Raw genomic sequence first — 54267 nt, 5'->3', positions numbered from 1 at the left:
TCGGCATCCGCGTCCTCGTGGTCGGCGGCGCCGGCGCCCTGCGCAGCCCCGGCGACCGGGAGCGGCTCATCGCCGAGAACCCCGCATACGTGCCGGCCGAGTACCGCGCCGTGGCACTCGCCGGCGTGGCCCAACTGCGCACCTGCCAGGCGCACTCCGGCGCCGACTGGGTGTACCTGAGCCCGCCGGCCGTACTCGAACCGGGCAGCCGCACCGGACGCTACCGGCGCGGCACCGACACGTTGCTGACCGACGCCGACGGCCGGTCGTGGAGCAGCGCCGAGGACTTGGCGGCGGCGGTGCTGGACGAGCTGGAGTGTCCGGGGCCGCACCGCCACATAACGGTCGTGCAGGACAGCGCCCCGAAAGGGGCGCGGGGTTGTGCCTGACATGCGGCTGCCGCCGCGCGGGCGCGACCGGCCGGGACGGCGCCGCAGACCAACGACGGCCTGCCACGGCTGAAACCGCGACAACCCCCTAGTCGAGGTTCACCGGACCGTCGCCCTCCGACGCCCCGTCCTTGCCCGAGCGCAGCTGGAGCAGGTCGTTGAGGTCCCCCCTGTTGCCCGGGTTGTCCTTGTTCTCCTGGCCGCCGTTCAGGTTCTGCCGCACCGAGTCGAGGATCGTCAGGCCCTGGGACACCAGACCCGCGGCGATCTCGCCGAGCCCGTCCGCGCCGTTCAGGACATTGACGTTGGCGCCGGCCAGGCCGCCGGCCGCCTCCTTCACGATCTGCGGGAGCTGGTCGATGAGCATCCGGTCGAGGGCGACCCGGTCGTAGGAGGCGGCGGCCTCGGCCTGGATCTTCATGCGCTGGGCCTCGGCGGCGGCGAGGATCCTGACCCGCTCGGCCTCGGCCTCGGCGGGCTTGACGACCTCGGCGACCAGCTGCTTCTGACGCAGCTCGGCCTGGCGCTGAGCCAGCTCCGTCTGGGCGGAGAGCACCTCCTGCTGGGCGTGCGCCTGGGCGAGCGGTCCGGCCTGCGCGGCCTGCGCCTGGGCGCGGTCCACCTCGGCCGAGTACTCGGCCTTGACGATGGCGGTCTGCCGGGCGTACTCGGCCTGCTTGCGGGCCGCCTCCTGCTCCGCCTCGACCGCGGCCTGGGTGGCCTGGGCCTGGGCGATCTGGGCCTGCCGCTGGATCGCCGCCTTGTGCGGGGCGGACATCGCGTCGATGTAGCCGGTGTCGCCGTCGTCGATCGACTGGATCTGCAGCGAGTCGACGATCAGGCCGATCTTCGCCATCTCCGTCTTCGAGGTGTCCAGCACCTCCGCGGCGAGCTTCTGCCGCTCGGTGACGATCTCCTCGACCGTCATCGAGCCGATGATCGCGCGCAGGTGGCCGGCGAAGATCCGGCCGGTGAGCACCGACATCTGCTCCTGGTCGGAGAGGAAGCGCTGACCGGCGTTGATGATGCTCTCGTGGTCGTTGCCGACCTTGAAGGCGATGACCGCGCGGACGTGCAGCGAGATGCCCTGCTTGGTCACACAGGTCTCGGTGACCTCGGCCTCGCACATGGAGAGGGTGAGGAACCGGACCTTACGGAAGACCGGGAGCACGAACTTGCCGTGGCCCGTCACCACGCGGAACGGCGCGCCCCCCAGTCCCCGCCGGCCTCCCGAGATCAACATCGCCTCGTCGGGAGCGGGAACGCGGTATCCGAACATGCTTGTACTCCTCAGCCTGCGCCGACGGTGTCGCCGCCGAGCGCGTCCAATGGATCCACCCACTCGATGACGCCGACCTCGCGGCATCCCCGTGATTCGATCACGAGGACCGTGGCGCCCACGGGCAGGGGATCCTCGGACCACGCCAGGAAGGTCTCGGAGCCGCCCCTGACCCGCACCAGGACCTCGCCGGGGCCCGCGGATCCCCGCGTCCCGATGAGCACCTTGCCCATACAGCCGATCACGGCCTCGTCCTGCGGCATCACCGGCCGTCCTCCTCGTCCTGACCTCAGAATTCAGACGATAGACCCAGCGGGGCCGGGACCCAATGGGAGGGGGACCGGCTCATGTGCCCTTGATCAGTAGCCCGTCGAGGCCGGCCGCCGGTACGGGCGACCACGACCTTGCGGTGGGCTCGGCGCGAAGCTGTTGAACGGCTCGGACCGCTACGGCGTCAGCGCTTGACGAAGACCTTGAAGAGAACGACGACCAGTCCGAGCACCAGGTTGACCGCCCCCGCGGTCACCACCGCGCGGCCTGTGGCCCCCGCGCGGTAGGCGGCCACCGTGGACCAGCCGACATAGCCGGCCAGCGCAACGCCCAGGGCCAGCCACACCGCCCCTCTCGGCCCGATGCCCAGCAACGGCGTGACGGCGATCGCCACGGCCGGTGGGACCGCGGCCATGAGGACGGGCCACTCGGCCGCACCCGCTGCACGGATCTCCTTCCCGCCCACGGACGCGCCCTTGATCCGCTCCTTGAACAGCCGGGAGTACACGCGGGTCGCCCAAGTCACCATCCCGGTGCACAGCAGCAGGAGAACGAGTTCCAGCCGGGGGAAGGAGCCGAGCGAGCCGGCTCCGACCACCACCGAGGCCGCGAGCAGCGAGCCGTACACGGCCCCCTCGTATTCACGCCGCTCGCCGGCGTCCGACCGCGGCACGTCCACAGCCTGCGAGGGAGGCCGGCCTTCCATGCCTCCAGTGTGGCCACACACGTTGCGCGCCGCACGGCCACGGGCTCGTCGCACGCGGTCAGCGCCGTCCGGCATGGGGCCGCTGCCGGGGGGTGCCGTCGTATCAAGGAAGTACCGGCAGCAGGTGGCGACCCGTGCGGGCAAGGCGAAGCCCATGTGCCCTCAATGTGCCCTGGCCGCCCGACGGTCCCTCCCCGGCACCAAAAGGGGCGAGGCCCGAAGACCCCGCCCAAGCCCCACGGAACCCCAGCTCAGGGCCAAACCAAGCAATACGGCTGATGCCCGGCCTCATGCAGTCGATGCGAGAAGTCCTGCCACTCGTGCAGCAGCTGGTACACGTTGAACGCGTCACGCGGCCCGCCCCGGTCCGGGACCGTCGACCAGATGAAGGCTGCCGCGCCGACCGCCTCCTCGCCGATGCCGCGCAGGGGGTCGACGACGGTCATGGGGAGCTTGACGACCGCGTAGTCGGGGTGCAGGACGACCAGTTCCAGGGGCGGGACCTTGTGCAGGGGGACGCCCTCGATGCCCGTCAGGACCATCGCGGCCATCGTCTCCGGCTTGATCTTGGTGAACATGCCGTTCATGCCCAGCTCGTCGCCGCCGAGTTCCTCGGGGCGCATCGAGATGGGGACGCGGGCCGCGGTCGCACCGTCCGGCGCGCCGAAGTATTTGTACGTCACCCCCACCCGACCACCCTTCCTGCTCCCCGCCCTCAGGCGGTCGGCCCGGTGGTCGAACCGGCCCTCGATCGGTCGCTCCAGCCGGCTCTCCAGCTGCCGATCAACCTGCCGGTCGAACCGCTCGGGCTCGCTCGGTACACCCTGTGTCTGACGTGCGTCGCTCTGCCGTGTTTCGGTCGATTCCTCCGCGTCGCGCCGGTGCCTTCCCCGCCGGGCACGTCGAGGACCCAGGTCATCAGTCCCCTCGCCCAGTCCGCCACCGCGATGCATATCTCCACCCGACTGCTTTTCTAGGACGCGTGGCCCCCGCCGCGCAACCCGATCATCGTGTCAGTGACCTCCCCCACGGCCGCACGCCGAAACGTGCGGTGGAACAACAGTCCACGGGTTCTTGTCCGGCCCCTGATCATTACGTGCGTAAGAGCTGTGTGTATCAGCTCTCAGTCTCGCAGATGGCGGATGGCGGCGCTTGGATCTTGAGGCGGGCCACGTGCCCACCGGGTCGCGGCCTACCCTGAGGAGGTCACCCCAGCAGCCGGAGTCCGAGAAGCCGGAGAAGCAGCACGTCATGAGTGCCCTGAGCGAAACGCCCCATCCCTACGACGCGCCCGCCTCCCAGGCGCTCTTCGACCGCGCCTCCGCCGTCACGCCCGGCGGTGTGAACTCGCCGGTGCGCGCCTTCCGCGCCGTCGGCGGCACGCCGCGGTTCATGGTGTCCGGCCACGGTCCGTACCTCACCGACGCCGACGGCCGCGAGTACGTCGACCTCGTCTGTTCCTGGGGGCCCATGATCCTCGGGCACGCGCACCCCGAGGTCATCGCCGCCGTCCAGGAGGCCGTCGCCCGCGGTACGTCCTTCGGCACGCCCGGTGAGGGCGAGGTCGCGCTCGCCGAGGAGATCGTCGCCCGGGTGGAGCCCGTCGAGCAGGTGCGGCTGGTCAGCAGCGGCACCGAGGCGACCATGTCCGCCATCCGGCTCGCCCGCGGGTTCACCGGCCGGTCCAAGGTGATCAAGTTCGCCGGCTGCTACCACGGGCACGTGGACGCGCTGCTCGCCGCCGCCGGGTCCGGTGTCGCCACGTTCGCGCTGCCCGACACCCCGGGTGTCACCGGCGCCCAGGCCGGCGACACGATCGTGCTGCCGTACAACGACCTGGAGGCCGTGCAGGAGGCGTTCCACCGGCACCCGGGTGAGATCGCGTGCGTGATCACCGAGGCCTCGCCCGGGAACATGGGCGTCGTGCCGCCGGACCCCGGGTTCAACCAGGGGCTCAAGGACGCCTGCCACAAGAACGGCGCCCTCTTCATCTCCGACGAGGTCATGACCGGGTTCCGTACCAGCCGCGCCGGCTGGTACGGCATCGACGGGGTCAAGCCGGACCTGATGACCTTCGGAAAGGTCATGGGAGGCGGGTTCCCCGCCGCCGCCTTCGGCGGCCGGGCCGATGTGATGGCCCACCTCGCCCCGGCCGGGCCGGTGTACCAGGCCGGCACCCTCTCCGGGAACCCCGTCGCCACCGCCGCGGGGCTCGCCCAGCTGCGGCTGCTGGACGACGCCGCCTACGAGAAGGTCGACGCCGTCTCCGCGCAGATCCAGTCCCTGGTGACGGAGGCGCTCGGCAAGGAGGGCGTCGCGCACCGGCTGCAGACCGCCTCCAACATGTTCTCCGTGTTCTTCACCGACCGGCAGGTGCGGGACTACGAGGACGCCAAGCGGCAGGAGTCGTACCGCTTCACCGCGTTCTTCCACTCGCTGCTGTCGAACGGCGTCTACCTGCCGCCGTCGTCCTTCGAGTCCTGGTTCGTGTCCACGGCCCACGACGAGCGGGCCATCCAGAAGATCGCCGACGCCCTTCCGGCGGCGGCCCGGGCGGCTGCGGAGGCCACCGCGTGAGCATCAGCAACGGCAGCAGGGACAAGGACGTCACCGTCGTCCATCTCATGCGGCACGGTGAGGTCGACAACCCGCAGGGGGTCCTCTACGGGCGGCTGCCCGGGTACCACCTGTCCGAGCTGGGGCGGCAGATGGCGGACCGGGTCGCCGAGCACCTCGCCCCGCGGGACGTGACGTACGTCTGTGCCTCGCCGCTGGAGCGGGCACAGGAGACGGCCGCCCCGATCGCCAAGGTGCACGGTCTCGACCTGGACACCGACGAGCGGCTCATCGAGGCCGACAACGTCTTCCAGGGCAAGACCTTCGGCGTGGGGGACGGCGCGCTGCGCAAGCCCGGGAACTGGAAGCACCTGGTCAACCCGTTCAAGCCGTCCTGGGGTGAGCCGTACGTCGACATCGTCGTGCGGATGATGGGCGCGCTGAACGCGGCCAAGGACCAGGCGCGCGGTCACGAGGCGGTGCTGGTCAGCCATCAGCTGCCGGTCTGGATCGTGCGGTCCTACGTCGAGCGGCGGCGGCTGTGGCACGATCCGCGCAAGCGTCAGTGCACGCTCGCCTCCCTGACGACTTTCACATATCTGGGCGACAGGATCGTCTCGGTCGGCTACAGCGAACCCGCCATCGACCTCGTCCCGGCCCATCTGCGGGCCGGTGCCAAGCCGCAGAAGGGCACGGGTACCGCCCAGGGGAAGGCCTTCGGCGCCTGAACCAGGGGTTTCTGACGGTCCGTTTGGCACGGCTTAGCGTACTTTTTCAGTACCCGTTACGAAAACCATACAAATCAACGGAACCTCCCCGATCGTCGCGCCCTCTGACTGGGTGACCATCAACAGGCGCAACGATCGGGGAACTCCATGCGCACCGTCTCCCAGGCCCTCTCCCGCAGGGGAATGCTCGGACTCGGCGCGGGCGTGGCGGCCGCCGCCACCCTGGCCGGCTGCGGGAGTCACACGTCATCGGACGGCGCCGGGCACCCGGACGGTTCCGGCCAGGGGAAGAACGCCGAGGGCGGCGCGACCGGCTCGCGTCCGGGCAAGCCGATCGGGGACGGTTCCACGTCGTTCACGGGCAAGCAGCCGCATCAGCCGGCCAAGCCCGAACCGCTGCAGCCGGGTCAGACCCCTCCGCAGTTCGTGATCTTCTCCTGGGACGGCGCCGGCGAGGTCGGCAACGGGCTCTTCCCGCGCTTCCTGGACCTCGCCAAGGAGCACGGCGCGAGCATGACCTTCTTCCTCTCGGGGCTGTATCTGCTGCCCGAGTCGAAGAAGCGGCTGTACCTGCCCCCGAACAACGCGCGCGGCGCCTCCGACATCGGCTACCTCACCGACGAGCACATCAAGGCGACGCTCGCCAATGTGCACCGGGCCTGGCTGGAGGGCCACGAGATCGGCACCCACTTCAACGGGCACTTCTGCGGCGAGACGCACGGCTCGGTCAAGTGGTGGACCCCGCAGCAGTGGAAGAGCGAGATCGAACAGGCCAAGTCCTTCGTGAAGCAGTGGCGGACCAACACCGGCTGGCACGACCTGCCCTCGCTCCCCTTCGACTACGACAAGGAGCTGGCCGGCGGCCGTACGCCCTGTCTGCTCGGCCAGAACAACCTGCTGCCCACCGCCCGTGAGCTGGGCTGGCGCTACGACGCCTCCTCGCCGGGCGGCCGCCAGGTGTGGCCGGAGAAGAAGCTGGGGATCTGGGACCTGCCGCTGCAGCAGATACCTTTCCCCGGACGTTCCTTCGAGGTGCTCTCGATGGACTACAACATGCTCGCCAACCAGTCCGTGAACTCCACCAAGGCGCCCGCCTACAACTACCCGGGCTGGCGCAAGCAGTCCGCGCAGGCGTACATAGCGGGCTTCCAGCGGGCATACGAGACAAACCGGGCGCCGTTCTTCATAGGCAACCACTTCGAGCAGTGGAACGGCGGCATCTACATGGACGCCGTCGAGGAGGCCTTCAAGCACATCGCACGGGAGAAGGAGAAGGGCGCGGACGTGCGGCTGGTCTCCTTCCGGCAGTTCGTCGACTGGATGGACGTGCAGAAGCCCGAGGTGCTCGCCAAGCTGCGCACGCTGGGCGTCGGACAGAAGCCCGCCGCCGGCTGGAAGCAGTTCCTCGCCTGAGCGCGGTGTCGGAAATGTCCCGTGTAAATACGCCCTGAAATGCGGTTTTCCGCCCGGCAGGGGGGCGCCACAGATCGCCGGAACGGGCATGCGAAACTTTTCACATGAGTACCCGTAGCCGCGCCGTCCTGCTCAGCGCCGTGGCCGCCGTGGCGGGCCTGACCCTGTCCGCGTGCGGCAAGGGCGGCATGTCCGGCGGCGGTGGCAACACCAACTTCGTCACCGGCCACAACGGCATCGAAACCGTGCCCGCAGGCAAGCGCGCCGCGGCCCCGGACCTGTCCGGCGAGACCATCGACGGCAAGACGCTGGACGTCGCCCGGTACAAGGGCCAGGTCGTCGTCATCAACGTCTGGGGCTCGTGGTGCGGCCCGTGCCGCGAGGAGGCGCAGTACTTCTCCAAGGTGTCGAAGCAGTACGAGGGCAAGGGCGTGCAGTTCGTGGGCATCAACACCCGCGACACCAGCACCACGCCCGCGGTCGCCTTCGAGAAGGAGCACGGGATCGGCTACCCGAGCCTGTACGACCCGTCGGGCAAGCTGATGCTCCGCTTCGAGAAGGGGACGCTCAACCCGCAGCTGATCCCCTCCACGCTCATCATCGACCGGCACGGGAAGGTCGCCGCGAGGGCCCTGGAGGCGCTCGACGACACCTCCCTGCTGGACATGCTCAAGCCGGTCCTCGCGGAGAAGTGACGTGAGCGCACTCGTGACGCTGGCTGCGACGGGCCAGAACCAGACCGTACTCAACGGCGCCCTGATCGTCGCCGCGCCGATCGCCCTGATCGGCGGGCTCGTCTCGTTCTTCTCGCCCTGTGTCCTGCCGCTCGTCCCCGGCTACCTCTCCTACGTCACCGGGGTCGCCGGCACGGACCTGGCCGAGGCCAGGCGCGGGCGGATGGTCGCCGGAGCCTCCCTGTTCGTGTTCGGCTTCAGCGCCGTGTTCGTCTCGACCGGGGCGCTGTTCGGCTTCTTCGGCCGGAATCTGCGGGCTTACCAGGACACGCTCGCCCAGGTGCTCGGCGTGCTCATGATCCTCATGGGCGTGTTCTTCATGGGACTGCTGCCCGGCCTCACCCAGCGCGAGTTCCGCTTCCACCGGCGGCCGGTGACCGGCCTGGTGGGCGCGCCCCTGCTCGGCGCGCTCTTCGGCGTCGGCTGGACCCCCTGCCTGGGCCCGACCCTCTCGTCCGTGAGCCTCCTCGCCATGCGCGAGTCCAGCGCCGGGCGCGGCGCACTCCTGCTGGTCGTCTACTGCATCGGTCTGGGCATTCCCTTCGTCCTCACCGCGGTCGCCTTCCGCAAGGCGCTCGGCGCCTTCGGCTGGGTCAAGCGCCACTACGCCTGGGTGATGCGCATCGGCGGCTCGATGATGATCGTGACCGGTGTGCTGCTGCTGACCGGCGCGTGGAACAGTCTGGTGCAGCAGTTGCAGCTCTGGTCCTATGGCTTCGATGTGGGGATCTGACCGATGAGCAAGACCGAAACGGACAACAGCCAGGACCAGGAGGACCTCGGCGCGGCCGGCTCCCAGCTGTCCACCGCGCCGCGGGAGGAACTCTCCTCCGCGCCCGGCCTCGGCGTCATCGGCTGGTCCCGCTGGTTCTGGCGGCAGCTGACCTCCATGCGGGTCGCGCTGCTGCTGCTCCTGCTGCTCTCGCTCGGCGCGATCCCCGGCTCGCTGATCCCGCAGACCGGCGCCGACCTGAACAAGGTCGACGAGTTCCGCAAGGCCCACCGGACGCTCGCGCCGGTCTACGACAGGCTCGGCCTGTTCCACGTCTACAGCTCGGTGTGGTTCTCCGCGATCTACATCCTGCTGTTCGTCTCCCTCATCGGCTGTATCGTCCCGCGCACCTGGCAGTTCGTCGGCCAGCTGCGCGGCCGGCCGCCGGGCGCGCCCAAGCGGCTGACCCGGCTGCCCGCGTACACGACGTGGCGTACGGAAGCCGACCCCGAGCAGGTCCGCGAGGCCGCGCTCGCCCTGCTGAAGAAGCGCCGCTTCCGCGCCCACGTCGCCGGTGACGCCGTCGCCGCCGAGAAGGGCTATCTGCGCGAGCTGGGCAACCTCGTCTTCCACATCGCCCTGATCGTGCTGCTGGTCGCCTTCGCCTCCGGCCAGCTGTACAAGTCGGACGGCACCAAGCTGATCGTCGAGGGCGGCGGCTTCGCCAACGCGCTCCCGCAGTACGACGACTTCAAGTCCGGCAGCCTGTTCCAGAACGACGACCTGGTGCCCTTCAGCTTCGACCTGAAGGACTTCAAGGGCACCTACGAGGTCACCGGCCCGAACAGGGGCACGCCGCGCACCTACGAAGCGAGGATCGACTACAGCGAGGGTGCGTACGGCAAGGACAAGTCGACCACCATCAAGGTCAACCAGCCGCTGCACATCGGCGACTCCAAGGTCTACCTCGTCAGCCACGGCTACGCGCCCGTCATCACCGTCCGCGACGGCAAGGGCAACAAGGTCTTCCATGACGCCGTGCCGCTGCTGCCGCTCGACGGCAACGTCACCTCCAACGGCGTGGTGAAGGTCTACGACGGATACCGCAACCCGCAGGGCAAGACGGAACAGCTCGGCTTCCAGGCCTTCTTCGTGCCGACGTTCAACCCGAAGAGCGGCACGATGCTCTCGCAGTTCCCCGCGCTGGTGAACCCGCTGCTCGCCGTGAACGCCTACCACGGCAACCTCGGCACCGTGAACGCGGGACTGGCGCAGAGCGTGTACCAGCTGGACAAGACGCACATGAAGGCGTTCAAGGACAGCAAGGGCCAGCTGCTGAAGAAGCTGCTGCAGCCGGGCGACACGCTGACGCTGCCGAACGGCGCAGGGTCCATCACCTTCGAGAAGGACATCAAGGAATGGGCCGGCTTCGAGATCGTCCAGGAGCCCGGCAGCGGCTGGGCGCTCGGCGGTGCCCTCGCCGCGATCTTCGGTCTGGCCGGGTCCCTGTTCATCCAGCGGCGCCGGGTGTGGGTGCGCGCGGTGCGCGGCGCCGACGGCGTGACGGTCGTCGAGATGGCCGGGCTCGGCCGCAGCGAGTCCGCCAAGGTGCCCGAGGAACTGGGCGACCTCGCCGGAGCCCTCTACGACCAGGCGCCGGGGGCTCCCGACCCGGGCGACGATCCCGACGACGACTCCACCGAATCTCCCGTCGTACCTGCCGAAGGGGCTGAGAAGTGACTCTCGCCGCCGCAACCAACGAACACCTCGCGAGCATCAGCAACACGCTGATCTACTCGTCGATGGCCGTCTACACCCTGGCCTTCTTCGCGTACATCGCCGAATGGCTCTTCGGCAGCCGCAGCAAGGTCGCCCGTACGGCCGCCGCGCTGACGGCGCAGACCTCCGCACAGGCTCCCGCCGTCACCGTGAAGCAGGCCGGCGGCACCGCCGTGCTGGAGCGGCCCAAGGTCGTCGTCCGCTCGGCGTCCGGCGCCCGTGACGTACCGGACGGGCCCGGCGCGCACGGCGGGGACGTCCAGGGCGACCTCTACGGCCGTATCGCCGTCTCGCTCACCGTGCTCGCCTTCCTGGTGGAGCTGGCCGGTGTCGTCTGCCGTGCGGCCTCCGTGCAGCGGGCGCCGTGGGGCAACATGTACGAGTTCAACATCACCTTCTCCACCGTCGCCGTCGGGGTGTACCTGGCACTGCTGGCGCTGAAGAAGAACGTGCGCTGGCTCGGCCTGTTCCTGATCACCACGGTCCTGCTCGACCTCGGTCTCGCCGTCACCGTCCTGTACACCGCGAGCGACCAGCTGGTCCCCGCGCTGCACTCGTACTGGCTGTACATCCACGTCTCCACCGCGATCTTCTGCGGCGCGGTGTTCTACGTCGGCGCGGTCGCCACGATCCTGTACCTGTTCAAGGACTCGTACGAGAACAAGCTGCAGACCGGCGGCAAGCCCGGCGCGTTCGCGACCTCGGTGCTGGAGCGCCTGCCCGCCTCCGCCTCGCTCGACAAGTTCGCCTACCGGGTGAACGCGGCCGTCTTCCCGCTGTGGACCTTCACGATCATCGCGGGCGCGATCTGGGCGGGCGACGCCTGGGGCCGGTACTGGAACTGGGACCCGAAGGAGACCTGGTCCTTCATCACCTGGATCGCCTACGCCTGTTACCTGCACGCCCGCGCGACGGCCGGCTGGAAGGGCCGCAAGGCCGCCTACCTGGCGATGCTCGCCTTCGGCTGCTGGCTGTTCAACTACTACGGCGTCAACATCTTCGTCAGCGGCAAGCACTCCTACGCGGGCGTGTGAGCCGTAGGTCGCCCACACTGGTGTCATGAGCGGTTCCATCGCACAGGGCACCAGTCAGACCCACGGGAACACGCACATACTCCACTTCCTGGTGCGGCTCCCGAGGCGCATGGAAGACGTCTGGCCGGCGGTGGCCACCCCCCAGGGACTCGGGGCGTGGTGCACCGCCGTCGACGTTCTGGAACCCCGGCTCGGCGGTGCGGTCACCCTGCGGGACCTGGGCTCCGGCAGGGTCACGGCCTGGGACGTGGACCGGGTCGCGGAGTACACCGTCGAGCGCGGGCGGATCCGGTTCCATCTGGAACGGGACGAGGGCGACGGCTGCGCGCTGCGGTTCACGCACGAGTTCCAGGGCGAGGAGGAGTCGGAGCAGAGCTGGCGGACCAGATTCGAACGCCTGATCGGGCACGGGGAGGGGCCGCAGGCCGTTCCGGGTCAGGGGCCCGCCCCGCCCGCCGAGCCTGCGGAGCCCCTTCCCGGGCAGTTCACCTAGGACACTGCGGACAGGCTGCCATGGGCCACCGACGCGATGTGGTCGCGCAGCCGCTCCACGTACAGCCGCAGGTTCTTCGCCGCCACGTCCGTGTCCGGGTACCGGCTCGCCAGCCACAGCCCCTCGTGCAGCCGGTTCACCCACACGCACACCTGATCGCCGTACGACACCCGCAGCAGCGCGTGCGCCCGCTGTTCGGCCCAGCGCTCGGCGCCGGGGACGGCCCGCGTGTCCACGTAGGAGACGATCGAGTACAGGTCGGGTGAGGTCGGCCGGAAGTCCGCACCGAGCAGGCGCAGCACCCTGGCCAGCGGCATCCGGGCCAGTGACCGGTTGGCCTGCAACTGCGCACGGACCGCCCGCAGGGTGTCCGGGAAGCCCGCCGTACGGCCGACCGGGACCTCGATGGGGGCGCCGCCCACGTACCAGCCGACCGAGTCGTTCCACCGCGACTTCACCCGGGTGTGGAACGGCACCACGGTCCGGTACACCGACTGCCCGCCCAGCTCGTGCACGATCAGCCCGGTCGCGGCCAGCAGGCCGACCATGCTGCCGCCGTACGGCCTGCAGTACGCCTCGAACGCCGCCGCCTCGTCCGCGTCCGTCAGCGGCTCGCACAGCATGCGCTGCCTCGGCAGCGGGCCGCCCGGCTCCAGGCCCAGGTCGACCGGGAAGCCCGGCAGCATGCCGTCGCAGCGCTGGATGAACTCGCGCCAGCGGCCGACGATCGCGTGCCGGCCGTCGATGCCGTCCGCGTCGGCCCGCTCGATCTCGCAGAAGTCGACGTAACTCGCTGCCGGTGCCAGGGAGCCGGGCTCGGTGCCGGCCAGGCCCGCCGTGTACAGCTCGTGGATCTCGGCGGCGATCCGGGTCAGGGAGTAGGCGTCGACGTTGCTGTGGTCGAAGGCCATGTACACGCTGGCGCCGTCGTCCCGGACGACCGCGGTGTAGATCAGGTTCGGCCAGCGCAGCGCGTCCGCGACGGTGTCGAAGCGGTCCTGGAGGTGCCGGACCAGCTCGTCGGCGTCGTCGAAGTCGCCCGCCTCCTCCCGGTGCAGGGACACGTCCGCGGCGTCCAGCGTGAAGCGGCGCAGCTCGTTGCCCGAGGGGCCCGCCCAGCGGAAGCCGCTGCGCAGCGTCTCGTGCCGCACCGTCCACGCGCGCAGCGCCTCCTGGAGCGCGTCGAGGTCGACCGGGCCCGGCAGGTCGAAGGCGGTGCCGAGCCAGGTCGGCACGAACAGCCCGTCCTCCCGGACGCACCTGGCCGTCCTGATGTGCGACTCCTGGATGTAGGCGGGCGGCCGGGAGTCCTCCGGCAGTGCCGTCGCCGCCGCCACGGTCGCCGGGCTCAGCGTCCATTCGACGAGCCGTCCCGGCCGGACCTCGCAGCGCTGGATGTCAGTGATTCGCACGCGTCTCCTATCGGCAAAAAAAGGGGGGCCCTGAAGACAGGCCCCCTGGATGGCAATGCCGTGGGACGCGGCCGGGACATGCCCGCCCGGTTCTTTTCAGCGGATCGGGTGGTCGGCCGAACGCGGAAGTGAATAACCGAGGGTGACGGGAGGGGCAGGGCTGGCTCAGCCGACGGTGATCGAGTCGAGCTTCTCGCGCAGGTACACATGCGAGTCGACCGGCGGATACGCCACCCGGCCCAGCGGCGCCGGCACGGACTCCACCCGGGTGCCGGGGGTGCACTCGCCGAAGTACACGAGCGACATCAGCTCCTCGGCGGGTGCGTCGAGCGGCGGCGGAAGCACCCGGTGCCGCCCGGACCGCCACCGGTCACCCGTCCAGCGGGCCAGCAGGTCGCCGACGTTGACGGTGAACGCCTCCGGGTCGTACGGCGCGTCCTCCCAGCCCCCCGCGTCGGTGTAGACCTGCAGTCCGCCCTTCCCGGCCTGCCGGTCGAGGATGGTCACGGTCCCGAAGTCGGTGTGCGGCCCGATCCGGAACTGCCCCGGCAACGGCTCGCCGGTCACCTCCGTGCCCGGATACCAGTTGATGTTGAAGCCGTACGTCGGACGGTCCATGTGCCGGGAGAAGAAGTCGCGTTCGAGCCCCAGCGCGTAGCCCAAAAGCGACAGCAGCTCCTTCTCCAGGGCGGCCATCTCCGCCAGGTAGTCCTTGCACAGCGCGCGCAGCCCGGGCACCTCGGCCGGCCACACGTTGGGCGCGTACCACTGCGCGTTGACGACGGGGTCCTCGAAGGGCTCGTCCGTCGCGAAGGTCAGCGACTCCTTCAGGTCGGGCGGGGTCTCGGTGCCCTCCGCGTATCCGTTGGCCTCCGCGCCGGGCCCGAGCCAGCCCCGGCCGCCGACCTTCGCCTCGTACGCCTGCTTGACCTCGGTGGGCAGCAGGAAGAACTCCCGCGCGGCCGCCCGGATCCCGGTCCGCAGCCCGGGTTCCACCCCGTGCCCGGTGACCAGCAGGAACCCTGCGGTCTGCAGCGCCTCGTCGACGGTACGGGCGAGGGCGGCGCGGGCCGCGTGGCCGCCGTCGAACCAGGGACGCAGATCGATGGTGGGAACACGCGTACTACTCACCGATGTCCTCATTCCACAGCTCGGGGTTGTGCTTGACGAAGCCTGCCATCAGGGCCGTGCACGCGGGGTCGTCGAGCAGGACGATCTCCACACCGTGCGCGGCGAGCCAGTCGTGGCCGCCGTGGAAGGTGGCGGCCTCGCCGATCACCACCCGGGAGATGCCGAACTGGCGGACCAGACCGCTGCAGTACCAGCACGGGGAGAGCGTGGTGACCATGGTCGTGCCGCGGTACGTGCGCTGCCGTCCCGCCGCGCGGAACGCTGCCGTCTCCGCGTGGGCGGAGGGGTCACCGTCCTGGACCCGGCGGTTGCGGCCGCGGCCGAGGAGGGCGCCGTCGGGGGCGTAGAGCGCGGCACCGATCGGGATCCCGCCCTCGGCCAGCCCGGCACGGGCCTCGTCGAGAGCGGTGGCGAGCCAGGCGCGGGCCTGTTCCTGGTCCATGGCTTCACTGTGCTGGGCCGGCCGCCCCGAGGCAACGGGCACCGTTACGCGTCACCGGCGTCCCGTGACGCGTCCGCCTTGGCCCGGCGGCGCCTGAGGTGCCTGCACAGCGCCGCCGAGGCGGCCATGACGCCGGCCGTGGCCAGCTGGGCGGGCAGCTCTGTGAGGATTCCGTGGGCGATGACGGACAGCACATGATTGAGTTGACCGGGCATGGAAGTTCCTCCGGAAGAGGTCCGGTGCCGTGCGTCCCGGGGGGAGCGGTACGGCGGACGGGCGATGGCGTCAGCGTGCTGGCCCGGCCCACCGCGACTCCACTAGTCCAGGTCTCCGTGCGTACAAGTCCGGACAAGGCCGGAGGGGGTCGACGCGTGCCGTGGGCGAGCGGGAGAGCGGAGGTTCGGTGGTGGGCAGGGGACGTCGCACGCGCCCGTGGGCGCGGTTACGCGGGCCCACGGAGGAGGCCAATCGCCTCGCGGAGCTCCTTCGGGGGTGGCTGGACGATGCCGGCCTCCGCCTGGACGACCTGCTGGGGGAACTGAAACCCGAGCACTTCGAGAGCCAGACCGTGCCCGGCAGGTCGACCGTCGCGGACCGGCTGGCCGGGGTGAACCTGCGGTGGGACTTCGTGGAGGCCGTCGCCGACGCCTGCTCCGGCAGCGCCGCCGAGTACGAAGGGTTACGGCAGCAGGCACGCCCCCTCCACCAGGCCGCCGTCGCCGCCGCACGCCACGGGCGGACCGGTGGCGTCGGCCGGCAGGTCCCGTCCCCGGGCGACGCGAGTCCCGGCACCCCGGACCCGGAGCGGGAACTGGTCGTCGCGCAACGGCGGTCGCTGGAACTCTCCGATCAACTCATGCGGGCACTGCACCGCACGGCGGAACTGGAGAAGGCGCGCAACGACGCCCACCACATGGTGTTGATCCTGCTGACGCTCGTCGACAAACTGCACCGTGACATCGCGACGTTGACCGCGGAACGGGACCGCAGCGCCGCCCGCGCCCCGGCCTCCGAAGCCCTCGCGGACCTCCAGGAACAGTTGGGCCACAGCGAGGCCCAGCGTCTCCAGGCCGAAGCCGAACTGACCCGTGCCCGGGACGAACGGGAGAAGGCCGACCGGCTGGCCGAGCAGTCCGCCGAACAGGTGCGCAGGCTCACGGCGGAACTCGCGCGGCTGCGGCTGGAGCAGGATGCCGCACACCCGGAGACGGACGCCGTACCGGAGGACCCGGGTCCCGCGCCGGTGCTGCCGACGCACCCCACCGCCCACGACGACATCGACATCGCGCTGATGAAGGCCGCGCACATCCTGGACTCGGGAGCCGAGCGGCTCGACCGGCTCGCCGAGGAACTCCGGGAGGAGCCCGACGGACTCCCGGACAACTCCGCCGCACGCACCCCGGACAGCGCTTCTGACGAGGCCCCGCGCACCCTGACGGCCGCAGGTGAGTCCCCGGACAACAAGCCGGACAACAAGCCGGACAGGAAGCTGGACAACCGGTCGGACGACCAGCCGCATGACGAGGACGGCACGGACGTCGACACGTTCGTCGAGTGGGCCCTTGAACTGCCGACCTTCGATGCTCTGGAAGAGGCCTTCCCCCGCCTGATGACCACGGGCCGCGACTGGCCGCCCGAGCCGCTCACCGCTGCCCTGCAACGACTGCGGGCGGCGGAGGCGACGGACAGGGCCGATGCCCTGGCCCTCGCGATCGGCTGGTCCCGTCCCGGCCCCGGACTGGTCACCCTGCTCGGAAGCCTCTCCGCCCCGGACACCGACGCGGTGATGATGGGCATGGCGGAACGGCCCGCCCGGAGCTTCCAGCAGGCCATCGGCCATCTGCGCAAGGCCGGCTTCGGCGGGTTCGCCCACCGGGTGCTGCTCGCCGCGGGCCGGCACCGCTCGATGAAGGACCTTCCGCTGCTCCTGTCGTCTCTGCCCGACGAGAGTTTCGCCGACCGGATACTCCTCGTGAACGGCGTGTGCGCACGCAGCGCACACCGGGTCGCGCAGATCGTCCAGCGGCTGCGGGAGGTCGGGATGCGCCAGGACGCCCACCTGCTGACGGTCGCCGCCCTGGCGAACCCGGGCGTCACCCTCACCCCGCTGGACTCCGTGCCGTGGGGACCCGAGGCGTGGTTCGACGGGGCCACGTCACCGCGCAGGCCGACACCGTCGTCCGGGCCGGCCGACACCGTCCTGACCACCCGTATCCGTATCAACATTCCGGGAAGCCGCCCCATCCCGCCGGTCGTCGTACGCCGCCGCCCCGCCCCGCCGCAGGAGCCGCCCGACTCCGGGTGAGGAGGGTCAACCGCGCTCCAGCACCGCGTAGTCGGCGAAGCAGCGGCGGTAGCGGGTGTGGCGGGTCTGCTGGGTGTGCAGGCGCTGCCACTCCTCGACCGGGGCCGGGTCCTTGTACGGCCCGGACGCGGCACCGCAGTCGGCGTCGTCCCCCGAGACGCAGCAGGCCTCGTACTCCGGCTCCGCCGATGGGTCCTGGACGATCGAGTAGGGCACGTAGCGGAAGATCCGCCGGACCTCGCCGTCGGGCTGCACATCGTGGTCGCGCCTGTGGTGGCGGCGGAGCAGGACGTTCGCGTCGGTCTCCGTGGTGCCGTCGTCGCGGGCGCGGGCCTCCTCACGGAGTAAGGCGAGTTCCGTGCAGGCCTGGCAGCCGGGGACCGGTACGGGCGGCAGGGGCACGTTCGTGACCGTGTAACGCCCCTCCACGGAGCGGGCGTTGGCCGCCCGCACCGCCGCGCTCAGCCGCTCCTCCGCCGTCGCCGAGCGGATCGAGTCCGGCGCGGCCTCCCACTCCCGGCCCCCGCCGACCGGACGCAGCATGGCGTACGGGCCCGCCTTGCCGCAGTACTCGCCGACCTTGCCCGTACGGGGGTCGTAGACGAGCGTTCCTGCTTCGATCCGCTGTGCGATGTGCTCAACCATGTCCACTCCAGGCCCACTTCGTAACTCTGGGTGTATCGAGCGTCGCCCACGGGAACCGTCCGTATCAATGCTCGACGCGTGCCACGGGGTACCTGTCACGGAGGGGGCCGACGCCTGTGACCACCAATGCCGCGCTCTTCGGCGAACTGCTACGGCACTTCCGCGAGGCCGCGTTCCTCACCCAGGACGCCCTGGCCAGGCAGATCCCCTGTGACCGGTCCCTGGTGGCCCGGGTGGAGGCGGGGACGCGGGTGCCGCAGGACACGTTCGCCAAGAAGTGCGATGAGGTGTTGGTTACGGGTGGGGTGTTGGGGCGGCTGTGGGGGAAGATCGACTGGTATCCGCAGGTGGAGCATCCGGACTGGTTCAAGCGCAGAGCCGAGATGGATGAGAAGGCCGTCAGGCTGTACGAGTACCAGGTGATGGTGATCCCCGGCTTGTTACAGACACCTGACTACGCGCGGGCCCTGCTCTCCGAGACCATGAGCGGTGACGAAGCCGAGGAGAAGGCCCGCGCGCGACTGAGCCGACAGCAGCGCTTCCTGGTCGAGGACGGGCCGTTCTATGCCGCTGTACTCGACGAGAGTTGCCTGCGAATGATGGTGGGAGGCTCCGCCGTCATGCGTGACCAGTGTGCGCATCTGCTCGCGGTCGCGCAGCGTCCCAATATCCGCATCCAGGTGGCACCGTCCGATCGTCTTGGGGTCGTGCGGCCCACTACGTCGATGTCGCTGATCGAGCTGCCCGACGGCCACCGGTGGGTGTACTCGGAATCGCTGAGTCAGGGTCACTTCGCGGACGATCCAACCGTCTTCACCAGGCACAGCCAGACCTATGATGTGCTCAGGGCCGATGCCCTGGCAGCTCCCGAGTCTGCCGCTTGGATCGGCGAGGCGATGGAAGGGTACGAGCGCACCCATGACCAGACACGAACTCAGCGCGGCCACGTGGATCAAGAGCAGCTACAGCGGCAACGACGGAGGCAACTGCGTGGAAATCGCCCCCGGTATCCCCGCCGTCGTCCCCGTACGTGACAGCAAGACCCCCGACGGCCCGGTCCTGATGATCCCCCGTTCCGCCTGGTCGGCGTTCACTTCCTCTCTGCGCTGACCGACAGCCAGATCCTGTCCGGCAGGACCAGCGCGGCCTGTTCCAGGTCCACGTCCTCGATGCCGGACAGCCACCGGCGGGCGACGCCGACGACCGGGCCGAGGATCAGGGACTCGATCAACGGCAGGGGCAGCGGGGCCAGTTCGCCGGAGTCGACGTACGCCTGGGCCCACTGCGCGAGCGGGGAGAGACGGGCCTCCTGGGCGTCGCGCAGTTTCTTGCCGTCGGCCATGCCCTGGCGGTCGGCGTAGGAGGAGTGCAGGAGCAGCGCGGCCTCGCGGTGCTCCTGGACGAAGGACAGGTAGGCGCCGACCAGGGCCCGGATGCCCGTGTGGGCCGTACGCGTGCCCTCCAACGACGTGACCAGCTCGCTCAGCAGCCGCTCCAGCCAGCGCAGCAGCAGCGCGTTCATCAGCCCGTCGACGCTGCCGAAGTGGTGGTACAGGCTGCCGAGGCTCACCCCGCTCGCCCGGGTGATCGCCGCGACCGTCAGCCCCTGCTCACCCGACTCGGCGTAGACCCGCAGTGCGGCGTTCAGGAGCTGTTCGACGGTGGCCTCGCCACGCTGCTGCTTGGGGCTCATACTGAAGTGCTTTTCTAGAAAGATATTTTAGTTCTGTGGGCTGTCGGCCCACACTGGTTGCCTCATCCTCACATCCAGGAGCGGCTGGTGTCGTCACCCGAGAATCCAGGAATCGCCGAGATCCCCGTCTCCCTCACCCCGCAGCAGGCCGCCTCCGGTACGGTCCTCAGGCTGCCGCCGGGTACCGGTGTACCGCCCGTCCGGATACCCCCGGTCCGCGACGGCGACGTCGTACGGCTGCGCACCGCCGACGGCGAGGTGCGGCTGCGGATCCGCGTCACCCCGGCCGCCGCAGGAGCGGGCTCCGGGAAGAGGCAGGGCCTCACCTGTCTGGGCGTGCTCGGTGCCGTCGCCGTCGTCGTGTTACTCCTGGTGCTCACGAACCGGGGCGGCAGCGACGACTCGTCCGACGACACGCTCGGCTCGTCGTCGTACTCACCGTCGTACCCGACCGCCACGGCGACCGGCGAGCCGTACAGCAGCGATCCGTACAGCAGCGCTCCGGGCGCCGGCGACACCTACTCCAGCGACCCGTACGGCACCGCCGACCCCTACGGCACACCGAGCCCGGACCCGAGCCCCTACACCTCGGGCACCTGCCTCAACGGCACCCTGCCGGACTCCACCACCGCGCAGTCCGTCAGCGGAGTGGAGGAGGTCTCCTGCTCCGCGTCCGACGCGCACTACAAGGTGATCGAGACCATTCCGCTGACCTCGGACATGAGTCGCTGCAAGGACAACTCCCGGACCCAGTACGCCTTTTCCTCGCGGTACACGATCAACGGGGCGACCGTCAACGAGTACGTGTACTGCCTGGTGGGCCTCGGCTCCTACGCACGCTGAAACAGGGGGAAAGAGTTGAACGGGGAACACAACGGCGTCGCTCCGCTGGAGGAGGACGATCCCCGGCGGATCGGACCGATCCCGCTCGTCGGGCGACTCGGGGCCGGCGGCATGGGGCGGGTCTACCTCGGTGTGCACGAGGGGCGGTACGCCGCCGTCAAGCAGGTCCTGCCGTCGGTCGTCGGCGAGGACAAGGACTTCGTCCGCCGCTTCGGGCACGAACTGGACAACCTCTCCCGGCTGCCCGCCGGGGCCACCGCGCCGCTGCTCGCCGGGGACCGGGACGCCCGGCCGCCGTGGTTCGCCACCGCGTACGTCCCCGGGCTGACGCTGCGGGAGGCCGTCGAGGTGCACGGCGGGCCGCTGCCGGCCGAGTCGCTGTGGCTGCTGCTGCGGGAGGCGGCGGCGGGGCTGGCCGCGGTGCACGGGCTGGAGATGGTGCACCGGGACGTCAAGCCGTCCAACGTCATGCTGACCCTCGACGGGGTCACCCTGATCGACTTCGGGGTCGCCCGGGCCGCCGAGCAGAGCCGGCTGACCCGGACCGGGATGGTGGTCGGCACCCCGGCCTACATGTCTCCCGAGCAGGCCTCCGGGGTCCGTCGGCTGACCGGTGCCGTGGACGTCTTCGCGCTCGGGTCCGTGGTGGCGTACGCGGGGTGCGGGCGGCCGCCGTTCGGTGACGAGTCCGGGCACGGCGTGCTGTACCGGATCGTGCACGAACAGCCCGATCTGGAGGAACTGCGCGCGGCTGACCGTGAGTTGGCGTCGGTCGTCGCCTCCTGCCTGGACAAGGACCCCGACGCCCGCCCCAGCGCGGCCGAACTGCTGGAACTGGCCGCCGCCCGGACACCGCCCGCCACCCCGCTGTGGCCCCCCTCCCTCACCGAACCCCTCACGGCCCGCGCGGAGTTCGCCGCCCGGGCGCCACAGCCGGAACCGGGCGGACCCCCGGAGGAAAGCCAGGCCCCGCAGAAGACGCCGCCCCCCAGCACCCTCCGGGCGATCGACGCGAAGCCCGATCCGGCCACCGAGAACCCCGCACCGGGCACCGGCGGCGCCGACCGGGGGACCGAGGGCGCCGGAGCGGAACCCCAGGGCGCGGGGCCGGAGCCTCAGGACGGTGGACCGGGGCCCGGCGGGGCCGGGGTCGGACGCGGTCGGTCGGAGGGTGAGGTCGTTGTGCGGGCCGGTGGGCGTCCGGCCGAGCGGCGGCGCAGGCGGGTGCTGGTGGCCGTCGTACCGATCGTGGTCGGTGCCGGTGTCGCGACCCTCGCCTTCCAGCTGGCGCCGTACGCCACCGACGCCCACCGCGACGGCGCCGCCGGCACACCGGGCGCCTCCGTCTCCGCGCCGGCGGATCCCACCCCCGGTGCCTCCTCGGCGAGCCCCACCGGGAAGGGCGCGAAGGGCGCGGGAAAGAAGCGCTCCGCCTCTCCGGCGAGCGGGGGGAAGAAGCGCGAGGACACGGGGGACAGGGAGAGATCGACTGCGGATCCGCGGGGTGGGGCGGACGGCTCCGGCGGTGCATCCGGCACGGGGAGCGGTGCCGATAGCGGTAGCGCTAGTGGCAGTGGCAGCGGCTCCGGATCTGGATCCGGCAGCTCCAGGGGTTCCAGCAGCTCGGGAGGGTCCAGCAGCTCCGGTGGATCCGGCAGTTCAGGCAGTTCCGGTGGCTCCGGCGGAGGGGGTGTGTTCCGGCTGAAGAACGGTGAGAACGGCAAGTGCCTGATCCAGGTCTACGGCTCCTCGGGCCTCGGCGACTGCTCGGACTCCACGGCCCGCTGGACCTTCCGCAGTGCCGCCGGCGGCAGCGTCAAGGTCGTCAACGCCTCGACCGGCGCCTGCCTGAGCGCCAACGGCAACGGCCAGGCGGTCTTCGTCGGCGACTGCTCGCAGGGCGGCAGCAACCTCCGCTGGACGACCGGCCACGGCAACTCCCTGCGCACGGTCTACGACGGCGGCTGCCTCGACCTCGCCTTCGGGGGCAACGTGGCCGAGGCGAGCTGCCAGTCGGGGGCGTCCTCGCAGAGCTGGGCCCGGACATGACGGGTGCCGCCGCCGTAGGCGCTACCCGCTGACCATCGCGGTGATCGCCCGTACGGCCTCGGCCACCGGCTGGCCGACCGCTCCGACGGCGGCGGCGATCCCGGCGATCGCCCGCAGCGCCCGGTGCCGCTCCAGCGCGGGCACGGCGGCGTCGGGGCTGAGGGCGGGCAGGGACTCGTCCAGGAGCTGGGCGTCGGGCGCCGGCACCTGCGCCCGCAACTGGGCGATGAGACCGGTCAGTTCGGCGAGGGCGGCGACCAGGGCCGGGTCCTGCTGCCCGGCTCCGGCGCCGCCCTCGTTCCTGACGATGCCCTGGTTGCCCTGGCCGCCGTACATGTTCACGTTGTCGCCGTAGTAGTAGTTGGTGCCGCTCATGCGCCGATCCCCACGTTTCCGCTGCCGCCGTACATGTTGACGTTGTCGCCGAAGTAGTAGTTCCTCGGCGAGACGGTGAGGCTCTCCACCGTCACCTTGAACTCGGCCTCCGGATGATCGATGGCGTAGGAGATCTGGCCGACGACCTGGTCCAGGTAGCGCGGGTCCGGGCTGGTGACCAGCGCGGTAGAGGCGCCCGAGGTCTCGACCGCCATGACGTGGTGCGGGGCGGCGGTCAGGACGGAGAACATGTCGATGAGGAAGTAGATCTCGACGCACACGGCCGTGATCCAGATGAAGGTGACGTAGCCCGCGGCGCCGGAGTGCTGCTCCGCGCCCCCGCCGAACGTGAGGGAGGGCAGGCTGGGCAGCATCGCGATGAACCCGACGATCAGCGTCCCCGCGGTGTACCGCAGGAACCTCAGCACCGCCTCCTTGCGCCTGGGCCGCAGGACGAAGGTGTAGACGCGGGCGATGTTCGCCAGCGGGTACACCGCCGCGCCGATCCACAGGATCCGCTTGCTGACCCGGAGATCGACCCGGTCCGGCTCCTGCACCGCGGGCGGCGCGGGGACGTCCGGCATGAGCGGCGCCGCGGTGTGCGCGGTGGGCGGGGCCGCAGGCGCCGGAGGAGCGGTCTGCGCGCTCGGCGGATCCTGGGCCGGGCGTTCGGGTGGCTGGCCGGTCTGCATCTGTTTCTGTCCCCCAGAGGTCAGGCGATCCGTCGCAACTCAGTGACCACCATTAACAACATCGCCGGTGGGCGATGGCAAGTCGTTACGGGCCGCGAAGTGACGTCGCAGGGGGAGGAGTTGACGGCCACTCAGTCGACGGTTTCTCGGTCACCTGCCCGTATCGGCGGCGCCGATGGCCCCATCGGCAGCGTCCCGCACCAGTGCGTGGAACCCGGCCGGGACCCGGCCCTAGCGTCGGTGTCATGACCCCGGAACTCAAGGGCTCCGCCCAGCTGACCACCGCCATGATGCTCTCCGGCACCCTCGGCGTCTTCGTCGTCGAGTCGGGAGCCCCGCCCTTCGACGTCGTCTTCTTCCGCGTCCTGTTCGGCGCCCTCGCCCTCGGCGGCTATGTCACCGCCCGTGGCTGGCTGCGCGATCACGGCTTCACCCGGCGCACCCTCGGACTCGCCGTGCTCGGCGGGGTCTTCATCGTCTTCAACTGGGTGCTGCTCTTCCAGTCGTACAGGAACACGTCCATCTCCGTGGCCACGGTCGTCTACCACACCCAGCCGTTCTACGTGGTCCTCCTCGGCGCCCTGCTGTTCCGTGAACGGCTCACCGCCGCCAAGGCCGGCTGGATCGCCGTGGCCTTCGCCGGGCTGGTCCTGGTCTCGGGCGTCACACCCGGAGAGTTCGCGAGCGGCGGGTCGTATCTGACCGGCATCGGCCAGGCCCTCCTCGCCGCCCTGCTCTACGGCCTGTCCACCCTGGTCACCAAGCGGATCACCGGCGTCCGCCCGCATCTGATCGCCCTCGTCCAGGTCCTGGTCGGCATCCCGCTGCTGCTGCCCTTCGCGGACTTCGGCGCCATGAGCGGCACCGGCCGGGGCTGGGGCTGGCTCGCCGGGCTCGGTCTGATCCACACCGGCGTGATGTACGTCCTCATGTACGCCGCGTACGCCAAGCTGCCGACCTCGAAGATCGCCGTGCTCGCCTTCGTCTACCCGGCCGTGGCGATGGTCATGGACTGGGCGGTGTACGGCCACCACATCGGGCCCGTGCAGGCGCTGGGCGTCCCGCTGATCGTGACGGCGAGCCTGAGGGTCACACTGGCCCGTCCTGCTCGGCGACCAGCCTCCGCGCCTGCTCCACGAACAGCCGCGCGTGCGCCGGAAGCCGCTTCCCGGCCCGCCACGCCAGTTGCGTCCGAAGCGTGAACGGCGGCTCCCAGCCGAGCCGTACGAGAGAGCCCTCCGCGAGTTCGGCGGCGACCGTCACCTCGGGCAGCAGTGCGACCCCGAGGCCGGCCGCCGCCGCGCGCTTGGTGGCCTCGATCGTGCCGAACTCCAGGAAGTCCACGGGCTTCAGCGTCGTCAGCTTCCGCTCGAACAGATCCCGGTAGGCGCAGCCCGGCTCGGTGGCGAGCAGGGGCTGCGCGGTCAGCTCCGCCGTCGTGACCCGAGCGCCGGCCAGGGCGTGTCCGGGCGCCGCGACCAGGGCCAGCGGCTCCACCGTGAGCACCGCGGTCTCCAGCCCCGGGTGCTCGGTCTCCTCCTCCATCAGGAACCCGACGTCGTACGTGCCCTGGCGCAGTGCCTGCCGGGTCTCGTCGCCGATGGTGGTGCGCAGCGCGAGCCGCACCTTGGGATGGCGGTGGTGGAAGTACTCCAGCAGCGGCGGCAGCCGGTAGGAGGTCAGGGACTCCATCGTGCCGACGGTCAGGGTGCCGGACGGCTCCTCCGGCTCGACGACCACCGCCCGCGCCTCCTCGGTCAGCTCGATGATCTGCCGGGCGTACGGCAGCAGCCGCTCGCCGGCCTCGGTGAGCCGGATCCGGCTGCCGAGCCGGTCGAACAGCTCCACCCCGAGGGAGGTCTCCAGGGTGCGGATCTGACCGGTCACACTGGACTGGGCGTACGCCAGCTCGGCCGCGGCCCGGGTGAAACTCAGTACCGTGGCGACCTTCTCGAAGGTGACGAGCAGCCGGAGCTCCATCACGTGTCCCGGTCGTCCTTGCCGAGGGACTTGAGGAACTCGGGGTTGTCGTCGGGCGCGACCCAGGCGGACGCCGAGCCGTCGGCCGGGGCGTGCCGCACCCGGCCGGTGATCAGCCAGGCGACCGGGCCCACCAGCACCTCCCCGAAGAGCAGGATGATGATCACCCACGCGACCTTCGGCAGATGCCGCACCTCTTCCTCGGGGGTGTTCAGACAGTCCACGAAGGCGTAGATCCACAGAGCCAGGACCAGCAGGAACGGCAGATACCTGAGCATGGCGTGCAATCCCCCGACGAAGTGAGAGGGCCCCGGTGACCGGGCCAGAGTAGCGGGTGGTCATGATGGACACCTTGATGATCGCTGCCCGTGGACCGGGGGAGAGGTGGCCGGGATGAGGACGGACGGGCGCAGGAGACGGGCGGCGGCCGGGCTGGCCGCCGGCGGCCTGGTCCTCGGCGGCGTGCTGGTCGCACGGGAACTGGCCTCCCCGGTGTTCGGCATGCGGCAGGGGCCGCTGGCGAAGGACCCGGCATGCGCCCGGATCGCCGCGCACTACCCGGACCGCCTGGACGGCGACCGGCGTGACCCCTTCACCTACGAGGGGCTGGCGGCCTGGGGCCACGGGAAGGTACGACTGCGCTGCGGCCTCAACCCGCCCGCCCCGGCGAAGGACCCGTGCGTCGCCGTGAACGGCGTGGACTGGGTGCTGCGCGAGGCCGCCGCGCGCGACGGGTACGACCTGCTCGTCACCTACGGCCGCCGGCCCGCCGTGGAGGTCACGCTCTCGGCCTCGGTACGGCAGACCGACACCGTCCTCATGGAGCTGAGCCGGCTGGTGGCACCGGTGCGTCAGAGCGACCACTGCCTGGCCGGCCACTGAGCCCCGCTCAGCGCGTCCCGTCCGCCTTCTCGGCGAGCAGCGGACGCGTGATGGTGCGCACGTCCGCCTCGGTGAGCCCGACCAGGCCCTGCGCGGCGATCTTCCCGTTCCGGTCGATGAACAGCGTGTACGGCAGCGCCTGCCCCAGGTACTTCGGAGGCGTCCGGTGGACGAGTTGCCGGCTGCCCGGGTCGTACAGGCTCGGGTAGGCCAGGTGGTGATCGCTCGCGAAGGCCCGGCCCTGCGAGCGTTCGGCGTCGGTGTCCACGCCCAGCACCTGGACGCCCTTGGTCGCCAAGTGCCGCTGGGCCTGCGAGAGTTCGGGCGCCTCTGCACGGCACGGGCCGCAGTAGGCGGCCCAGACGTTGAGGACGACGACCTTGCCCCGGTAGTCGGACAGCCGGATGCGGCCGCCGTCGAGCGTGGTGCCGCCGAGGTCGGGGGCGGCCTGGCGTTCGGCGGCCGGGATACGGATCACCGGGGATGCGGCGGAGTTGTCCGGGTCCTGCTGCGGCGTGCACGCGGCGAGCGCGATCAGCGGGACCAACAGGGCCGGGAGCCGTGACACGCGACGACGTCTCATGATCGACGAGTATCCCAGCCACGCCGGACCCGGGTCGGGCAGGGGTGGGCGCAGGGACAAAGGGGTAGGTCGGCGATACTTGGGCGCATGGCTTACGACGATCTTCGCTCCCTGCTGCGGGCGCTGGAGCGCGAGGGCGACCTCAAGCGCATCAAGGCCGAGGTCGACCCGTATCTGGAAGTCGGGGAGATCGTCGACCGGGTGCAGAAGTCCGGCGGCCCGGCCCTGCTCTTCGAGAACGTGAAGGGCTCGGCGATGCCGCTGGCCATGAACGTCTTCGGTACCGACCGCCGCCTGCTGAAGGCGCTGGGCCTGAAGTCGTACGGCGAGATCTCCGAGAAGATCGGCGGCCTGCTGCGGCCCGAGCTGCCGCACGGGTTCGTCGGCGTGCGCGAGGCCTTCGGCAAGCTCGGCGCGATGACACACGTGCCGCCGAAGAAGGTCAAGTCCGCGGGCGCCCCGGTCCAGGAGGTCGTCCTGCACGGCGACGAGGTGGACCTCGACCGGCTCCCGGCGCTGTTCACCTGGCCCAAGGACGGCGGCTCCTTCTTCAACCTGGGCCTGACCCACACCAAGGACCCCGAGACCGGCATCCGGAACCTGGGCCTGTACCGCCTGCAGCGCCACGACAAGCGCACCATCGGCATGCACTGGCAGATCCACAAGGACAGCCGCAACCACTACCAGGTGGCCGCGCGCAGGGGCGAGCGGCTGCCCGTCGCCATCGCCTTCGGCTGTCCCCCGGCCGTCACGTACGCCTCCACCGCCCCGCTCCCCGGCGACATCGACGAGTACCTCTTCGCCGGGTTCATCGCGGGCAGGCGGATCGAGATGGTCGACTGCAGGACGGTGCCCCTGCAGGTGCCGGCTCAGGCCGAGGTCGTACTGGAGGGCTGGCTGGAGCCCGGCGAGATGCTCCCGGAGGGCCCCTTCGGCGATCACACCGGTTTCTACACCCCGCAGGAGCCGTTCCCGGCGCTGAGGATCGACTGTGTGACGATGCGCAGGCGCCCGCTGCTCCAGTCGATCGTCGTGGGCCGCCCGCCCACCGAGGACGGCCCGCTGGGCAGGGCGACGGAGCGTTTCTTCCTTCCGCTCCTCAAGATCATCGTCCCGGACATCGTGGACTACCACCTGCCCGAGGCCGGCGGTTTCCATAACTGCGCGATCGTCTCGATCGACAAGAAGTACCCGAAGCACGCGCAGAAGGTGATGCACGCGATCTGGGGGGCGCACATGATGTCCCTGACCAAACTGATCGTGGTCGTGGACTCCGACTGCGACGTGCACGATCTGCACGAGGTCGCCTGGCGGGCCCTCGGCAACACCGACTACGCCCGTGACCTCACGGTCGTCGAAGGCCCTGTCGACCACCTGGACCACGCCTCCTACCAGCAGTTCTGGGGTGGCAAGGCGGGGATCGACGCCACCAAGAAGTGGCCGGAGGAGGGCTACACCCGGGACGGGGGCTGGCCGGACATGGTCCTCTCCGACCCCGATACGGCGGCCCTGGTGGACCGCCGCTGGAAGGAGTACGGCCTGTGAGCAGCGCCTCCGCAGCGATCCCCCAGCCGGGACGCACGAAAGCCTTCCTGCGCCTGGTGATGATCGAGCACTCGGTCTTCGCGCTGCCCTTCGCCTACATCGCCTCCCTCACCGCGATGTACGAGTGGGACAGGACCATCCACTGGGTCCGGCTGCTGCTGGTCACCGTCTGCATGGTGGGCCTGCGCACGTTCGCGATGGCGGTCAACCGGATCATCGACCGCGAGATCGACGCCCGGAACCCCCGCACGGCCCACCGGGAACTGGTGACCGGCGCGATGTCGGTCCGGCACGCCTGGACGGGCGCCCTGATCGCCCTGGTGGTCTTCCTCGGCGCGGCGGCCCTGCTCAACCCGCTGTGCCTGGCCCTCGCCCCGGTCGCCGTCATCCCGATGGTGGTCTACCCCTACGGCAAACGGTTCACGAACTTCCCGCAGGCCATCCTCGGCCTCGCCCAGTCCATGGGCCCCATCGGCGGCTGGCTCGCGATCTCCGGGCACTGGAACTGGGACGCGGTGATCCTCGGCCTCGCCGTCGGTGTCTGGATCGGCGGCTTCGACCTGATCTACGCCTGCCAGGACGTCGAGACCGACCGTGAGATCGGCGTCCTGTCGGTCCCGGCCCGCTTCGGCATCCCGGCGGCGATCCGGGGCGCGCGGGTCTGCCACACCGTGACGACGGGCCTGTTCGTCTGGTACGCCCTGACCACGCACGCCGGTGCCTTCTTCTGGCTGGGCCTGGCGATCGTGGCGGGCGCCTTCGTCTACGAGCACCGCATCGTGCGCCCGCACGACCTGTCCCGTCTCAACAGGGCGTTCTTCTCGGTCAACGGCTTCATCGGGATTGCCCTGTTCGTGTGCGCCCTGCTCGATCTGCTGGTGCGCGGTCTGACGGTCTGACGAACCCCGGGCCACCCGGCCTGAACCCTGCCCGACCCACCGGTACGCTCAAGGTGTGAACGCAGGAGAAACGCAGCGCGTGCCTTGGATCGTAGGGGTGTCCGGTGCTTCCGGGACGCCGTATGCGGCAGCCGTGCTGCGGGCGCTGCTGGGGGCGGGGGAGGCGGTCGACCTGGTGGTCAGCCGGGCCTCGCGGCTGACGCTGCTGGACGAGACGGGGATCTCGTTCCGGGACGCCCACTGGCAGGACGACCTGCGCGAATGGCTGGCCCGGGGCGCCGACGGCAAGCCCGGCACCTTCGACGTGGACGTCAGCGCGGTGCGGTACTGGAGCGCGGGCGACCTCGCCGCCGGTCCGTCCTCGGGGTCGTACCCGGCGAAGGGGATGCTCATCGTGCCCGCCTCCACCGCCTGTGTGGCCGGTGTGGCGCTCGGGCTGTCCAAGGATCTGCTGCAGCGTGCGGCGAGCGTCACCCTGAAGGAGCGCCGGACGCTGGTCGTCTCGGTGCGGGAGACGCCCCTGAACGGGCAGACCCTGCGCCACCTGGTCGCCCTGGACGACGCCGGTGCCACCGTCGTACCGGCCTCGCCCGCCTTCTACGCGGGCGCCACCCACATTCAGGACCTGGTGGACTTCGTCGCCGGGCGGGTGCTGGACGCGGCGGGCGTCGAGCACGGCCTGTACCGGCGGTGGCGCGGTGAGCTCGGCGGCGGCACACCGAGCTAGTTCGGCAAGCACGTACTTCTCTTCAACTTCGGACCTCTTCAGCGGAAGGCTTCGATCGCATGGACGCGGTGGACAGGCAGCTCATCCAGGCCCTGAGGGAGAACGGCCGGGCCTCCTACGCGGAGCTGGGGCGTCTCGTCGGCCTGTCGGGCCCCAGCGTCACCGACCGCATCAACCGGCTGGAGGCGGCCGGTGTCATCACCGGCTACCGCGCCACGGTGAACGCGGCCTCGCTCGGTCTCGGCGTGACCGCCCTGATCGGCATCTCGCTCTCCGACGCCGCCGACCACGAGGACGTCGCCCAGCGGCTGCGGGACCTGCCGGAGATCGAGGACTGCTGGTTCATCGCCGGCGACGACTCCTACATGCTCAAGGTGCGCTCGTCGGACGTCGACGGCCTGGAGAAGACCATCCGCCGGCTCAGCGGCACCAACGGTGTGTCCCGGACCCGTACCACCATCGTGCTGTCCACGAAGTGGGAGAACCGGGTCGGGGAGCTGCCCGAAGAGGTCTAGGGATACCGTTGGCGGTGCTGTCGTAGAAAGGTGTTGGCATGGACGTCGGACTCAAGCGCGAGCTGGAGGAGAAGGTCCGCTCCGGTGAGCGGCTGACCCGCGAGGACGGCATCGCGCTGTACGAGTCGGACGACCTGGCATGGCTCGGCGGCCTGGCGCACGAGGTCCGGACCCGCAAGAACGGCGACGTGGTCCACTTCAACGTCAACCGGCACCTGAACATGACCAACGTGTGCACGGCCTCCTGCGCCTACTGCTCGTTCCAGCGCAAGCCGGGCGAGAAGGACGCGTACACGATGCGCATCGAGGAGGCCGTCAAGCTGGCCAAGGCGATGGAGTCGGAGAACCTCACCGAGCTGCACATCGTCAACGGCCTGCACCCGAACCTGCCGTGGCGCTACTACCCGCGTTCGCTCAGGGAGCTGAAGCAGGCCCTGCCGAACGTCTCCCTGAAGGCCTTCACGGCGACGGAGATCCACCACTTCGAGACGATCAGCGGTCTTTCCGCCTCGGAGATTCTGGACGAGCTGATCGACGCGGGCCTGGAGTCGCTGACCGGCGGTGGCGCCGAGATCTTCGACTGGGAGGTCCGGCAGCACATCGTGGACCACCGCACCCACTGGGAGGACTGGTCCCGCATCCACCGCCTGGCGCACGAGAAGGGCCTGAAGACCCCGTGCACCATGCTCTACGGCCACATCGAGGAGCCCCGCCACCGCGTGGACCACGTCCTGCGCCTGCGTGAGCTGCAGGACGAGACGGGTGGCTTCCAGGTCTTCATCCCGCTGCGCTACCAGCACGACTTCGTGGACATGAAGGACGGCAAGATCCGCAACCGCCTTCAGGCCCGCACCCAGATGGCGACCGGTGCGGAAGCCCTGAAGACCTTCGCCGTCTCCCGGCTGCTCTTCGACAACGTCCCGCATGTGAAGGTCTTCTGGGTCATGCACGGGGTGCAGACCGCGCAGCTGGCCCTGCAGCACGGCGCGGACGACATGGACGGCTCGGTGGTCGAGTACAAGATCACCCACGACGCCGACAACTTCGGTACGCCGAACAAGCTCACCCGTGAGGACCTGCTGGAGCTGATCCGCGACGCCGGCTTCCGCCCGGTGGAACGGAACACGCGCTACGAGATCATCCGCGAGTACGACGGCCCGGACCCGGCCCGCAGGGAGTCCCCCCAGCCGATGCGGGTGTGACGCGGCCCGGTCGGTGACAAGGCGGGGCACAAGGGGTACCCGCCCGGCATGGTTTCAACGAAGGCCCCCGAGGACGCCTACACGGCGGAGCCCTTCGTCCCCGAGGGCGCCGATCTCGCCGCCCTCCGCGAAGCCGCCGCCGGATGCCGCGGCTGCCCGCTGCACCGGGACGCCACGCAGACGGTGTTCGGCGCGGGCAGCACGCACGCCCGCGTCATGCTCGTCGGCGAGCAGCCCGGCGACCAGGAGGACCGCCAGGGCAGACCTTTCGTCGGCCCCGCCGGCAAGCTGCTCGACAGGGCGCTGGAGGAAGCCGGCATCGACCCGGCGGAGGCGTACGTCACCAACGCCGTCAAGCACTTCAAGTTCACCCGGGCCGAGCCGCGCAAGCGCCGGATCCACAAGGCCCCGAGCCTGCGGGAGATGACCGCCTGCGGGCCGTGGCTCGCCGCGGAGCTGGCGCTGGTCGAGCCCGAACTGATCGTGGTGCTCGGTGCGACGGCCGGGAAGGCGCTGCTCGGGTCGTCGTTCCGGGTGGGTGAGGTGCGCGGGACCGTACTGGAGCGGGAGATCCACGGCCGGCCCGAGCGGCTGGTGCCGACCGTGCATCCGTCGTCGGTACTGCGGGCGCAGGACGACGCGGACAGGAAGGCCGCGTACCAGGGGCTCGTGGCCGACCTGAAGGTGGCTGCGCGCGCCCTCGGGTGACGGATCCCCCTCCCGTAATGGCTAAAGTGGCCCCATGCCGCTTACCTTCACCCTGGACCCCGCCATCACCCCTGCCCTGCGCGACGGCATCCTCGACCTGTGGACGGACGTCTCCAACGCGGGCGGTGCCGTGGGCTTCGTGCCGCCGGTGAGCCGGGAGGACGTCCGGCCGGAGCTGGTGCGCCACTTCGTGGCCATGGCAGAGGGCCGTCACCGGTTGCTGGTCGGCTGTGACGAGACGGGCGAGCCGGCCGCGACCGCCTTCTTCTCCTTCAACACGCACCGGCTCCAGCAGCACTGGGTGTGGCTGTACACGGTGATGGTCCACCCGAGGCACCAGGGCAAGGGGTACGGCCGCGAGCTGCTGGCGGCCGCCGCGGACGCGGCCCGTACCTTCGACGGCATCGACGCGATACGGCTGAGCTGCCGGGGCGGCCTGGGCCTGGAGCGGTTCTACGGCTCCTGCGGTTACAAGGAGGTCGGCCGGGTGCCGGGCGCCATCCGGGCGGCACCCGGCGACGACCGCGACGACGTGATCATGCTGCTGTCCCTCGGCTGACCCCCCTGCAAGATCCCTCCCCGGTCGTGCTTCACTGGACGATGACCCCTTTTGGAATCGGACGAGTGGATTGAGATGCTCCGCTACACGCTGATGCGCCTCGGCATCTTCGCCGGCTGCCTCGTGGTCGTCTGGGGAGCCGTCTACTCCGGCATCTTCCCGCGCGGTTTCGGCGACTCGAACTTCCTGTGGGTGCTGCTGCTGGCGCTGGTCCTGTCGGCGCCGATCAGCTGGGTGGTGCTGCGCAAGGAGCGGGACCGGGCCTCGGTGCAGATCGTCGACAGGGTCGACCGGATGAAGGCCAACCTCGACGCCAACCGCAGCCAGGAGGACGGCGTCGACGACGCCGCGAGGGCGCAGGGCGGGGCAGCCGCGTCCAACTAGTCTTGCCCTCATGGGTGGGGCGAGGATCAAGCGCATGCCGCGGGCGGTGCGGGAGCAGCAGATGCTCGACGCCGCCGTGCGGATCTTCGGCCGACGCGGCTACATGGCCGCCTCGATGGACGAGATCGCCGAACTCGCCGGCGTGTCCAAGCCCTTGGTCTACCTGTACCTGAATTCCAAGGAAGACCTCTTCACCGCCTGCATCCGGCGCGAGGCCACCGCCCTGACGGAGGCCGTCCGCGCCGGGGTCCGCACGGACCTGCCCGCCGACCGCCGGCTCTGGGACGGGCTCGGGGCCTTCTTCGCGCACACCGCCGCGCACCCCGACGCCTGGTCGGTGCTGCACCTCCAGGCCCGAACGCACGGGGAGCCCTTCGCGGCCGAGGTCGCCGCGATGCGCGAGGAGATCGTGGCGTTCGTGACCCGGCTGGTCGCGGCCGCGGCCCGCGAGGCCCACCGGGCCCCCGACCTGCCCGAGCACGAGGTGGCGGGGCTGGCCGAGGCACTGGTGGGTGCGGCGGAGTCGCTGGCCGTGTGGGCCAACACCACGCCTGGAGTCACCGCCCGCCAGGCGGCGACCACCCTGATGAACTTCGCGTGGTCGGGCCTGGGCAATCTGATGCAGGGCAACACATGGACACCGCCGGCCGACCCGACCCGGGAGTGCGGGTGACGGGCAGGGGCGCGTCACCGGCGGGGAATCAAACGTGAGCCCCCGTCACATAACCCCCGAGGCTGCACATCCCCGGCTCCGGACCATTCCCGGACTCGCACAATCCCCTCACAGCGGAGCCGTACGATCACCTCCCTAACCTGCGGTAACCCCTTTCCGTCAAGGCGCCGCAGGTGCACGCACGCCACAGGAGCCGCTCGTGTCCACGCCGTACCCGAACACCCCCGTCTCCGCCACCGACTACGACGGCCGCCCGGTCCTCGTGGAGCCGTGGGTCCAGCGGCTGGAGGGTGTGGTGCGGGAGGTGTCCGTACCGCCGTTCACATCCCCGCTCAAACACGGCTCCCTCGCCGACCTGCCCTTCGACAACGCGGACGCCGCGCCGGCCGCGATCGTGCTCAGCCGCAAGCTGCCCGACGGCCGCTGGACGGACGTGACGGCCGCGTACTTCGCCGAGCAGGTGCTCGCGGTGGCCAAGGGGCTGATCGCCGAGGGCCTGATGCCGGGCGACCGCATCGCCGTCATGGCCCGTACGACGTACGAGTGGACGCTGCTCGACTTCGCCGCCTGGGCCGCCGGCCTGGTCACCGTGCCGGTCTACCCCACCTCCTCGGTCTTCCAGACCCGCTGGATCCTGCACGACTCCGGCGCCGTCGCCCTGATCACCGAGACCGCTGGCCAGGCCTCCGCCATCGGCCCCGAACTCCAGCACCTGCCCGACCTGCGCCATCTGTGGGTGATGGACAAGGAGCACGTGACCCGGCTCGGCGAGGCCGGCGCACAGGTGCCGGACGGTGAAGTCGCCGTACGGCGCGGCATGCTCGGTCCCGACACCCTCGCCACGCTCATCTACACCTCCGGCACCACCGGCCGCCCCAAGGGCTGCGCCCTCTCGCACGGCAACTTCTTCGCCGAGGTCGACAACGCCATCGAGCTGCTCCACCCGGTCTTCAAGGCCCAGGACGAGGAGCCCTCGGTCCTGCTCTTCCTGCCGATGTCCCACGTCTTCGGACGCATGGTGGCCATCGCCTGCGTCCGGGCCCGGGTCCGCCTCGGCCACGCGCCGAGCCTGGCCGCCGAGGACCTGCTTCCGGACCTGGCGGCCTTCAGGCCGACCGCGCTGCTGACCATCCCGTACATGCTGGAGAAGGTCTACAACTCGGCCCGTGCGCAAGCCGAGTCGGGCGGCCGGGTGGCGGTCTTCGACCGCGCCGCCGCCGTCGCCCGGCGCTACGGCGAGGCGCTGGAGGCCCGGCAGACCGGCGCCGGCAGCGGCCCGAGCCGCTCCCTGAAGACGGCCCGCAGCTTCTACGACCCGCTCGTCTACCGCAAGATCCGCACCGCCATGGGCGGACGCGTCCGGCACGCCATCTGCGGCGGCTCCCCGCTCGGCCGGCGCCTCGCCGCGTTCTACGCCGGCGCCGGCATCGAGATCTTCGAGGGCTACGGCCTGACGGAGACCACCGGCGCCACGACCGTCACGCCGCCCCTCAAACCCCGCCTGGGCACGGTCGGCTGGCCGCTCCCCGGCACCCGCGTCCGGATCGCGGCCGACGGCGAGATCCTCGTCGCGGGCGACCACGTCCTGCGCGGCTACTGGGACCCGCAGGCCGGCGGAGTCGTCCCCGCGACCAGGGACGGCTGGCTGCCCACCGGCGACATCGGCGAACTGGACGACGAGGGCTACCTCACCATCACCGGCCGCAAGAAGGAACTGCTGATCACCGCGGGCGGCAAGTCGGTGGCCCCGGCCCCGCTGGAGAACTGGCTGCGCCAGCACCCGCTGATCTCGCAGGTGATGCTGGTCGGCGACGGCCGGCCGTACGTCGCCGCGCTGATCACCCTCGACCCCGACGGCATCACCCACTGGCGGCAGATGATCGGCAAGCACCCGGTGCCGCCGGAACTCCTGCTCGGCGACCCGGAGTTGGAGGCGATCCTGCAGCGAGCGATCGACGAGGCCAACAAGCTGGTCTCCCGCCCCGAGTCCATCCGCCGCTTCGCCGTACTCCCCGTGGACTTCACCGAGGCGGCCGGCCATCTGACGCCCTCCCTGAAGCTCCGCCGTGAGGCGATCACGCGGGACTTCTCCCGCGAGGTGGAGAGCCTGTACGGGAACTGAGGCCGGTGCGTCGAAGCGGCTACGGTCGACACCCGCTCCGCGCTGGTCCCGCCTCGGTCCGGACTCTCGGCGGGGCGTGGAGCGGGTTGCCGCCTGGGTCGGTCGCGGCCCGCCATTGATCCTCGTACGGCACCTGACCCTCAGTCAATCCTTGGGTTTCCTTCGAACCTACAAGTGCTAGCTTGGGAGTTGTGACGCTGGACGACCTTCGCGTGTTCGTGGCCGTGTGCCGTGCCGGCAGCCTCAGTTCCGTCGCGCGGGACCTCGGCTGCACCCAGTCCGCCGTGAGCCAGCACGTGAAGCGGCTGGAGCGGGAGACCGGGGTGGCGCTGCTGGAACGGCAACCGCGGGGCGTGGTCCCCACGCAGGCCGGCCGGATTCTGGAAGCGGCGGCGGCCGAGGGCATATCCGGCCTCGACCTCGCGGTACGGCAGTTGCGCGACCTCGTCGACGGCCACAGCGGGTACGTCCGCGTCGCCACCGGCGCCACCACCGTCCGGCACTTCATGTCCGACGCGGTGGTCACCTTCCGCCGCCGTCATCCCGAGGTCAATCTGGAGTTCCGTACCGTCAGTTCGGGACGCGGCACCTTCGACGCCCTCGCCGACGGCACCCTCGACCTGGCGTGGATCACCGTCGGCCCCCGGGTCCGTGGCATCGAGCAGCGGACGGTCGCGGAACTGCCCTGGCTGCTCGCCGTCCACGCCGACGATCCCCTCGCCGAACGGCCGGATCTCGACCCCGCGGAACTGGCCGACGTACGCCTCATCCGCCTGCCCCCCAACTCCACCTCCGCCGCCCGACTCGACGCGGCCTGCGCCGAGCTGGGCGTGCGGTTCGCCTACGACACGAGCGTCGCCGACTGGGACACGGCGCTGCTGCTGGCCGAGCTGGGCGTGGGCCGGGCGGTCGTACCCGCCGTACCCGGACTGCCGGTACCGGGGGAGGGCGATCTGCGGCTGGTCCGGCTGCGGGGCCTGCGCCCCCTCCCGGTCGGCTGGGCCGTCCGCCGTTGGGACGCCCTCAGCCCTCCGGCACGCGCCTTCGCGGATACGGTCGCCGCCGCTCGCTGAGCGAGAGTTCTGCCTGGTCAGCCTGTCTTTCGGGCGAGAAGGAACGCCTGGTCCGCCGTCTCGCCCAGCGCGGTGTCCTGTGCGCGCACGGTGCTGGAGCGCAGGACGAAACCGCCGTCGGCCAGGAGCCCCGCCATGAACTCGGGACGACGGCGCTCGAAGTCCAGCGTGACCGGACGCCCCCACGGCTGAGTGAGGCGGAGCGGCTCGTCTCCCGTCTGGAAGGCGAGGAGGAGGTGGCCGCCGGGGGCGAGGACGCGGTGGAATTCGGCAAGCAGACGGGGGAGTTCGGCCACGGGTGTGTGGATGCTGGAGTACCAGGAGACGACCCCGGCGAGGGAACCGTCCTCAAGGGGCAACTCCAGCATCGACCCCTGCTCGAACCGCAGAGCGGGATACTCGCGGCGGGCGACGGTGAGCATCGACTCGGAGAGGTCGAGGCCGGAGACGGACAGGCCCAGGCTCGCGAGATGGGCCGTGACCGCGCCGGGCCCGCAGCCGAGGTCGGCCACCGGCCGGTCCGGGCCGACCAGTTCGGCGTACGCGGCGAGCAGCGCCCGCTCCAGCGGCCTGTCGGCGAGCGGGTTCCGGAAGTGGTCGGCGTAGTCCTCGGCGACCGTGTCGTAGAAGGTGCGGGTGGCGGTGAGGAAGTCCTCGGTGTCGGTCATGGGGAGGACCGTAACGACCCGCACTGACAGGCCTTTAGGCTTCTGTCGTTCGGTCAGTTGATCGGGGCGGGGGAAAGGGCCGATGGATCAGGCGACAGACGTTTTCCAGCCACTGCAGGGGGACGATCCGCCGGTGGTGGCCGGTTACCGGCTCGCCGCGCGGCTGGGCGCGGGGGGTATGGGACGGGTCTACCTGTCGCACACGCAGGGTGGCCGGCCGGTGGCCCTCAAGGTCGTGCGGCCGGAGCTGGCCGACGATCCGGACTTCCGGCGGCGGTTCGCACGGGAGGTCAGGGCGGCCCGGCGGGTCCGGGGCGCGTACACCGCCGAGCTGATCGACGCCGACGCGGACGGCGTGCCGCCCTGGCTGGCCACGCTCTACGTGCCGGGGCCGTCGCTGGCGGAGGCCGTGGCCCGGCGCGGACCGCTGCCGGTTCCGGCGGTGCTGTGGCTGATGGCGGGGGTGGCGGAGGCGCTGCAGGCCATCCACGCCGAGGGCATCGTGCACCGGGACCTGAAGCCGTCGAACGTGCTGCTGGCCGCCGACGGGCCACGGGTGATCGACTTCGGGATCGCACTGGCCGCCGACGGGACGTCGTACACGGCGACCGGAAACACCATCGGCACGCCCGCGTTCATGGCCCCGGAGCAGGCGTCCGGGGACGAGGTCACGACGGCGACCGATGTCTTCGCGCTCGGTCAGACGGCGGCGTTCGCGGCGCTGGGCAGGCCGCTCTACGGCGACGGCTCGGGCGTCAACATGCTGTACCGCATCGTGCACTCCGCACCCGACCTGTCCCTGCTGCCCGAGCCGCTGCGGCCGCTCTTCGCCCGCTGCCTGGCCGCGGACCCGGCCGAGCGGGCCACGGCGGCGGAGGTCGTGGAGTGGTGCCGGCAGCGGCTGGGGGCGGACGCCGACGCGGGCGGGGGACCGGCCGTGTGGCGGGAGATCACCGGGCCGGAGGTCGTGGTCCCGGCGCCGCTGCCCGACCCCACCCCGGTCTCCCCGCAGCCGCTGATCGGGTACCCGCGGTCGCCGGCCGGGTGGCCGCAGCCGACGGCGGACCAGCGCAAGGCCCGCAAGCGGCGCGCCGGACTGATCACGGCCGCCGGTGTGGCGGGAGGCGCGCTGCTGGTGGCGGCCCTGGCGTGGTTCGTGATGGACGCCAAGGACAGGCCCGTTGGCCGGGGCACGGCGGGCTCCAGGACGTCCGCCACGGGGCCGGCGGCACGGTCGTCGGCGTCCGCGCCGGGCTCCTCCTCGCATGCGCCGGACTCGTCGGCGCGCGGGGCCGGTGACGGTGGCGGCGGCGCGTCCGGGAACGGGGCATCCTCGTCGGCGTCGCCCCAGGACCCGCGGCCGGAGGGTTTCGCCCCGGTGCGGCTCGACGCGAAGACCTCGTTGAGCCTCGGGGACAAGGAGCCCGCACGGGAGGACCGCAGGGGTGACATCCGCTTCGACTGCCGGTCGATCGGGTGTGAGCTGACGAGCGACAGCGCCGTCTTCGTCCAGATGTGGGGTGCGCACGGCACCACCCTCGACGAGTGCCGGCTCATACTCGGCAGCGCCAAGAAGCACAGTTGGACGCTGGCCGGGGCGGCGGCCGGCACCGAGTTCTGCATCAAGGACATCGAGGGCGACATCGGACTGTACGTGATCCAGACCAAGTCCACCGCGCTCCCGGACATCGCCTTCCTGCAGGGAGACCTGACGATCTGGCGGAAGGCGGCCCGGCCGGGGGCCTAGCCCACCCCGGCAAGCCGCAGCAGCGCGGCCGTCGCCGCCGCGCCCAGCACCACCACCGCGAACGGTGCCCGGCGCCAGGCCAGCACGCCGCCGACCAGGACCCCGGCGGGCCGGGCCCAGCCCGCGAAGCCGCCGGACTCCGTCAGCGCACCGGTGGCCAGGAGCGCGACGAGCAGGACCACCGCTCCGGCCGAGGCGAGCTCCTGCGCACGGGCCGGTATCTCGACCCGCCCGTGCAGCACCGGCCCCACCAGCCGGAAGGCGTACGTGCCCACGGCCAGCGCGAGGATCACGACAACAGCGGCGTTCATGCGGCGGCCTCCACAGGCTGTCGGCGATACAGGAAGAGCCCCGTCAGGGCGAGCAGCACCGGCACCCCGGCGGGCACGGCGGGCGTCGCCACCAGGGCGACGACCGCGCCGATCACCGCACACCGCCGTACCGCCGCGTCCCCCCGCAGCTGGGGCAGGACCAGGGCGACCAGTACGGCGGGAAACGCGGCGTCGAGCCCGTAGCGGGCCGTGTCGCCCAGCGCACCCCCGGCGAGCGCACCGGCCAGCACCCCGGTGTTCCACACGGCGAACAGCCCGAGCCCGGAGATCCAGAAGGCCCGCCGCTGCCGTACCGGGTCGGGCTGGGCGAGGGCGAAGGCGACCGTCTCGTCGGTGACCAGGTGGGCGCCGAGGAAGCGGGCCACCCGTCCGGTCCCGAGGATCTCGGCGACGGCCAGGCTGAAGGCGGCCGTACGGGTGTTCAGCAACAGTCCGGTCGCCGCCGCCGCGAGCGGGCCGCCCCCGGCGAGCAGCACTCCCACCGCGCTGAACTGGGCCGATCCCGCGTACACCACCAGTGACATCAGTACCGGCACCCACACCGGCAGCCCGCCGGCGACGGAGACTGCACCGAAGGAGACACCGACGACGCCGCTGGCCAGCCAGACCAGAGAGCTGTCGCGGAGCAGGGAACGATCACTGGGTGTTCGGAGAAACGAACGCATGTTTTCTACAATGAACAGCAGGTACTCTGTCCGTCAAGCCGAACGGTCGTACCGATGGAGCGAACGAGATGTCCGAGCCGCCTCCCCGTCCCCCCGCCCGGCTCCCTCTGGAGTGGATCGCCGCATCACTCAAGCGTGAGCGCACCCGCACCGGGCTGTCCCTGTCCGAGCTGGCCAAACGCGCCGGAATCGCGAAGTCGACGCTCTCCCAGCTGGAGGCGGCGAGCGGCAATCCCAACGTGGAGACGCTCTGGGCGCTCGCGGTCGCCCTGGGGGTGCCGTTCAGCGCACTGGTGGAGCCGCCGGCGCCGAGCATCCAGGTGATCCGGGCAGGCGAGGGCCCGGCGGTCGCCTCGGCGCAGGCGAACTATGTCGCCACCCTGCTGTCCGCGAGCCCGCCGTCGGCCCGGCGGGACATCTACCGCCTGAGCGCCGAGCCCGGGGCGGCCCGGGTGTCGGAACCGCACATCCCCGGCACGGTCGAGCATCTGATCGTGAGCTCCGGCCGGATGAAGGCGGGCCCGGCGGGGGAGGAGGCGGAACTCGGCCCGGGGGATTACATGACCTATAGGGGAGATGTGCCGCACTCCTACGAGGCGCTGGCGCCGGGTACGACCTTCGTTCTCGTCATGCAGCACACGTAGAGAATTCGCACAGAATTCATCAACGGCCGGGACCGGCGGTGGGCCCGGGAAAGGCAGGAGCCCCGTCGCCGGAACGGCGCGGGGCTCCTTGGGTACTGCTCTCAGGTTCTGCGATCAGGCAGTGATCAGACGGGGGTGACGTTCTCCGCCTGCGGACCCTTCGGGCCCTGCGTCACGTCGAAGCTCACCTGCTGGTTCTCCTCGAGGGAGCGGAAGCCGGAGGCGTTGATCGCGGAGTAGTGAACGAAGACGTCGGGGCCGCCGCCCTCCTGGGCGATGAAGCCAAAGCCCTTTTCGGCGTTGAACCACTTAACGGTTCCGGTAGCCATAAGCCCTCCTTGGGCTCAAAAGGGTTGCCCTGCTCCAGAACCTGCACGTGCGAAACGGTGCTGCGCAACTGCATACGTCTGAAAACGACGAGAGCCTGCGGTTACATGCTCCGCAGGCTCTGTACTGCAAGGGAAACCAAACTGCAACTTGCGGCAAGCCTAGCATCCGGGCAGCCGAAAGCAATAGAGGGAAAGATCACTTCACCCGGATGTTTGAACGGCCGTTGGGCCATTTGACGGCGAGGTGACGGCGGGGCCGGTCCCGGCACCGTACCCCACGGGGTCTAGGGTCGCGATGTGGACAATTCTCGCACCCGGCCGCGCGTCGGCCACATCCAGTTCCTGAACTGCCTGCCCCTCTACTGGGGGCTCGCGAGAACCGGCACCCTCCTCGACTTCGAGCTGACCAAGGACACCCCGGAGAAGCTCAGCGAGCAGCTCGTGCGCGGCGACCTCGACATCGGCCCCGTCACCCTCGTCGAGTTCCTGAAGAACGCCGCAGACCTGGTCGCCTTCCCGGACATCGCCGTCGGCTGCGACGGCCCGGTGATGTCCTGCGTGATCGTCTCGCAGGTCCCGCTGGACCAGCTGGACGGCCGCCGGGTCGCCCTGGGCTCGACCTCCCGCACCTCGGTCCGCCTCGCCCAGCTCCTCCTCGCCGACCGCTACGGCGTCCGGCCCGACTACTACACCTGCCCGCCCGACCTCAGCCTGATGATGCAGGAGGCGGACGCGGCGGTCCTGATCGGCGACGCGGCACTGCGGGCGAACCTGCTGGACGGCCCGCGCTACGGCCTTGAGGTCCACGACCTCGGCGCGCTCTGGAAGGAGTGGACCGGACTGCCGTTCGTCTTCGCGGTCTGGGCGGCCCGCCGCGACTACGCCGACCGCGAGCCGGACATCACCCGCCAGGTCCACCAGGCCTTCCTCGAATCCCGCAACCTCTCCCTGGAGGAGGTCGCCAAGGTCGCCGAACAGGCCGCCCGCTGGGAGGCCTTCGACGAGGTGACCCTGGCGCAGTACTTCACCACCCTCGACTTCAGCTTCGGCACCCCGCAGCTGGAGGCGGTCGCCGAGTTCGCCCGCCGGATCGGCCCGACGACCGGCTTCCCGGCGGACGTGAAGGTGGACCTGCTGCGTCGGTGAGCACGCGTCACTAGGCTGAGCGGGACAGGCCTGGACACGGGCCTTGAGTGCGTGTCTTGAGCGCTACGGGCCTTGAGACGTGTCGTGAGTACGGGCCTTGAGGCCGGAGGCGTTGGGGGGAGCGCGCCATGCAGCCGCTGGACGTGGACGAGCCGGCCACCGTCGGGCCCTACCGGTTGCTCGGCCGGCTCGGCGCCGGTGGCATGGGCCGGGTCTACCTCGGCCGCAGCGCGGGGGGCCGTACGGTCGCCGTGAAGATCGTGCATCCGCACTTCGCGCTGGACGAGGAGTTCCGCGCCCGCTTCCGGCGCGAGGTGGCGGCCGCCCGCCGGGTCGGCGGCGCCTGGACTGCGCCCGTCCTGGACGCGGACCCGGACGCCCCGGTGCCCTGGGTCGCCACCGCCTACGCGGCCGGCCCGTCCCTCGCCGCGGCCGTCACCGACACCGGCCCGCTGCCCGCGCACACCGTACGGGCCCTGGGCGCGGGCCTCGCCGAGGCGCTGACGGCCGTGCACGAACGGGAGCTCGTGCACCGGGACGTCAAGCCGTCGAACGTCCTGCTGACCCTCGACGGACCGTTGCTGATCGACTTCGGTATCGCACGGGCCATGGACGGCACGGCGTCCCTGACGTCCACCGGTGTCTCGGTCGGCTCCCCGGGCTACATGTCACCCGAGCAGATCCTCGGCAAGGGCGTCACGGGCGCCGCCGACGTCTTCTCCCTCGGCGCGGTCCTCGTCCACGCGGCCACCGGGCAAGCGCCCTTCCGCGGTGACTCCTCGGCCGCACTGCTCTACAAGGTCGTCCACGAGGAGCCCGAACTGGGCTCGCTCGACGGCGCGTTGCGGGAGGTCGCCATGGCCTGCCTGGACAAGGACCCGGCGGCCCGGCCGGTGCCCGCCGAGGTGAGCCGACGGCTCGCCCCGGAAGGCGCCACCCGCCTGATCGCCGGCGGCTGGCTGCCGGGTCCCCTGGTGGAACAGGTCAGCCGCAGCGCCGTCCGCCTGCTCAACCTGGACACGGGGGAGACGGTGCGGTCGGGGCCGGTGGCCTTCGACCGGCCGGCGGTGCCGGGGCCGCCGGTGCCTGCGTCAGCGTCTGCTTCGGACTCCGGCTCGGGCCCCGCCTCCGCTCCCGCCCCCGCCGAGCCGGACTCCGTCACCGGGGCCGGTGCTTTCGGGCCCGCGCCCGTGATGAGCCCGCAGGACCCTGGCACGCCGGTGCCTTCCGGGCCGGCGACCGGTGCGGCCGGGGCTGGCCCGGAGTCCGCGACCGGTGCGGACGGGGTGCCGTCCGGGGCGCCGACCGTCGTGCCCGCGCCGCGGGACGCGTCGCCGCCCGGCCGGGTCTCGGTCAGCCTGGCGGCGGCCTCCGCGCCGGCAGACAGCGGCAGGGGGCGCCGGCTGAGCTGCACGGTGGTGCTGGCCGTCGCGGGAGCGCTGGCCGTGGTGTCCCTGGTGGCCGGCGCGGTGCTGCGGCCCTGGTTCCAGCACGACAGTGACGCGGGCGCGGGCAGCGCCCCCCGCTCCCCGGCGCCGAGTGAGGCGGTCAGCAGTGCCCCCGGCGGGAGTTCCCGGTCCGGTGCGATCCCGGCCCGCTATCTCGGCACCTGGGAAGGGCAGGGCAGCGAACTGGGACTGCCCGCGGGCACCTTCCGGATCACCGTCCACCAGGCGAGCGTGGGGGAGGAGTTGGGACGGCTGAGGAACACCGACCAGATCGGCGGTGTGTGCACGGACGTCCTCACCCTGAAGAAGGTGACGAAGTCCCGGATCCTCGCGACCTCGGTGGGCGCACGGGACAACCCCGGGCACTGTGTGGCGAGTCCGCGCCAGGTCGAACTGACCCCGGTCGGCGACGACCTGCAGTTCACTTCGGACAGCGCGGCCGAGGGCAACGCGCAGGCCCGGATGTCGAAGGTCGGATGAGAACCGTGAGCGCGACGGGGAGCGGAACCGGATGAGCACAGGGGCGCTGATGGCCGCCGCCGCGCTGTGGGGTGTTCTGACGGGCGCGCTGCTGCCCCGCGCCGCCTACCGTTTCGCCGTCCCCTCCGGTGAGCCGTGGCGCGACCGCTGCCCGGACGGCCACCCGCTGCGGGGCTGGATCGGCCGCACGGGGTGCGGCGCGTGCGGAGAAGAGGGGCAGGTACAGGGGCGGGGGCACGGACAGCGCACCGAGGTACTCCCTGCCGCCCTCGCCACCGCCCTGACCTGCGCCGCTCTCGCCGCCGCCACCGGCACCCGGCCGGAACTGGCGGTATGGCTGCTGCTCGCGCCCGTCGGGGTGCTGCTGGCCGTGGTCGACCTCCGGGTGCAGCGGCTGCCCGATCCGCTGACCCTGCCCCTCGCCGCGGCCGCCCTCGCCCTGCTGGGCCTCGCCGCGCTGCTGCCCGAGCACGCCGGCCACTGGCTCACCGCGCTGTACGGAGCCCTCGCGCTCGGCGCCGGCTACTACGCGCTGTACCGCATCAACCCGGCCGGCATGGGCTTCGGCGACGTGAAACTGGCCGTCGGCATGGGCGTCGTACTCGGCTGGTACGGCTGGTCCACGGTCCTGCTCGGCGCCTTCGCCGGTTTCCTGTTCGGCGCGCTGTACGGCGGCGCGCTCGTCGTCGTACGGCGCGCGGGACGCAAGTCGGCGATCCCGTTCGGCCCGTTCCTGCTGGCCGGTGCCTTGACCGGCCTGCTGATCGGCGCGTACGCGGCCTGACGTCTGTGCGGGGAAAGGGCTGGCGTAGGCTGAGTCAGCCCGTCCACAACCCTTGACGAAAGGGACGCCCTGGTGACCGAGAAGGCCGACCTCCAGTCTGTCCTCGACCGTGCCGCAGCCGGTGGGCGGATCACCCCGGAAGAGGCGCTCGTCCTCTACCGCGACGCCCCGCTGCACGCGCTGGGCGCCGCCGCCGACGCCGTACGCCGCCGCAAGTACGCCGGCACCGAGCACATCGCGACGTACATCATCGAGCGGAACATCAACTACACGAACGTGTGCGTCACGGCGTGCAAGTTCTGCGCCTTCTACGCGGCCCCCAAGGACAAGGAAAAGGGCTGGACCCGCGACCTCGACGACATCCTGCGCCGCTGCGCGGAGACCGTCGAGCTGGGCGGCACCCAGATCATGTTCCAGGGCGGCCACCACCCGGACTACGGCGTCGAGTACTACGAGAAGCACTTCAAGGCCATCAAGGACGCCTTCCCGCAGCTGGTCATCCACTCGCTGGGCGCCTCCGAGGTCGAGCACATGGCCCGTATCTCCGGCGTGTCGGTCGAGGAGGCCATCACCCGGATCCACGAGGCCGGCCTGGACTCGTTCGCGGGCGCCGGCGCGGAACTGCTCCCCGAGCGCCCCCGCAAGGCCATCGCGCCCCTCAAGGAGTCCGGCGAGCGCTGGCTGGAGATCATGGAGACCGCGCACCGGCTGGGTGTGGAGTCGACGTCCACGATGCTCATGGGCACGGGTGAGACGAACGCCGAGCGGATCGAGCACCTGCGGATGATCCGGGACGTCCAGGACCGTACGGGCGGCTTCCGCGCGTTCATCCCGTACACCTACCAGCCCGAGAACAACCACCTGAAGGGCCGGACGCAGGCGACGATCTTCGAGTATCTCCGCATGATCGCCATCGCCCGCCTCTTCCTCGACAACGTCCAGCACATCCAGGGCTCCTGGCTGACCACGGGCAAGGAGGTCGGCCAGCTCTCCCTGCACTACGGCGCGGACGACCTCGGCTCCATCATGCTGGAGGAGAACGTCGTCTCCTCGGCCGGCGCCAGGCACCGCTCCAACCGCCTGGAGATCATCGACCTGATCCGCAAGGCGGGCCGCGTCCCGGCGCAGCGGGCCACGACGTACGAGCACCTCGTCGTCCACGACGACCCGGCGAACGACCCCGTGGACGACCGTGTGGTCTCCCACATCTCCTCCACGGCCATCGAGGGCGGCACTGCCCACCCCGAACTGAAGCTGCTGGCGTCGAACTAGGGGTGCGGTGCTGACACTTCACGTCGCCGAGCGGTCTCCCGAGGCGGCGGTTCTGGTCGACGGGGCGTCCGTCGCCGCCGTCGGCCCGTACGGAGAACTGGCCGCCGCCGAGCCCCGGGCCAAGGTGCGGCGCTGGCCCGGCATCCTCACTCCGGGGCTGCTGAACCCGTACGGCCCGGAGCTGCTGGAGGCCACCTACCACCCCGACCCCCGCGAGGCCGACGTCCTCGGCACCGAGCCGATCGGCGGGGCGCGGGCCCGGGAGATCTTCCGCGGCGATCCCGCACGCCTCGGCGCGAGCGCGCGACGCGGGGTGCAGCGGATGCTGGCACACGGCACGGTGGCGGTGGCCGGCGAGTTGCGTTCGCGGGCCGCGGTCGACGCCGTGCGCAGGGCCGGGCTCGCGGTGGGGCAGCGGCCGGACCGCCTTCCGGGCCCGGCGGCGCTGTCCCCGACCCCGCTGATCCTGCTGCCGCGGCTCGTCCCGGGCGGCCCCGCCCGCTTCGCCGTGTTCGACGTGGCGGACCGCGCCGAACTGGTCCGCCGCGGCGCCGGCACCTGCGTGGCAACCGTGATCGGCGGGCGGTTGGTGTACCGGGGCCGCTGATCCCGGGGCACCGGAGGCAGACCTAGTCGGCCGGCTGTGCGCCGCGCGGGCGTGGACGAGGGCGCTGCCGGGGTGCCGTACCCCCTGCTGCCACAATGGGCGGGTGACCCGCGCTTCCCTGAACAAGCAGCCGCACGAAGTCGCCTCGATGTTCGACGACGTGGCGGAACGGTACGACCTGACGAACGACGTGCTGTCGCTCGGCCAGGACCGGCGCTGGCGCAAGGAGGTGGCGAAGGCGGTCGACGCGCGCCCCGCGCAGAAGGTCCTCGACCTGGCCGCCGGCACGGCCACCTCCTCGCTGCCCTTCGCGCGGACGGGCGCGTACGTCGTCCCCTGCGACTTCTCGGTCGGGATGCTCCAGGTCGGCAAGAGGAAGCACACCTGGCTGCCGTTCACGGCCGGGGACGCGACGAAGCTGCCGTTCAAGGACGACACCTTCGACGCCGTCAGCATCTCCTTCGGTCTGCGCAACGTCCAGGACACGGACGCGGCCCTGCGGGAGATGTACCGGGTGACCCGCCCCGGCGGCCGCGTGGTGATCTGCGAGTTCTCGTCCCCGACGTGGGCGCCGTTCCGCACCGTCTACACCGAGTACCTGATGCGTGCCCTGCCGCCGGTCGCCCGCGCGGTGTCCTCGAACCCGGACGCCTACGTCTACCTCGCCGAGTCCATCCGTGCCTGGCCCGACCAGCCCGCCCTCGCCGAAAGGCTGCGCAAGGCGGGCTGGTCGAAGGTGGCCTGGCGCAACCTCACCGGCGGCGTGGTCGCCCTGCACCGGGGCTTCAAGGAGAGCTGAGCCGTCTCTTCCCGGAGCGGCGGGCTCAGCGGTTGATCATCTCGAAGGCGTCGCCGGGCTCACCGAGTTCACGTTGGAGCCCGCCCGCGGGCGGCCGCGGGATCCGTGGCTCGCGCACGCCTCCGCCGCCCTCTCCCTCACCGAAGTCGAACCACACGTACACCATCGACTCCCGCGGCACCTCGGCGCCGGGCTGCGGGTACTGGCGTACGACGTAGTCGACGACCGTGTGGTGGAAGTCCGGGCGGTCCGGCGCGTTGAGGAACAGGCCCCGCGCCCGGGCCGTTTCGCGCGCGTCCACGGCCATCAGTCCGACCAGCCGTGGTACGCGCACTTCGGGTGTTTTGGGTGTTATACGCACAGATGTCACCCCCAGCGGTACTGGAAGGGTAACTCCCGTACGCCCCGGCCGGAAGGAGTCGGTGTCTTTCTGTAACAGATGGCTACGCTGCGTTATCCGCGCGGGTGTTGAGGGCGAGCCGGAAACAGAGTGCCGACTCCTGCAGTGCGGGGTGCGGGTAGGTCTCCGCCGGCCGCATCCCGAGCCGCCGGGTCACCGCGACCGACCGCTCGTTGCCCGGCCGGACCATCGCCACCACCTCCGGCACCCCGGCCGCCCGCACCCGCTCCAGCGTCTCGCGCGCGGCCGCGGTGGCATACCCCTTGCCCCAGTGCGCCCGGCCCAGCCGCCAGCCGATCTCGATCTCGCCGACCGGTCCCCAGTCGGGCCGCCACGGCTGCGCCCCGGTGAAGCCGATGACCTCCCCCGCCTCGTCCAGCAAAGTCCACAGGCAGAAGCCGAGTTCCGCGTCGTGCCGCCGCTGGCGCGCGGTGAGTTCCTCGTAGACCGAGAGCGCGGCCGGTCTGCCGCCGTAGAACTCCATCACCTCGGGGTCGTCGAAGACCCGGTGCCAGGCGACCGCGTCCTCGTGAGTGGGAACGCGCAGCCGTACCGCGGGGAGGGGTCGGTTCACTGGGCAGCCCTTCAGCCGGGTGATCAATTCTGCTGAATAGACTGCCCATGTCCAGTGCCGGTCGGCACGCAGATTTCGAACCTTGGGGAGATCCCGCCGTGACCGTCGAGACCGAGCCCCACTCCGAGCGAGTCCCCGAGCCCTTCTCCGAGAACACCGCGGACGTCATCGTCGTCGGCGCCGGGCCGGCCGGCTCCACGGCCGCGTACCACCTCGCCAAGGCCGGCCTTGACGTCCTGCTCCTGGAGAAGACCGAGTTCCCGCGTGAGAAGGTCTGCGGCGACGGTCTCACCCCGCGTGCGGTGAAGCAGCTCGTGGCGATGGGCATCGACATCTCCGAGGAGGCCGGCTGGCTGCGCAACAAGGGCCTGCGCATCATCGGCGGCGGCGTCCGCCTCCAGCTGGACTGGCCGGATCTCGCCTCCTACCCGAACTACGGACTGGTCCGCAAGCGCGACGACTTCGACGAGCAGCTCGCCCGCAACGCCCAGAAGGCGGGGGCGCGGCTGTACGAGCGCTGCAACGTGAGCGGCCCGGTCGTCGACGACCGCACCGGCCGTATCACCGGCGTCACCGCCAAGCTCGGCGAGGAGAAGCGCGAGACCACCTTCCACGCGCCGTTGGTGGTGGCCGCCGACGGCAACTCCACCCGCCTGTCCCTGGCGATGGGCCTGCACCGCCGCGAGGACCGCCCGATGGGCGTCGCGGTCCGGACGTATTTCGAGAGCCCCCGCCACGACGACGACTACCTGGAGTCCTGGCTGGAACTGTGGGACCGCCGCGGTCCCCAGGACCGTCTGCTGCCCGGCTACGGCTGGATCTTCGGCATGGGCGACGGCACGTCGAACGTGGGCCTCGGCGTGCTGAACACCTCCGCCGCCTTCAAGGAGCTGGACTGGCGCGAGATCCTCAAGGCCTGGTGCGCCTCCATGCCCGAGGACTGGGGCTACACCCCCGAGAACATGACCGGCCCGATCCGCGGCGCCGCCCTGCCCATGGCCTTCAACCGCCAGCCGCACTACACGCGCGGGCTGCTGCTCGTCGGTGACGCCGGCGGCCTGGTGAACCCCTTCAACGGCGAGGGCATCGCCTACGCCATGGAGTCCGGCCAGATCGCCGCCGACGTCATCGTCCAGGCCCACGCACGGGCCACGCCCGCCCAGCGCGAGATCGCCCTCCAGCGCTACCCGCGCATCCTCAAGGACACCTACGGCGGCTACTACACCCTCGGCCGCGCCTTCGTGAAGCTCATCGGCAACCCGAAGGTCATGCAGATCGCCGCCCAGCGCGGCCTCACGCATCCGACGCTGATGAAGTTCACCCTCAAGCTCCTCGCGAACCTCACCGACCCCACGGGCGGCGACGCGATGGACCGCATCATCAACGGCCTGAGCAAGGTGGCTCCGAAGGCGTGAGCCCTTCCCGGGCCCTCTGCCAGGCCCGACTCAGCTCCTCAGCTGTGGCGGTCCGGCGGGCGAAGACCTCGTCCCGCCGGGCCGCCATCTGCCGCAGCGCGTCCTTTTTCTCCCGCTTGGAGAGCCGGTCCAGGTAGATGTACCCGTTGGTGTGGTCCGTCTCGTGGATGAGGCAGCGCGCGAAGTACCCCGTGCCCTCGATGACGACCGGCCGGCCGTCCTTGTCCTGCCCGCGCACGACGGCCCTGTCCGGCCGCGGTACGGCCATCACGGCACCCGGCACCGACAGACAGCCCTCACCCTCGTCCAGCAGCCGTCGCCCGTGCGTGGGCGTTTCGAGCACCGGATTGACGATGTGTCCGACATGCCGGATACCGTCGTCGTCGGGGCAGTCGTACACGAACAGCCGGAGATCGACCCCTACCTGATTCGCCGCCAGTCCCGCTCCCTCGGCGACATACAGGGTGAGGAACATGTCGTCGATGAGTGCGGCGAGATCGGGCCCGAACTCCGTGACGTCCCGGCACGGCTTGTGCAGGACCGCCTCGCCGGCCTCGGTGATCCGGCGCACCGCACCACGCCGGGCCTCCGGGGCGTGGCGGGGGTAGTGGTCGGCGGGCCTTCCCTGTACGAACACGCGTGGCATCGCGCGGTTCCCTTCGCTCATGGACGGACCGCCGGGCGGCGGCCCGTGCCGAGCATGTCAGGAACACCGCCCCGGGCGTGCCGGGAACGGCGCAAGGGCCGCTGCCCCCGAGCGGCTGCGGCCCTACGCGCGTTGAGAGGCGCGGGAGTGCTCAGAGCACCCGCACGGCGCCGGTCGGCGGGTCGTACGACAGCGGGTGCTCCCCGACGCCGCTGGAGGGGTTCTGCGCGCCGACGAACATGCCGTCGCCCACGTACACCGCGACGTGGTAGGCGCTGCCCGCGCTGCCCCAGTACAGGATGTCGCCCGGCTGCAGGTTGCTCAGCGACACCTGGGTGCCGGCCGTCGACTGGTCCTGGGAGACGCGCGGCAGGCTGATCCCGACCTGCTTGAACGCCGTCTGCACCAGGCCGGAGCAGTCGTACGCCGACGGGCCGGTGGCACCGGAGACGTAGGCCTTGCCGATCTGCGCCTTGACGAAGGCGATGACGGCTGCGGCCGAACCGGTGGCCGTCGAGGTGCTCGTCGAGGTGCCGGAGTCCGTCGTGGCGGCGAGCGTCGTCCGCTCGGCGTTGCGGGAGGCGCGCGCGGCGGCCTCCTTGCGGGCGGCCTCCTCGGCCTTCTTCTTGGCCGCGGCCGCCTTCTGCTTCGCCTCGGCGAGGTCCGCCTTGGCCTGCTTCGCGGCGTTTGCGGCGGCCGCGTCACGCTCGGCCTGCAGCTGGTAGTTCGCGGCGGCCTGCTGGGTGGCGTCCGCGGACTGGGCCGCCTGAGCGGCCAGGTCGGCCGTCAGGGTGGGCAGTTCGAGGGTCTGCGTCACCGGCTCGGCCGCGTTCGCCGAGCCGGACGCCCCGGCGACTGCCAGGGTGCTGAGGACGCCACCGGCAACTCCGGCCCGCATCGCGAGGGTCGACGCGCTGCGGCGGGGCTTCCGGTGGCTGCGTATGTGAGCGGTGTGGGACATGGGAACAACCGGTACCAGGGGCTCCTTCATATCTTCAAGAAACGTGGGCTGCGCCACAGTTGCTCAATCGAGGCCGGGAATCCCGGGTGTGTTGTTCTTTATTGACGCCGTAACGGACATAGCGGACCTCGGTGATCAAGGCCTTGATCACGGTCTTTGATCATTACGTCCGAATTGCCCCCCACCTACCACCGGTTGGGGTCGTTGGCCAAGCCCGGTTCTTGGGGGCACCTCACCGGTGTGGCGGAGGTCACGGAACGGTTACCGGAAGCGCGGCGTCCTGTGCGCGCGGCGCTCGTGAACGCGTGCACGCGCCCACCCCTCCGTCCATACTGCACGTGCGCCTCCCTCTGATGTGTGAACGCCGTCCTCTACCAGGCCCCCGCGTCCAGCGCCAATTTGCATGCAGCGGAAGTCTCTTGATATTGAGACGCCTGCTCCGGCCTGCAATGACAAGCAAAAATGTCACTTCTGGTGATCAAGTGAACGCTTCGCGTATGAAGATCACTCATCATCCGACTTCATGATCCTTCGTCAGGTGGTGGAGATCACAAAGCTTGTGGAATACCCCGTGTCGCAGATCACAGAGTCGCGGGCATAAGATGCGTGGCAACTGGGCTTGTGACCTGCTTCACATGTTCTCGATCTTCGCACGGGACGACGGGGCTCGTGGGACCGGTGAGGCGGAAGTGAGCGCAGTGCACCAGTGCAACCGCCAGCAGTCAGCGCCGACTGAGAGGAGCGAGGAGCGGTGAACGCGTATGCGCCCATCCTCGTACTGGGAGCCCTCGGGGCAGGCTTTGCGATCTTCTCCGTGGTCATGGCCACGCTGATCGGTCCGAAGCGGTACAACCGCGCCAAGCTCGAGGCCTACGAGTGCGGTATCGAGCCGACCCCCACGCCGGCCGGCGGCGGGCGCTTCCCCATCAAGTACTACCTGACGGCGATGCTCTTCATCGTCTTCGACATCGAGATCGTCTTTCTCTACCCCTGGGCCGTCACCTTCGACGCCCTGGGGATCTTCGGGCTCGTGGAGATGCTGCTCTTCGTGCTCACCGTCTTCGTCGCGTACGCGTACGTATGGCGGCGCGGCGGCCTGGAATGGGACTGAGGGGCCTCAACGACATGGGACTCGAAGAAAAGCTGCCGAGCGGCTTCCTGCTGACCACCGTCGAGCAGGCCGCGGGCTGGGTGCGCAAGGCGTCCGTCTTCCCCGCCACCTTCGGCCTCGCCTGCTGCGCCATCGAGATGATGACCACCGGCGCCGGCCGTTACGACCTGGCGCGCTTCGGCATGGAGGTCTTCCGCGGCTCGCCGCGCCAGGCAGACCTGATGATCGTCGCCGGCCGGGTCAGCCAGAAGATGGCGCCGGTGCTGAGGCAGGTCTACGACCAGATGCCCAACCCGAAATGGGTGATCTCCATGGGCGTCTGCGCCTCCTCGGGCGGCATGTTCAACAACTACGCGATCGTCCAGGGCGTCGACCACATCGTCCCGGTCGACATCTACCTGCCGGGCTGCCCGCCCCGCCCCGAGATGCTGATGGACGCGATCCTCAAGCTCCACCAGAAGATCCAGTCCGCCAAGCTCGGCGTGAACGCCGAGGAAGCGGCCCGCGAGGCGGAGGAGGCGGCGCTCAAGGCCCTGCCCACGATCGAGATGAAGGGGCTGCTGCGGTGAGCGACGCGAACGGCAACGGCACGGGCGGCGTGAACGGGTCCGCGAAGGGGGTGAACGGCTCCGCGAACGGGGTGAACCCCGAGAAGGACCTCTCCGCCTCCAACCTCCCCGGCCAGCGAGGCCAGGGCGGCGAGGAGA

62 protein-coding genes (2 of these 62 only partly in view) are annotated in these 54267 nt (G+C 70.8%); 39 read left to right on the top strand and 23 right to left on the bottom strand.

Features of this window, described 5'->3' with window-relative positions:
* Positions 1 to 389 carry the 3' portion of an NAD(P)-dependent oxidoreductase gene (locus tag ACZ41I_RS20430; RefSeq protein ID WP_468514753.1) on the top strand. 289 nt of this gene lie to the left of the window's left edge, so the window shows 389 of its 678 coding nt (coding positions 290–678); its start codon lies beyond the left edge, outside the window; the stop codon is at positions 387 to 389.
* A gap of 88 nt (positions 390 to 477) precedes the next feature.
* On the opposite strand, the gene ACZ41I_RS20425 is transcribed toward ACZ41I_RS20430, so the two are convergent.
* From ACZ41I_RS20425 to ACZ41I_RS20410, 4 genes are all read right to left on the bottom strand, one after another.
* Positions 478 to 1668 carry an SPFH domain-containing protein gene (locus ACZ41I_RS20425; RefSeq protein WP_363214273.1) on the bottom strand — a complete coding sequence of 397 codons (1191 nt, stop codon included), beginning with the start codon at positions 1666 to 1668 and terminating at the stop codon, positions 478 to 480.
* 11 nt (positions 1669 to 1679) lie between these two features.
* Entirely contained in the window at positions 1680 to 1931 is a 252-nt protein-coding gene (locus tag ACZ41I_RS20420) for a hypothetical protein (RefSeq protein ID WP_399774687.1), read from the bottom strand.
* A 191-nt stretch (positions 1932 to 2122) separates the two neighbouring features.
* On the bottom strand, positions 2123 to 2644 hold the full coding sequence (locus tag ACZ41I_RS20415; protein WP_468325091.1) for a hypothetical protein: 522 nt from the start codon (positions 2642 to 2644) through the stop codon (positions 2123 to 2125).
* Positions 2645 to 2895: 251 nt separating this feature from the next.
* Positions 2896 to 3333 (bottom strand): hypothetical protein, encoded by a 438-nt coding sequence (locus ACZ41I_RS20410; protein WP_003974483.1) that lies wholly within the window; start codon positions 3331 to 3333, stop codon positions 2896 to 2898.
* Positions 3334 to 3904: 571 nt separating this feature from the next.
* On the opposite strand from ACZ41I_RS20410, the gene hemL reads away from it, so the two are divergent.
* From hemL to ACZ41I_RS20370, 8 genes are all read left to right on the top strand, one after another.
* On the top strand, positions 3905 to 5221 hold the full coding sequence (hemL, locus tag ACZ41I_RS20405) for a glutamate-1-semialdehyde 2,1-aminomutase (protein ID WP_363214305.1): 1317 nt from the start codon (positions 3905 to 3907) through the stop codon (positions 5219 to 5221).
* A gap of 47 nt (positions 5222 to 5268) precedes the next feature.
* The gene (locus ACZ41I_RS20400; RefSeq protein WP_363214304.1) at positions 5269 to 5928 is read left to right on the top strand and encodes a histidine phosphatase family protein; all 660 of its coding nucleotides are present in this window, start codon (positions 5269 to 5271) and stop codon (positions 5926 to 5928) included.
* 147 nt (positions 5929 to 6075) lie between these two features.
* Positions 6076 to 7341 (top strand): hypothetical protein, encoded by a 1266-nt coding sequence (locus ACZ41I_RS20395; RefSeq protein ID WP_399774712.1) that lies wholly within the window; start codon positions 6076 to 6078, stop codon positions 7339 to 7341.
* 104 nt (positions 7342 to 7445) lie between these two features.
* Positions 7446 to 8036: a TlpA family protein disulfide reductase gene (locus ACZ41I_RS20390; RefSeq protein WP_363214269.1), complete on the top strand. Its 591-nt coding sequence runs from the start codon at positions 7446 to 7448 to the stop codon at positions 8034 to 8036.
* A gap of 1 nt (position 8037) precedes the next feature.
* Entirely contained in the window at positions 8038 to 8808 is a 771-nt protein-coding gene (locus ACZ41I_RS20385) for a cytochrome c biogenesis CcdA family protein (RefSeq protein WP_399774716.1), read from the top strand.
* A 3-nt stretch (positions 8809 to 8811) separates the two neighbouring features.
* Positions 8812 to 10527 carry a cytochrome c biogenesis protein ResB gene (gene resB, locus ACZ41I_RS20380; RefSeq protein ID WP_468514720.1) on the top strand — a complete coding sequence of 572 codons (1716 nt, stop codon included), beginning with the start codon at positions 8812 to 8814 and terminating at the stop codon, positions 10525 to 10527.
* Positions 10524 to 11600 (top strand): c-type cytochrome biogenesis protein CcsB, encoded by a 1077-nt coding sequence (gene ccsB, locus ACZ41I_RS20375; RefSeq protein ID WP_363214266.1) that lies wholly within the window; start codon positions 10524 to 10526, stop codon positions 11598 to 11600. The genes resB and ccsB overlap by 4 nt, the downstream gene beginning before the upstream one ends.
* A gap of 25 nt (positions 11601 to 11625) precedes the next feature.
* Positions 11626 to 12093 carry an SRPBCC family protein gene (locus ACZ41I_RS20370; protein ID WP_363214265.1) on the top strand — a complete coding sequence of 156 codons (468 nt, stop codon included), beginning with the start codon at positions 11626 to 11628 and terminating at the stop codon, positions 12091 to 12093.
* Here the strand turns inward: ACZ41I_RS20370 and ACZ41I_RS20365 are convergent.
* The 4 genes from ACZ41I_RS20365 to ACZ41I_RS20350 all read right to left on the bottom strand — a co-directional run bounded on the left by ACZ41I_RS20365 (position 12090) and on the right by ACZ41I_RS20350 (position 15293).
* Positions 12090 to 13505 carry a condensation domain-containing protein gene (locus ACZ41I_RS20365; RefSeq protein WP_468325083.1) on the bottom strand — a complete coding sequence of 472 codons (1416 nt, stop codon included), beginning with the start codon at positions 13503 to 13505 and terminating at the stop codon, positions 12090 to 12092. The two genes, ACZ41I_RS20370 and ACZ41I_RS20365, sit on opposite strands and share 4 nt — an antisense overlap.
* Before the next feature lie 165 nt (positions 13506 to 13670).
* Entirely contained in the window at positions 13671 to 14648 is a 978-nt protein-coding gene (locus tag ACZ41I_RS20360; protein WP_468514719.1) for an isopenicillin N synthase family dioxygenase, read from the bottom strand.
* Complete coding sequence (locus tag ACZ41I_RS20355) at positions 14629 to 15078, bottom strand: nucleoside deaminase (RefSeq protein ID WP_399774721.1); 450 nt, start codon at positions 15076 to 15078, stop codon at positions 14629 to 14631. The genes ACZ41I_RS20360 and ACZ41I_RS20355 overlap by 20 nt, the downstream gene beginning before the upstream one ends.
* 44 nt (positions 15079 to 15122) lie before the next feature.
* A complete protein-coding gene (locus tag ACZ41I_RS20350) occupies positions 15123 to 15293 on the bottom strand; it encodes a hypothetical protein (RefSeq protein WP_399774723.1) in 171 nt (56 codons plus the stop codon).
* Positions 15294 to 15484: 191 nt separating this feature from the next.
* On the opposite strand from ACZ41I_RS20350, the gene ACZ41I_RS20345 reads away from it, so the two are divergent.
* Positions 15485 to 17383, top strand: coding sequence for a hypothetical protein (locus ACZ41I_RS20345; RefSeq protein WP_399774725.1), 1899 nt, complete (start codon positions 15485 to 15487; stop codon positions 17381 to 17383).
* A 6-nt stretch (positions 17384 to 17389) separates the two neighbouring features.
* On the opposite strand, the gene ACZ41I_RS20340 is transcribed toward ACZ41I_RS20345, so the two are convergent.
* Complete coding sequence (locus ACZ41I_RS20340) at positions 17390 to 18028, bottom strand: DUF7848 domain-containing protein (protein ID WP_399774727.1); 639 nt, start codon at positions 18026 to 18028, stop codon at positions 17390 to 17392.
* Between the two features lie 116 nt (positions 18029 to 18144).
* On the opposite strand from ACZ41I_RS20340, the gene ACZ41I_RS20335 reads away from it, so the two are divergent.
* Positions 18145 to 19062 (top strand): helix-turn-helix domain-containing protein, encoded by a 918-nt coding sequence (locus ACZ41I_RS20335; RefSeq protein ID WP_468514718.1) that lies wholly within the window; start codon positions 18145 to 18147, stop codon positions 19060 to 19062.
* Positions 19019 to 19138, top strand: coding sequence for a DUF397 domain-containing protein (locus ACZ41I_RS20330; protein ID WP_363214257.1), 120 nt, complete (start codon positions 19019 to 19021; stop codon positions 19136 to 19138). Before ACZ41I_RS20335 ends, ACZ41I_RS20330 begins: the two co-directional genes overlap by 44 nt.
* Here ACZ41I_RS20330 and ACZ41I_RS20325 read toward each other — a convergent pair.
* Positions 19119 to 19721, bottom strand: coding sequence for a TetR/AcrR family transcriptional regulator (locus tag ACZ41I_RS20325; RefSeq protein ID WP_399774731.1), 603 nt, complete (start codon positions 19719 to 19721; stop codon positions 19119 to 19121). The genes ACZ41I_RS20330 and ACZ41I_RS20325 overlap by 20 nt on opposite strands.
* An 87-nt stretch (positions 19722 to 19808) precedes the next feature.
* Between ACZ41I_RS20325 and ACZ41I_RS20320 the strand changes: the two genes are divergently transcribed.
* Both ACZ41I_RS20320 and ACZ41I_RS20315 read left to right on the top strand, forming a co-directional pair.
* Entirely contained in the window at positions 19809 to 20564 is a 756-nt protein-coding gene (locus ACZ41I_RS20320) for an LppU/SCO3897 family protein (protein ID WP_468514717.1), read from the top strand.
* Between the two features lie 15 nt (positions 20565 to 20579).
* Entirely contained in the window at positions 20580 to 22613 is a 2034-nt protein-coding gene (locus ACZ41I_RS20315) for a protein kinase domain-containing protein (protein ID WP_468514716.1), read from the top strand.
* 21 nt (positions 22614 to 22634) lie between these two features.
* Here ACZ41I_RS20315 and ACZ41I_RS20310 read toward each other — a convergent pair whose 3' ends face one another.
* Both ACZ41I_RS20310 and ACZ41I_RS20305 read right to left on the bottom strand, forming a co-directional pair.
* Positions 22635 to 22988, bottom strand: coding sequence for a hypothetical protein (locus tag ACZ41I_RS20310; RefSeq protein WP_363214253.1), 354 nt, complete (start codon positions 22986 to 22988; stop codon positions 22635 to 22637).
* Positions 22985 to 23680, bottom strand: coding sequence for a DUF6232 family protein (locus ACZ41I_RS20305; protein WP_468514715.1), 696 nt, complete (start codon positions 23678 to 23680; stop codon positions 22985 to 22987). The genes ACZ41I_RS20310 and ACZ41I_RS20305 overlap by 4 nt, the downstream gene beginning before the upstream one ends.
* A gap of 245 nt (positions 23681 to 23925) precedes the next feature.
* On the opposite strand from ACZ41I_RS20305, the gene ACZ41I_RS20300 reads away from it, so the two are divergent.
* Positions 23926 to 24882 carry a DMT family transporter gene (locus tag ACZ41I_RS20300; protein ID WP_468514714.1) on the top strand — a complete coding sequence of 319 codons (957 nt, stop codon included), beginning with the start codon at positions 23926 to 23928 and terminating at the stop codon, positions 24880 to 24882.
* Here the strand turns inward: ACZ41I_RS20300 and ACZ41I_RS20295 are convergent.
* Together ACZ41I_RS20295 and ACZ41I_RS20290 are read right to left on the bottom strand one after the other, a co-directional pair.
* Positions 24770 to 25660, bottom strand: coding sequence for a LysR family transcriptional regulator (locus ACZ41I_RS20295; protein WP_468514752.1), 891 nt, complete (start codon positions 25658 to 25660; stop codon positions 24770 to 24772). The genes ACZ41I_RS20300 and ACZ41I_RS20295 overlap by 113 nt on opposite strands.
* Entirely contained in the window at positions 25660 to 25938 is a 279-nt protein-coding gene (locus tag ACZ41I_RS20290) for a PLD nuclease N-terminal domain-containing protein (RefSeq protein WP_363214250.1), read from the bottom strand. The genes ACZ41I_RS20295 and ACZ41I_RS20290 overlap by 1 nt, the downstream gene beginning before the upstream one ends.
* A gap of 115 nt (positions 25939 to 26053) precedes the next feature.
* Here ACZ41I_RS20290 and ACZ41I_RS20285 point away from each other — a divergent pair, with 115 nt between their 5' ends.
* Positions 26054 to 26542 (top strand): DUF3515 family protein, encoded by a 489-nt coding sequence (locus ACZ41I_RS20285; RefSeq protein ID WP_468514713.1) that lies wholly within the window; start codon positions 26054 to 26056, stop codon positions 26540 to 26542.
* 7 nt (positions 26543 to 26549) lie between these two features.
* Here ACZ41I_RS20285 and ACZ41I_RS20280 read toward each other — a convergent pair whose 3' ends face one another.
* The gene (locus ACZ41I_RS20280) at positions 26550 to 27125 is read right to left on the bottom strand and encodes a TlpA family protein disulfide reductase (RefSeq protein ID WP_399774746.1); all 576 of its coding nucleotides are present in this window, start codon (positions 27123 to 27125) and stop codon (positions 26550 to 26552) included.
* A gap of 87 nt (positions 27126 to 27212) precedes the next feature.
* Between ACZ41I_RS20280 and ACZ41I_RS20275 the strand changes: the two genes are divergently transcribed.
* The 11 genes from ACZ41I_RS20275 (at position 27213) to ACZ41I_RS20225 (ending at position 37532) form a co-directional block, all read left to right on the top strand.
* Positions 27213 to 28670, top strand: a complete 1458-nt coding sequence (locus tag ACZ41I_RS20275; RefSeq protein WP_363214247.1) for a menaquinone biosynthesis decarboxylase — start codon at positions 27213 to 27215, stop codon at positions 28668 to 28670.
* Positions 28667 to 29569, top strand: a complete 903-nt coding sequence (gene mqnP / locus ACZ41I_RS20270) for a menaquinone biosynthesis prenyltransferase MqnP (protein WP_399774748.1) — start codon at positions 28667 to 28669, stop codon at positions 29567 to 29569. The genes ACZ41I_RS20275 and mqnP overlap by 4 nt, the downstream gene beginning before the upstream one ends.
* Before the next feature lie 79 nt (positions 29570 to 29648).
* Entirely contained in the window at positions 29649 to 30296 is a 648-nt protein-coding gene (locus ACZ41I_RS20265) for a UbiX family flavin prenyltransferase (RefSeq protein ID WP_363214245.1), read from the top strand.
* Positions 30297 to 30355: 59 nt separating this feature from the next.
* Positions 30356 to 30811 (top strand): Lrp/AsnC family transcriptional regulator, encoded by a 456-nt coding sequence (locus ACZ41I_RS20260; RefSeq protein WP_363214243.1) that lies wholly within the window; start codon positions 30356 to 30358, stop codon positions 30809 to 30811.
* 38 nt (positions 30812 to 30849) lie between these two features.
* The gene (gene mqnE, locus ACZ41I_RS20255; RefSeq protein ID WP_363214242.1) at positions 30850 to 32013 is read left to right on the top strand and encodes an aminofutalosine synthase MqnE; all 1164 of its coding nucleotides are present in this window, start codon (positions 30850 to 30852) and stop codon (positions 32011 to 32013) included.
* Between the two features lie 48 nt (positions 32014 to 32061).
* Positions 32062 to 32721, top strand: a complete 660-nt coding sequence (locus ACZ41I_RS20250) for a UdgX family uracil-DNA binding protein (RefSeq protein WP_468514712.1) — start codon at positions 32062 to 32064, stop codon at positions 32719 to 32721.
* Between the two features lie 34 nt (positions 32722 to 32755).
* Entirely contained in the window at positions 32756 to 33280 is a 525-nt protein-coding gene (locus tag ACZ41I_RS20245; protein WP_468514711.1) for a GNAT family N-acetyltransferase, read from the top strand.
* Between the two features lie 75 nt (positions 33281 to 33355).
* Positions 33356 to 33664, top strand: coding sequence for a DUF4229 domain-containing protein (locus ACZ41I_RS20240; RefSeq protein WP_363214239.1), 309 nt, complete (start codon positions 33356 to 33358; stop codon positions 33662 to 33664).
* A 10-nt stretch (positions 33665 to 33674) separates the two neighbouring features.
* Positions 33675 to 34337 carry a TetR/AcrR family transcriptional regulator gene (locus tag ACZ41I_RS20235; protein ID WP_468514710.1) on the top strand — a complete coding sequence of 221 codons (663 nt, stop codon included), beginning with the start codon at positions 33675 to 33677 and terminating at the stop codon, positions 34335 to 34337.
* 199 nt (positions 34338 to 34536) lie between these two features.
* A complete protein-coding gene (locus ACZ41I_RS20230) occupies positions 34537 to 36459 on the top strand; it encodes an AMP-dependent synthetase/ligase (protein ID WP_468514709.1) in 1923 nt (640 codons plus the stop codon).
* A 191-nt stretch (positions 36460 to 36650) separates the two neighbouring features.
* Complete coding sequence (locus ACZ41I_RS20225; protein ID WP_468514708.1) at positions 36651 to 37532, top strand: LysR family transcriptional regulator; 882 nt, start codon at positions 36651 to 36653, stop codon at positions 37530 to 37532.
* A gap of 17 nt (positions 37533 to 37549) precedes the next feature.
* Here ACZ41I_RS20225 and ACZ41I_RS20220 read toward each other — a convergent pair whose 3' ends face one another.
* A complete protein-coding gene (locus tag ACZ41I_RS20220) occupies positions 37550 to 38200 on the bottom strand; it encodes a class I SAM-dependent methyltransferase (RefSeq protein ID WP_468514707.1) in 651 nt (216 codons plus the stop codon).
* Positions 38201 to 38282: 82 nt separating this feature from the next.
* Here ACZ41I_RS20220 and ACZ41I_RS20215 point away from each other — a divergent pair, with 82 nt between their 5' ends.
* Entirely contained in the window at positions 38283 to 39947 is a 1665-nt protein-coding gene (locus ACZ41I_RS20215) for a serine/threonine-protein kinase (RefSeq protein ID WP_468514706.1), read from the top strand.
* Here the strand turns inward: ACZ41I_RS20215 and ACZ41I_RS20210 are convergent.
* Positions 39944 to 40258, bottom strand: coding sequence for an AzlD domain-containing protein (locus ACZ41I_RS20210; protein WP_363214233.1), 315 nt, complete (start codon positions 40256 to 40258; stop codon positions 39944 to 39946). The genes ACZ41I_RS20215 and ACZ41I_RS20210 overlap by 4 nt on opposite strands.
* Positions 40255 to 40944, bottom strand: coding sequence for an AzlC family ABC transporter permease (locus tag ACZ41I_RS20205; protein ID WP_468514705.1), 690 nt, complete (start codon positions 40942 to 40944; stop codon positions 40255 to 40257). Before ACZ41I_RS20205 ends, ACZ41I_RS20210 begins: the two co-directional genes overlap by 4 nt.
* Before the next feature lie 68 nt (positions 40945 to 41012).
* On the opposite strand from ACZ41I_RS20205, the gene ACZ41I_RS20200 reads away from it, so the two are divergent.
* Positions 41013 to 41588, top strand: a complete 576-nt coding sequence (locus tag ACZ41I_RS20200; RefSeq protein ID WP_363214230.1) for a helix-turn-helix domain-containing protein — start codon at positions 41013 to 41015, stop codon at positions 41586 to 41588.
* Positions 41589 to 41713: 125 nt separating this feature from the next.
* On the opposite strand, the gene ACZ41I_RS20195 is transcribed toward ACZ41I_RS20200, so the two are convergent.
* Positions 41714 to 41917 carry a cold-shock protein gene (locus tag ACZ41I_RS20195; RefSeq protein WP_003992177.1) on the bottom strand — a complete coding sequence of 68 codons (204 nt, stop codon included), beginning with the start codon at positions 41915 to 41917 and terminating at the stop codon, positions 41714 to 41716.
* Between the two features lie 297 nt (positions 41918 to 42214).
* Here ACZ41I_RS20195 and ACZ41I_RS20190 point away from each other — a divergent pair, with 297 nt between their 5' ends.
* The 6 genes from ACZ41I_RS20190 to ACZ41I_RS20165 all read left to right on the top strand — a co-directional run bounded on the left by ACZ41I_RS20190 (position 42215) and on the right by ACZ41I_RS20165 (position 48453).
* The gene (locus ACZ41I_RS20190) at positions 42215 to 43063 is read left to right on the top strand and encodes a menaquinone biosynthetic enzyme MqnA/MqnD family protein (protein ID WP_399774769.1); all 849 of its coding nucleotides are present in this window, start codon (positions 42215 to 42217) and stop codon (positions 43061 to 43063) included.
* 128 nt (positions 43064 to 43191) lie between these two features.
* Positions 43192 to 44991 (top strand): serine/threonine-protein kinase, encoded by a 1800-nt coding sequence (locus ACZ41I_RS20185; protein WP_468514704.1) that lies wholly within the window; start codon positions 43192 to 43194, stop codon positions 44989 to 44991.
* A 31-nt stretch (positions 44992 to 45022) separates the two neighbouring features.
* Entirely contained in the window at positions 45023 to 45775 is a 753-nt protein-coding gene (locus ACZ41I_RS20180; protein ID WP_399774775.1) for a prepilin peptidase, read from the top strand.
* A gap of 72 nt (positions 45776 to 45847) precedes the next feature.
* Positions 45848 to 47047 (top strand): cyclic dehypoxanthinyl futalosine synthase, encoded by a 1200-nt coding sequence (gene mqnC / locus ACZ41I_RS20175; protein WP_468514703.1) that lies wholly within the window; start codon positions 45848 to 45850, stop codon positions 47045 to 47047.
* 7 nt (positions 47048 to 47054) lie between these two features.
* On the top strand, positions 47055 to 47654 hold the full coding sequence (locus ACZ41I_RS20170; protein WP_399774777.1) for a hypothetical protein: 600 nt from the start codon (positions 47055 to 47057) through the stop codon (positions 47652 to 47654).
* A 103-nt stretch (positions 47655 to 47757) separates the two neighbouring features.
* Positions 47758 to 48453 (top strand): demethylmenaquinone methyltransferase, encoded by a 696-nt coding sequence (locus ACZ41I_RS20165; RefSeq protein WP_468514702.1) that lies wholly within the window; start codon positions 47758 to 47760, stop codon positions 48451 to 48453.
* A 25-nt stretch (positions 48454 to 48478) separates the two neighbouring features.
* Here ACZ41I_RS20165 and ACZ41I_RS20160 read toward each other — a convergent pair whose 3' ends face one another.
* A complete protein-coding gene (locus ACZ41I_RS20160; protein ID WP_363214223.1) occupies positions 48479 to 48787 on the bottom strand; it encodes a PASTA domain-containing protein in 309 nt (102 codons plus the stop codon).
* A 109-nt stretch (positions 48788 to 48896) separates the two neighbouring features.
* Positions 48897 to 49427: a GNAT family N-acetyltransferase gene (locus ACZ41I_RS20155; RefSeq protein WP_468514701.1), complete on the bottom strand. Its 531-nt coding sequence runs from the start codon at positions 49425 to 49427 to the stop codon at positions 48897 to 48899.
* A gap of 98 nt (positions 49428 to 49525) precedes the next feature.
* Between ACZ41I_RS20155 and ACZ41I_RS20150 the strand changes: the two genes are divergently transcribed.
* Positions 49526 to 50842, top strand: a complete 1317-nt coding sequence (locus tag ACZ41I_RS20150) for a geranylgeranyl reductase family protein (protein ID WP_363214221.1) — start codon at positions 49526 to 49528, stop codon at positions 50840 to 50842.
* Here the strand turns inward: ACZ41I_RS20150 and def are convergent.
* Positions 50808 to 51488 (bottom strand): peptide deformylase, encoded by a 681-nt coding sequence (def, locus tag ACZ41I_RS20145; protein ID WP_468514751.1) that lies wholly within the window; start codon positions 51486 to 51488, stop codon positions 50808 to 50810. The genes ACZ41I_RS20150 and def overlap by 35 nt on opposite strands.
* A gap of 151 nt (positions 51489 to 51639) precedes the next feature.
* A complete protein-coding gene (locus ACZ41I_RS20140) occupies positions 51640 to 52449 on the bottom strand; it encodes a C40 family peptidase (protein WP_363214219.1) in 810 nt (269 codons plus the stop codon).
* 751 nt (positions 52450 to 53200) lie between these two features.
* Here ACZ41I_RS20140 and ACZ41I_RS20135 point away from each other — a divergent pair.
* The 3 genes in view from ACZ41I_RS20135 to ACZ41I_RS20125 are tightly spaced (at most 14 nt apart) and all read left to right on the top strand, a layout consistent with a single transcriptional unit that may run on beyond the window.
* Positions 53201 to 53560 carry an NADH-quinone oxidoreductase subunit A gene (locus ACZ41I_RS20135; protein ID WP_003992243.1) on the top strand — a complete coding sequence of 120 codons (360 nt, stop codon included), beginning with the start codon at positions 53201 to 53203 and terminating at the stop codon, positions 53558 to 53560.
* A 14-nt stretch (positions 53561 to 53574) separates the two neighbouring features.
* Complete coding sequence (locus tag ACZ41I_RS20130) at positions 53575 to 54129, top strand: NuoB/complex I 20 kDa subunit family protein (protein ID WP_143628055.1); 555 nt, start codon at positions 53575 to 53577, stop codon at positions 54127 to 54129.
* On the top strand, positions 54126 to 54267 hold the beginning of the coding sequence (locus tag ACZ41I_RS20125) for an NADH-quinone oxidoreductase subunit C (protein ID WP_399774792.1). 650 nt of this gene lie beyond the right edge of the window; only the first 142 of its 792 coding nucleotides appear in the window; it begins with the start codon at positions 54126 to 54128; the stop codon falls past the right edge of the window. Before ACZ41I_RS20130 ends, ACZ41I_RS20125 begins: the two co-directional genes overlap by 4 nt.

This window comes from Streptomyces sp. NPDC030799, from assembly GCF_055572255.1.
This window is presented reverse-complemented; position numbering and strand designations above follow the sequence as displayed.

Bases quoted from the DNA above. Each gene is read 5' to 3' on its own strand.
- ACZ41I_RS20425 (WP_363214273.1), bottom strand. From the start codon at position 1,668: ATGTTCGGATACCGCGTTCCCGCTCCCGACGAGGCGATGTTGATCTCG.
- ACZ41I_RS20390 (WP_363214269.1), top strand. From the start codon at position 7,446: ATGAGTACCCGTAGCCGCGCCGTCCTGCTCAGCGCCGTGGCCGCCGTG.
- ACZ41I_RS20340 (WP_399774727.1), bottom strand. From the start codon at position 18,028: ATGGTTGAGCACATCGCACAGCGGATCGAAGCAGGAACGCTCGTCTAC.
- ACZ41I_RS20200 (WP_363214230.1), top strand. From the start codon at position 41,013: ATGTCCGAGCCGCCTCCCCGTCCCCCCGCCCGGCTCCCTCTGGAGTGG.
- ACZ41I_RS20325 (WP_399774731.1), bottom strand. From the start codon at position 19,721: ATGAGCCCCAAGCAGCAGCGTGGCGAGGCCACCGTCGAACAGCTCCTG.
- ACZ41I_RS20215 (WP_468514706.1), top strand. From the start codon at position 38,283: ATGGATCAGGCGACAGACGTTTTCCAGCCACTGCAGGGGGACGATCCG.
- ACZ41I_RS20210 (WP_363214233.1), bottom strand. From the start codon at position 40,258: ATGAACGCCGCTGTTGTCGTGATCCTCGCGCTGGCCGTGGGCACGTAC.
- ACZ41I_RS20370 (WP_363214265.1), top strand. From the start codon at position 11,626: ATGAGCGGTTCCATCGCACAGGGCACCAGTCAGACCCACGGGAACACG.
- ACZ41I_RS20140 (WP_363214219.1), bottom strand. From the start codon at position 52,449: ATGTCCCACACCGCTCACATACGCAGCCACCGGAAGCCCCGCCGCAGC.
- ACZ41I_RS20400 (WP_363214304.1), top strand. From the start codon at position 5,269: ATGCGGCACGGTGAGGTCGACAACCCGCAGGGGGTCCTCTACGGGCGG.
- ACZ41I_RS20310 (WP_363214253.1), bottom strand. From the start codon at position 22,988: ATGAGCGGCACCAACTACTACTACGGCGACAACGTGAACATGTACGGC.
- ACZ41I_RS20275 (WP_363214247.1), top strand. From the start codon at position 27,213: ATGGCTTACGACGATCTTCGCTCCCTGCTGCGGGCGCTGGAGCGCGAG.
- ACZ41I_RS20180 (WP_399774775.1), top strand. From the start codon at position 45,023: ATGAGCACAGGGGCGCTGATGGCCGCCGCCGCGCTGTGGGGTGTTCTG.
- ACZ41I_RS20280 (WP_399774746.1), bottom strand. From the start codon at position 27,125: ATGAGACGTCGTCGCGTGTCACGGCTCCCGGCCCTGTTGGTCCCGCTG.
- ACZ41I_RS20290 (WP_363214250.1), bottom strand. From the start codon at position 25,938: ATGCTCAGGTATCTGCCGTTCCTGCTGGTCCTGGCTCTGTGGATCTAC.
- ACZ41I_RS20350 (WP_399774723.1), bottom strand. From the start codon at position 15,293: ATGCCCGGTCAACTCAATCATGTGCTGTCCGTCATCGCCCACGGAATC.
- ACZ41I_RS20420 (WP_399774687.1), bottom strand. From the start codon at position 1,931: ATGCCGCAGGACGAGGCCGTGATCGGCTGTATGGGCAAGGTGCTCATC.
- ACZ41I_RS20240 (WP_363214239.1), top strand. From the start codon at position 33,356: ATGCTCCGCTACACGCTGATGCGCCTCGGCATCTTCGCCGGCTGCCTC.
- ACZ41I_RS20195 (WP_003992177.1), bottom strand. From the start codon at position 41,917: ATGGCTACCGGAACCGTTAAGTGGTTCAACGCCGAAAAGGGCTTTGGC.
- ACZ41I_RS20250 (WP_468514712.1), top strand. From the start codon at position 32,062: ATGGTTTCAACGAAGGCCCCCGAGGACGCCTACACGGCGGAGCCCTTC.
- ACZ41I_RS20300 (WP_468514714.1), top strand. From the start codon at position 23,926: ATGACCCCGGAACTCAAGGGCTCCGCCCAGCTGACCACCGCCATGATG.
- ACZ41I_RS20260 (WP_363214243.1), top strand. From the start codon at position 30,356: ATGGACGCGGTGGACAGGCAGCTCATCCAGGCCCTGAGGGAGAACGGC.
- ACZ41I_RS20285 (WP_468514713.1), top strand. From the start codon at position 26,054: ATGAGGACGGACGGGCGCAGGAGACGGGCGGCGGCCGGGCTGGCCGCC.
- ACZ41I_RS20295 (WP_468514752.1), bottom strand. From the start codon at position 25,660: ATGGAGCTCCGGCTGCTCGTCACCTTCGAGAAGGTCGCCACGGTACTG.
- ACZ41I_RS20205 (WP_468514705.1), bottom strand. From the start codon at position 40,944: ATGCGTTCGTTTCTCCGAACACCCAGTGATCGTTCCCTGCTCCGCGAC.
- ACZ41I_RS20415 (WP_468325091.1), bottom strand. From the start codon at position 2,644: ATGGAAGGCCGGCCTCCCTCGCAGGCTGTGGACGTGCCGCGGTCGGAC.
- def (WP_468514751.1), bottom strand. From the start codon at position 51,488: ATGCCACGCGTGTTCGTACAGGGAAGGCCCGCCGACCACTACCCCCGC.
- ACZ41I_RS20395 (WP_399774712.1), top strand. From the start codon at position 6,076: ATGCGCACCGTCTCCCAGGCCCTCTCCCGCAGGGGAATGCTCGGACTC.
- ACZ41I_RS20130 (WP_143628055.1), top strand. From the start codon at position 53,575: ATGGGACTCGAAGAAAAGCTGCCGAGCGGCTTCCTGCTGACCACCGTC.
- resB (WP_468514720.1), top strand. From the start codon at position 8,812: ATGAGCAAGACCGAAACGGACAACAGCCAGGACCAGGAGGACCTCGGC.
- ACZ41I_RS20355 (WP_399774721.1), bottom strand. From the start codon at position 15,078: ATGGACCAGGAACAGGCCCGCGCCTGGCTCGCCACCGCTCTCGACGAG.
- ACZ41I_RS20185 (WP_468514704.1), top strand. From the start codon at position 43,192: ATGCAGCCGCTGGACGTGGACGAGCCGGCCACCGTCGGGCCCTACCGG.
- ACZ41I_RS20305 (WP_468514715.1), bottom strand. From the start codon at position 23,680: ATGCAGACCGGCCAGCCACCCGAACGCCCGGCCCAGGATCCGCCGAGC.
- ACZ41I_RS20360 (WP_468514719.1), bottom strand. From the start codon at position 14,648: ATGAGGACATCGGTGAGTAGTACGCGTGTTCCCACCATCGATCTGCGT.
- ACZ41I_RS20220 (WP_468514707.1), bottom strand. From the start codon at position 38,200: ATGACCGACACCGAGGACTTCCTCACCGCCACCCGCACCTTCTACGAC.
- ACZ41I_RS20235 (WP_468514710.1), top strand. From the start codon at position 33,675: ATGGGTGGGGCGAGGATCAAGCGCATGCCGCGGGCGGTGCGGGAGCAG.
- mqnE (WP_363214242.1), top strand. From the start codon at position 30,850: ATGGACGTCGGACTCAAGCGCGAGCTGGAGGAGAAGGTCCGCTCCGGT.
- ACZ41I_RS20245 (WP_468514711.1), top strand. From the start codon at position 32,756: ATGCCGCTTACCTTCACCCTGGACCCCGCCATCACCCCTGCCCTGCGC.